A 57671-nucleotide genomic window follows, 5' to 3' on the forward strand; every position below is an offset into this window, starting at 1 on the left:
CTGCCAGTCATCCGCCGACGACGAATGATAGAGCGAGCCTTCGACCGGGCCCTGGATGCCGTTTTTCCCGGCAATTTTCCAGGTGGGGGTTTGATTGTCCGGCATGCCTGCTGCACCTCGATAATGGGTTCGCCTACAAATCCTTGACCAGTCGCAAGGCATCGTAGATCGCGGCGTGGGTATTGCGCGCGGCCACCGCATCGCCAATGCGAAACAGTTGGAATCGGCCTTGCGGGTTGGTCACTACCTGCTGCGGGTTGCCGACGATCAGGTCCTGATGTTCAACCACGCCGGCATTGCTGGAAGCGGGTTTCAACTCGAAATACAGTTCGTCCAGCGGTCGGGTTCCGTGGTTGATCACCACTTGATCGACCCGTCGCACCTTGCGTGCACTGCCGTAGTCGCTGTCGATGGTCGCCAGCAACTCCGCGCCTTCGCGTTCGACGGCGAGCAGGCGAAAGGTGACGGTGAAGGTGGTGTCCAGGGCTTGCAGCGAGCGCATGTAGGGCACCAGGTTCATCGCCATGACTTCCGGGGCAAAGGTCCGGTCCGGGGTCATGATTTCGATTTTTGCCCCAGATTTGGCGATGAACTCGGCGGCTTGCAGGGCGGCATGATCACCTGCGTCGTCGAACAGCAGGACGTTGCGCCCCGGTTTCACATCCCCGGAGATTATGTCCCAGGTCGAGACCACCAGCTCATTGCCGGCGCTGAGAATCTCGGTGTGGGGCAGGCCGCCGGTGGCGATGATCACCACGTCCGGGTTCTCGTCGTGGACGGTGGCGGCCTCGGCCCAGGTGTTGAAGCGAAAGCTGACCCCACGCGCCAGGCACTGGGCCATGCGCCACTCGACGATGCTGATCATTTCCCGCCGGCGCTCCGATTGCGCCGTGAGCCGCACCTGGCCGCCGGCCTGGTTGGCGGCTTCGAACACCACTACTTCGTGGCCGCGTTCGGCGGCCACCCGCGCCGCTTCCAGCCCGGCGACCCCGGCACCGACAATCACGATCTTGCGTTTGCCCGGGGCCTTGGGGATGTCATGGGGCATGCTGGTTTCACGGCCGGTAGCCGGGTTGTGGATGCAATAGGCGGCACCGCCCTGATAGATCCGGTCCAGACAATAATTGGCGCCGACGCAGGGGCGAATATCCTCTTCGCGACCCTCGATGATCTTGCGCACGATATGCGGATCGGTCATGTGCGCGCGGGTCATCCCGACCATGTCGATCTTGCCCGAGGCGATGGCATGGCGGGCCGTGGCCACATCCGGGATCTTCGCCGCATGGAAGGTGGGGAAGTCGGTGGCGGCGCGAATCTCTCCGGCGAAGTCCAGGTGCGGCGAGTTGCGCATGCCCTGGATCGGGATCAGGTCGGTCAGGCCGGCGTCGGTGTCGATATGGCCGCGCACGACGTTGAGAAAGTCGACCATGCCGCTGTCCTTCAGGCGCCGGGAGATGTCCAGGCCATCGGCCGCGGTCAACCCGCCGGGCAGTTGCTCGTCGCCGGTATAACGCACGCCGACAATGAACTCATGGCCGACGCGCTGGCGAATGGCGCTGAGGATGTCGAAGGTAAAGCGCAACCGATTGTCGATGGAGCCGCCATAGGGGGCCTCGAGGTCGTTGGTCAGCGGCGACCAGAACTGGTCCATCAGATGCCCGTAGGCTTGCAGTTCGATGCCGTCCAGGCCGGCAAACTTCATGCGCTCGGCGGCGTCGGCATAGTCTTTGATGATGCGTTCCACATCCCAGTCTTCCATCTTTTTCGGGAAGGAGCGGTGGGAGGCCTCGCGCTCGAATGACGGTGAGACCACGGGCAGCCAGTCGCCCTTGTCCCAGCGCGTGCGCCGGCCCAGGTGGGTCAACTGGATCATCACCGCGGCGCCATGCTCGTGGCAGGCGTCGGTCAGATCGCGCATCCAGCCGACCACCTCGTCCTTGTAGGCCAGGATGTTGTTGAACACCGGTGGGCTGTCCCGGGAAACCGCCGCGGACCCGGCGGTCATGGTCAGGGCCACGCCGGCCTTCGCCCGTTCCACGTGGTAGGCGCGATAGAGGTCCTTGGGCATGCCATCCACCGGATAGGCCGGCTCATGGGCGGTGGTCATGATGCGATTTCTGAGCGTCAGGTGCTTCAACTGATAGGGCTGGAGGAGCGGATCGTTCAGCATCGTCAAGACTCTCCGGAAGAGGGCATCGGATCAGGGGTGAAATTACGTTAGGGTGAAATGTACACCTGTGTCAACAAGCTGGACATAGGTGTACATTTTGCTTGCGCGACCTCGGATGAGCGACTAGGATCGAGCCATGAACGCACAAACCAAAGCAGTGGAAACCGGCTGGAGAGGGTCCCTGGAAGGGTGGCTCGATGCAGCGTATGAAAGCCTGACCGAGTGCGGTGTCGACACGGTGCGGGTGATGCCGCTGGCGAAAAAGCTGGGGCTGTCGAGAACCAGTTTCTACTGGTTTTTCAAGGATCGTGAAGAGCTGCTCGGCGCCTTGATCGAGCGGTGGCGGGTGAAGAACACCGGCAACCTGATCGCCCAGACCGAGTGTTATGCCGAGAGCATTGCCGAGGCGATGCTCAACGTTTTCGACTGTTGGCTGAACCCGGACCTGTTCGACTCGCAGTTCGAATTTGCCATGCGCAGCTGGGCTTTGCAGTCCGCTGAAGTGGCCGAACATATCCGGGTCGCCGACATTGCCCGGCGCGAAGCATTGATCCGGATGTTCGTGCGTTTCGACTATGCATTCGAGGCCGCCGATGTGCGCGCACGCACGATTTACCTGACACAGATTGGCTACATCAGCACCAACACCCGGGAGGATGTCGGGGAGCGAATGCGGCGGATACCCGAGTACGTGAAGATATTCACTGGCCAGGAACCCCTGGAGCGCGAATTGAAACGCTTCTACTCCCGCCATGGGTATGTGATGGACGATGTGTCCCCTGACTGACCGCGACTTCAGACTGACGAAGGCAGGTTCCTATGTTCGAAGCGCCCACGATAGGCATTATCGGTGGATCGGGATGGCTTGGCCGCTCGATAGCCCTGGCTATGCTCGACAAGGCTTTCATTGATCCCGGCGCGTTGGTGCTGTCGAACCGCAGTGCCGGTAACCCGTTACCGGATGCCAGGTGGTCGCGGGTGACGGTTACGCGCGACAACCAGCAGCTGGTGCAGCGGTGTGATGTGGTCATCCTGTCCGTACGCCCCGAGCAGTTTGCCGACCTGCAGATTTTCGCTGAAAACCGCTTGGTGATTTCCTTGATGGCCGGCGTGCCTTTGGAAGAAGTAGCGCAGCGCACCGGCAGTCGCCAGGTGATACGCGCCATGCCTAATGCCGCCGCGGAAATCGGCAAGTCCTATACGCCGTGGCTGGTCACGCAGCAGGTCAGCGATGAGCAGAAAACCTTCGCCCAGCGCCTGTTCGAAACCTTCGGCAGTGCCGATGAAGTGTTCAGCGAAAACCATTTGAATTACCTGACCGCACTGGTGGGAACCGGGCCCGCCTACCCGGCGTTGCTGGCTCGCAGCCTGTTCGAACATGCCGTGAACAGTGGCTTGCCGCCTGACGTTGCCCAACGCGCAGTGCATGCAGTGGTAGTCGATGCCAGTCAACTGATCGGCAACGGACACTCGGTCGACGAACTCTTGCAGGCGCTCATCGGTTACCGCGGCGTCACGGCGGCGGGCCTTGAAGCCATGATCGCCGGCGGCTTCGATACAACCATAAAAGCAGGCCTGGAGGCGGCGACCTCGGTCGCCAGTTCCATGAATCCGTTTGCCCGTTCTGCTGACACCAAAGAAGGTCCAATGACGCGGTAGTTGACCCTTCTTAACTCTGGCCGCAATCGAGGGTAGCGTTTATGAATGTAAAGTCTTTCTCGAAGACGGGACTTGCACTGGCAATCGTCGCATGCAGTGGCTGGGTGGCAGCGTCCGAGTGTGGTGATGTGACCATCGCCAACATGAACTGGCAATCGGCTGAAGTGATGGCCAACGTCGACAAGCTGATCCTCAATGCGGGCTACGGTTGCAATGCCGATCTGGTCTCGGGGGATACGGTTCCGACCATCACCTCGATGGTCGAGAAGGGCCGGCCCGATATCGCTCCCGAAGGCTGGATCGACCTGGTGCCGGAGGTGGCCAGGACGGGTATTCAAAGCGGTAACCTGATTCAGGCGGCGAGTTCGTTGTCCGATGGCGGTTCCCAAGGGTGGTGGATTCCGAAATACATCGCCGACGCCCATCCGGACATCAAGAGTTTCGATGATGTGAAGAAGCACCCTGAACTGTTTCCGGCCCCGGACGACCGGAAAAAAGGCGCGATCTATAATGGCCCGCAAGGGTGGGGCGGCACGGTGGTCACCGCGCAGTTCTACAAGGCCTACGGCTTCGAGAAGGCCGGGTTTGTCCTGGTGGATACCGGTTCGGCGGCGGCGCTGGACGGTTCCATTGCCAAAGCCTACGAGCGCAAGGCGCCCTGGCTGGGTTTCTATTGGGCACCCACCGCCCTGTTGGGCAAGTACCCGATGGTCAAGCTGGACAATGGCCACGCGGTCGATCCGGCGGAGTGGAAACGGTGCAACACGGTCGCCGACTGTCCTGACCCAAAACCCAATGGCTGGCCGATCGACCGGGTCTTCACCTTGACCACCAAATCCTTCGCCGCGCGCTCGCCAACGGTCATGGCGTACCTCAACAAGCGCGCCTGGTCCAACGAAACGGTGAACAAACTGATTGCCTGGATGAGCGATAACCAGGCCACCGGTGAGGAAGGCGCCAAGTACTTCCTGAAAAACAATGAAGCGCTCTGGAGCCAGTGGGTCACCCCTGAAGCGAGCGGCAAGATCAAGGCTGCGCTTTAATCCGTCGGGTCAATGCAGCCCGTTGCGACAGGCTGCACCGACCCTGCGCAGACCACAATAAAAACACCCATGTATTGAAATGACCTGCCAGCGTTCTTACGGTCTTCTACGAAAGGGGAATGTGATGGAATGGTTGACCAGCTTTCCACATATGGAGGACGAAAGGCTCCGGGCTTTGAAAAAGGCCATCGACGGGGCCTTTCGCAACTTCACCAGCACCTACGGCGACAGCTTCGAAGCCTTTTTCCAGCCGTTGCAGGTTTTCCTCAACCAGTCCGAAAGATTCATGACCACGACGCCATGGCCGATCATCATCGTGCTGGTCGCCTTGATTGCCTGGTTCGCCAGTCGCAGTTGGAAAATCGTCCTGGGTTGCGTGTTCACCCTGATGGCGATCGGGTACCTGGACATGTGGTCCGACACGATGAAGACGCTGTCGATGATCTTCGTCTGCACCGTCATTTCCATCGTCATCGGCTTGCCGACCGGCATAGCCATGGCGCGCTCCAATCGCCTGCGCAACCTGGTCAGTCCGGTACTGGACGTGATGCAGACCCTGCCGAGTTTTGTCTACCTGATTCCGGTGGTGATGTTGCTGGGCATCGGCAAGGTCGCGGGGCTGATTGCGGTGGTGGTGTACGCCTTGCCGCCGATGATCCGCCTGACCAATCTCGGTATCCGCCATGTCGATGCCGAGATGCTGGAGTGCGCCGACGCCTTTGGTTCGTCCAGTTGGCAGAAACTGAAAAACGTCCAGTTGCCATTGGCATTGCCATCGATCATGGCCGGCATCAACCAGACCATCATGATGGCCCTGGCGATGGTGGTCATTGCCTCGATGATCGGGGTCCAGGGGTTGGGGCAACCGGTGCTCAAGGCCATCTCCAACCAATACTTCACCCTGGGCATGTTCAACGGCCTGGCCATCGTCGGCATCGCGGTGATCTTCGATCGCGTCAGCCAAGCCTACGGCAGAAGATTGCAAAAGCATCTGGAGGTGGTCCATGGTCACTGACCTGTCGAATGATTTCGGCATCGAAATCAGGCATCTCTACAAGATCTTCGGTCACCAGGCGCAGGCCAGCATCGAACGGGTCAAGCAAGGGATGAGCAAGACCGAACTGTTGCGCAATCACAGTCATGTACTGGGGTTGAAGGACATCAATATCAGCATGCCGTCCGGGGGCATCCAGGTGATCATGGGGCTTTCCGGTTCGGGCAAATCGACCTTGATCCGCCATATCAACCGCTTGATCGACCCCACGGCCGGTGAAGTCATGGTCGGCGGCGTGGATGTGCTCAAGATGAGCCAGAGCGACCTGCGCGAATTTCGCCGCCACAGAATTTCCATGGTGTTCCAGAAATTCGCGTTGCTGCCGAACCGGACCGTGCTCGACAACGCGGTCTATGGCCTGGAGATCCAGGGCTTGCCCCGTGGCAGGCAAGTGGAGATAGCCACGGGCTGGCTGGATCGGGTGGGGCTCAAGGGCTACGAGCGTCACTATCCCAATCAGCTGTCCGGCGGCATGCAGCAGCGGGTCGGCCTGGCCCGGGCACTGGCCAGCGACGCGCCGATCCTGCTGATGGATGAAGCCTTCTCGGCCCTTGATCCGCTGATCCGCATGGACATGCAATCGGTGCTGCTGGACCTGCAAAAAGAGATCAGGAAGACCATCGTGTTCATTACCCATGATCTCGATGAAGCGCTGCGCATCGGCGACCGCATCGCCATCCTGCGTGACGGCGAGGTGGTGCAGCAGGGCACCCGGCAGGAGATCGTCATGAGTCCGGCCGACGATTACATTGCCAACTTCGTCAAGGAAGTGAACCGCGGGCGGGTGATCAGCGTCGAGGCCATCATGCGGCCGTTTGTCGGGGTGAAGCCCGGCGCAACACTGGCAGTCGCCATGGGCACCTCCCTGGAGTCGGCGGTCCAGCGCCTGGTTGAAGCGGGGCTCGATGAGCTGGTGGTCACGGATGGACGGGGGCAGCCTGTGGGGCAGTTGGCGCTGAAGTCGATTATCGCGACCATGGTCACCTCGACGGTTAGCGAGGCGTCGCCGGTGGTTCAGTCGAGAGCCGTGCCGGAAGCGACACGGCTCACAGAGGACTGATTATCAGCGAAAAGCAAAACAGTCCGTGCGCGGTCAGCCCTTGGCTGCCATGGCGGTGACTTCCACGCGCATGCCTTCCACCGCCAAAGCGGCCACGCCAACGGCGGCGCGCACCGGCCAGGGCTTGGCGAAGAAGCGCTGGTAAACCTCGTTGAAGGCGGCGCGGTCGGCCATGTCGGTGAGGTAGATGGTCAGGTGCAGGACCCGATCCATCGAGCTGCCGGCGCGCTCCAGCGCGATCTTCAGTGCCTGCAGAGTGCACTCGCTTTGCTCGACGATGCCGCCGAGTTCCAGGCTGCCATCGGCACGGGTAGGGATCTGGGTGGAGACCAGCAGGCCGCCGAAACCGGCGACGTCGGAGGAGATGGAGTCCGCGTCCGGGTCGGGGATGAAGGTGATGTCGTGGTTTGCCATGGGGAGCTCTTGTCGAGGGGTGATGAGGTGGCGGTCTTGCGCCTTTGTGTAGGGCGAAGGCCGTTGATTCTACCTCGACCACTGTACCGTAAACATCATGGTATGCCGTCACGAAGGCATCGTGAAATGGCGCCGGACGCGGTCAATGTAGGAGCTGCCGCAGGCTGCGATCTTTTGATCTTGATCTTTTCGAGATCGCTGAGAAGATCAAGATCAAAAGATCGCAGCCTCGCTTCGCTCGACAGCTCCTACAAGGGGATGGTTGGGCGAGTCAAACAGAACGAAGCCGCAGAATCCGCGCACCGTCGAATGGGTCGATCAGGTAATGCGCGTGCACACCAAACGTATCCAGCAAGCGCTGCGGGGTCAGCACCTCCAGCGGCTTGCCGAGGGCCACCAGTCGCCCCCGTTCCAGTATCGCCAGGCGATCACAGGTCAGCGCCTGGTTCAGGTCATGCAGGGCGATCAATGTCGTCACCGGAAGCGCCTGTACCACGTTCAGGATCGCGAGCTGGTGCTGGATATCCAGGTGATTGGTCGGTTCGTCCAGCAACAGGATCTGCGGGCGCTGGGCCAGGGCGCGAGCGATGTGCACACGCTGGCGTTCACCGCCGGACAGGCTGTGCCAGGTCCGGTTTTTCAGGTGCGCCGCATCGACGTCGCACAGCGCCTGCTGGACGATGGCAGCGTCCTCGTTCGACCACGGACTCAAGGCCGACAACCACGGCGTCCGGCCCAGGGCGACGGCATCAAACACGTTGATGGCATCCAGCGTGTCGGCCTGTTGCTCAACCACCGCCAGGGTTTGCGCGATGGTTCGCCGAGAGAGTGCCTTGAGGCGCTGGCCGTTGAGGTGAATGTCACCCCGGCTCGGGGTGCGCACGCCGGCCAGCAGTTTGAGCAGCGTGGATTTTCCCGAACCGTTGGGCCCGACGATGCCCAAGGTCTCGCCACGACGGATGTCCAGGTGGATATCGTGCAGCAACTCAGCGTCGCGGACGTGGAAACCGAGGCCGGAACAACTCAGCACGGATTCGCCGATAACAGGTGTGACGGCATTCATCGGGCATTCCTCCGGCCGATCAGGATCAATGCGAACACCGGAGCGCCGACCAATGCCGTGATGACCCCGACCGGGATCACCTGGCCTTTGATCAATGTCCGGGACAGGACATCGGCGGCGATCAGAAACAGGGCACCACCCAGCGCACTAGCCGGCAGCAGGCGCGCATGCCGGGTGCCCAGCAGCAGTCGCACGGCATGGGGAATCACCAGCCCGACGAACCCGATGGAGCCGACAATCGAGACCATCACTGCCGTCACCAGTGCGGCGCAGCTGATCAGCAGCAATTGCACGCGGCGTACCGGGATGCCGAGCGAGGCGGCCGAGTCGGCGCCAAAGGTGAAGGCGTCCAGCGCCCGCCGATGCCACAGGCAAACCACAAGACCGGCCACTGCCACCGGGACGGCCAGCCACACCGACGGCCAGCGCACCCCGCTGAGGTTGCCGAGCAACCAGAACATGATGCCCCGGGCCTGTTCGGAACTGGCCGATTGGGTGATCAGAAACGCCGTGAGCGCATTGAATAGCTGCGAACCGGCAATCCCCGCGAGGATGATCTGCGAGGTGCCGCCGGGCGAACCGCTGGCACGGGCCAGCAACACCACCACGGCGAAGGCGGCAACGGCCCCGGCAAACGCGCCGACCGACAGCGAAATCAGCCCGGCCCCCAGGCCCAGCAACGCCACCAATACCGCACCCGTCGAGGCGCCGGCGGAGATGCCGAGCAGGTAGGGATCGGCCAGCGGGTTGCGCAACAGCGATTGCAGGATCACCCCGCAAGTGGCCAGACCCGCACCGCAGGCCGCCGCCACCAGCGCGCGGGTCAGGCGGTAATTCCAGACGATGCCTTCGTCGATCGGGTCGAGGACATGACCGGCAGCCCACAGTTTATTGGCCAGCACCTGGAACACCACACCCGGAGCGATGGGCGTTTCACCGATGGCCACACCGGCAATGACGGCCAGCAGCAGGGTCACAACGGCCAGCACTGTGCGAATCAGCGTCCTGGTCATTTTGGCAGGTCATAGCCGTCGATGGCTGATGCCAGGGTGGCCAGACCGTCGAACATTCTGACGCTGGCCTGCATGGCCATGGCGTCGAGGATGATGATGCGGTTGTTTTTCACCGCGTCCATGTTGCGGGTCACCGGGTCGCTGCGCAGGAATGCCAGTTTCTTGAGGTGGTCGTCAGCGGGGAAGCGCCGGCGATCCATTCGTGCGATGACCAGGAAAGTCGGGTTGGCCTTGGCGATGGTTTCCCAGCCAACGGTCGGCCATTCTTCGTCGGATTGCACCACGTTACGCACGCCCAGGGTGTTGAGCATGAAGTCGGGAATGCCCTTGTGTCCGGCGACATAAGGGTCGATATCCAGACTGGCACTGGAGAACCAGAACAGCGCACTGGTGTGCTCCAGGTCCTTGTCCTGCACCGTGGCGACCGACTTCGCCAGACTGGCCTTGAGTTCGTCGTTCAACTGCCGGCCACGTTCCTGCACATCGAAGATCTCGGCCAATTGGCTGATGCTCTTGTAAATGCTGTCGATGCGAAACGCCTCCAGCCGTGTGCCGTCGGCGCCGACCAGATTGTCCTTGGCTTCGCAGTCGGAGGGCATCAGGTAGGTCGGGATCTGCAGTTCGTGAAACTGCTCGCGGGTACCGACCACGCCTTGCGGGCCGACCATCCACTCCAGTTCCACGGCCACCAGTTGCGGGCGTTGGCCGATCACCGCCTCGAAACTCGGCTCGTTATCGGCCAGGCGTTGGATTCGGTCGTTCTCTGTCTTGTACTTGGCCAGCACATCGTTGAACCACAGCGAGGTGCCGACCAGCGTGGGGGCAAGCCCCATGGCGTAGAGCATTTCGGTGCCGGCCTGGCCGATGGTCACGGCGCGGCTCGGTGCCTGCGCGAAAGTCAGGGTGCTGCCGCAGTTCTCGACCGTCAGGGGATAGTGGGTCGGGGCCGCATGGGCGAGGGTGGACAGACCCAGGGCGGTGACGAGGGTGGCAAGGCGTGACAGCAGCATGACGCAATCTCCAGTTGACCGTACTCGGAGCAGGGGTACGGACTGGAAACACATCATCGAACGCTGGCGTTAAAGCTCTGACGTAGCGCTCACCACAGGTGACGCACGGCGCAAGGATGTCCTTCCCGGACACCCCGCCGGTTAGTGATTTGCTTGGCCGGCAGGTCTCCTGACTGATGCGTCGGCGCCTGGCTCCAGCCTTCCCGGAAGCGATCCCAGTGGCAGTTCAGGAGCAGGCTCAGCACCTACAGTTGCGGGGGCAGTTCCGATTGATGCCGTGTCGGGCATCTCGGATTCCCTATTAATCCCATGTGGAAACCGGCGGCCGGCATGGTAGTCGATCATGCCGGCCAACGGTCCAGTATTTTTTTCTGGTGTGCCGATTCCAGGGTGCAAGTGCGCGTTGAAGGTAAATCAGCACCAAAGCGCTGCACATGCTTGCAGACCGGGAAATCCCTGCTTAACTCTGAAGCTCTGGTCAGTCAGTGACTCATCGGTCACAGGGCGCTGCGTGACACGCTCGCGCTGTCGCCGCTGTCGCCGCTGGCCCGTGATGCCAGGTTAAACCCCAGGAGGTCTATGCGTTGACGTTTGAACACCACCTTGAGCTTTTAATGTATTTACCTGGCACTTCGCTGTCGGTTCCACCACTACTGCTTTCTGCGATATGGCCCTGTGGGCATTCCTCACGCTGTGCGCTCAGTCCAACGGGTTCAAGGAAGAAAATGACATGATGCCGAACACCGCCATCGTCGAGATTTGCGATAAGTACAAGATTTATACCGAACACTATCTCAACGCCGCCGCTGACAAGACCATCATTCTGGTCAACGGCTCGCTGGCGACAACCGCGTCCTTTGCGCAGACGGTGCGTTACCTGCAGCCGCACTTCAATGTGGTCCTCTACGACCAGCCCTATGCCGGTCAGTCGAAACGACACAACCTCCACGGCGATCCGATCCGCAAGGAAGACGAGGCAGCGATACTGCTGGAATTGATCGAACACTTCGGTGCGCAGCATGTGCTGTCATTTTCCTGGGGCGGTGCGGCGACTTTGTTGGCGCTGGCCCAGCGGCCGCGACGAATCGAGAGGGCGGTCATCAGTTCATTCGCCGCGCGGATCAATACGCCGATGCGCGATTACCTGGAGCGCGGCCTGCACTGTCTCCAGGCCTGCGATCGTCTCAATGTCGGGCGCTTGATCAACGGGACGATTGGCAAGCACCTGCCATCGCTGTTCAAACGCTTTAATCACCGCCATGTCAGCAGCCTGGCGGAGCACGAATACCGGCAGATGCACTTCCATGTGCATGAGGTGCTGACCCAGGACACCCACTGCTACGTCGCCTGTGCCGATGCGATCGAAATCCCGCTGCTGTTTGTCAACGGCGAATGGGATGAATACACCTCGGCGCAAGACGCCCGGCTGTTCGTCAAACATGCCCCTCAGTCCCGGTTCCATACCGTCGCGAACGCCGGGCACTTCCTCGATATGGAACACCCGGCAGCCTGGCAGGAAACCCGGCAGGCCTTGCTCGGTTTTTTGCAGCCAGGGTCGGCGACGCGGGGTCAGGTGATGGGCAATGGTTCATCAGCGATGCCGTACTGCATGGAGAAGGCAGCGATAGGAGCGGCAGCAGCAGTGAGAGGCTGAGGCCAATACCCGCCTGGCACACATTCCCCTGTAGGAGCTGGCTTGCCAGCGAAAGCGGTCTATCAGCCAATACATATATCGACTGACACACCGCCTTCGCTGGCAAGCCAGCTCCTACAGGGGGGAATACGCGTGCACCTGAATATCAGGCCAGTCGGTTGGCCGCCCCCGGAGTAATAAGGGCTTTCTCAGAGCACCCGACAAACCTCTTCCAGCGGACGCGGAGCCGCGCCACCCGCACCTTGCCATGGATCAGGCCGCCCTGGCTCCAGCGCCACCAACCGTGACCTTGCAGCAGGGCGAAGACGCCCTGCAACCAGATCGGGCAAGGCAGGTTCCTCGACTGAAACGATAAGTGGCGCAACCATCAGAAGTTGATCGAGGCGCTCAACCGGGCCGTCAGGGGCGCGCCCTGGAACAGGTAGCCGTCGCCCATGTATTCGCCGGCATCACGCCAGTATCGCTTGTCGAACAGGTTGTCCACGGTCAGGCGGAACACCGTGTCGTAACCGTCGATGCGGGTGCTGTAGCGGCTGCCGAGATTGAAAATGGCGTAGGCACCGGTCTCTACCCCGCCTTGGCGATTGGCATATTTGCTGGCGCTGTATTGCACCCCGCCGAGCAGGCCCAGGCCATCGAACCCGGGCAGGGCGTAGTCGCCCTGGAGGCTGGCGCGCAGCGTCGGCACATTGATTGCCTGATGACCTTCATAGGCCGGCGTGCCGCTGTCGCTGACCCGGGCGCGGATCGCCGCGACACTGGCGGCGATCTGCAGGCGCTGGCTGGCCCAGCCATTGGCCGAGAGTTCCAGGCCGGTGTTCTTCTGTTCGCCCTGCTGGGTGAAAGTGAAGGTGCCGTCGTCATTGGGCCGGGAGTACTGGTATGCCTGGCGGATCTGGAACAGCGCCGCGGCCAGGCTGATGCGCTGCCAGTCGTACTTGATACCCGCCTCGATCTGCCGGGACACGGTTGGCGCGAGGATTTCAAAGGCGTTGGTGGTGAACCACGCCGCTTCGCCACCCAGGGACAGGCCCTTGCTGTAGCGGGTGTACAGCGCCAGGTTGTGCAGCGGCTTGTAGATCAGCGCGGCCTGGGGCAGGAACACATAGCGTTGGGTGTGCCGGGTGGTCTCGCCCTGGCTGTCGAAGGTCTCTTCATCCAGGCGCACTTCGCGCCCGCCGAGCACGGTCTGCCATTGTTCGTTGAAGCTGATCCGGTCATTGAAGAACAGCCCGTACTGGCGGCTGTCCAGGCGTCGATAGGCGTCGTTGAGCGGACCGTCGTAGCGTGCGAAATCTGCGGGTTCGCTACCGATATTGGCGCTGCCGATCATCACGTTGATGATGTCGCGTTTATCCACCACGCGGCGAAACGCGCTGGTGCCTACGCTCAGTTCGTGACCGAGGCCAGCGGTGTCGAAGGCGCCAGTGAAGGCCGCCTGTACCTCGTCATTGCGGCGGGTATCGTCAGGGCTGCGGAAGTCGTAGATGTCGTAGTCGCCCTCGGGGCTGAAGTAATTGGGCACCGCGGCGCTGGCGCAACTGGCGGAACCGTAGCAACCCCAGGCGAACGAGCTGTAGTCATCGATCACCACCCGGCTGCGCGAGGCGCTGATATTGCCTTTCCAGGTGTCGCTGAAGCGATACTCGAAGTTGCCATTGAGGTTCAGCGCATCAGTGGTGACGGGTTTCGAGCCGCTCTGATGGGCCAGCAGTTTTTTCGGCGAGGCGTGGTGTGGCAGGCGGGTGCCGCCAAGCAATTGATAGCCCGGTGCCGAGCGCTGTTCCCTGGTCTGGTACTCGGCATCCAGTTGCAGCAGGGCATCGGGGCTGATGTTCCAGTCGAAGGCCAGGGAGGCGAAGTCGCGCTGGCCATCAGTGTGTTCGACATAGGAATGCAGCGCTTCATGGGCCACGTTGGCGCGTAACCCGAACTGCTGTTCATTGCCGAAGAATCCGCCCACGTCTGTGGCCAGGTAGCCGCTGCCACGGTCGTCCGTGGAGACAGTGACCGAACGCACATCGGCCGGCCGCTTGGTCACGTAGTTGACCAGCCCGCCGGGCTCGCTGACGCCGCTCTGCAAGCCGGAAAGCCCTTTGAGCAATTCCACCTGTTGTTTGTTTTCCAGGCCGACGTTCTGCTCGCCGGTGATGGTGCGGCCGTTGATCTTGTAGCTGCTGGCGGAGTTGAGCGAAAAGCCACGCACGACGAAGTTTTCGTAGTAGCCGACCGGCGCGTAGCTCTCACCCACCGAGGCATCGTTCTTCAGGACTTCGCTGAGCAGGCGGGCCTGCCGATCCTTGATCAAGGCTTCGGTGACCACTGAAATCGAGGCCGGCGTATCAAGCAATGGCGTCGCGTCGAAACCGCCGACCGAGGCGCTATGGGCCTGGTAGCCGGAGGTGTCTTCGCCCGTCACGGTCACCGCCGGCAGTTCGGTTTCGGCGGCCTGCGCGGTATGGGGCAGCAGCAGGCCCAGGGCCAGTAGATTGAGCGTGAACCGTGGTGCGGACACTCCCTCGCGGGACGTCCGGTAAAGCCTATCCATGAATACTCCTCGACGATTGCGATCACGGGCCAGGCGAACACCGGGCACAGGCACCCGGGCGCGCTCCAGGACAGAGCCGTGCTGTTGAAACAGGAAAAAGCGATGTGTGCCTGGAGGGCGTCAGGCCGGAATTGCTCCGGTGGTTACTGGCAAGTCTGAATCCGCGGCCCACTCTTGAAGCGAGCCATCATACAAGAGTACGTTGTCGCGTCTGGCGTTATCGATCCGGATAGGCGGTAAAGAGCAGCTGGCCAGGTACAAGGTGCAAAAAAGCGGAAATCAATTAATGGGTTTCCGCTTTTTTTTTGCTAGTAAGAATCGGTAATTATCCTAAGGCTTCCAGATCTCGACATCCTTCGCATCCACCGCCTTGGGCAACAACCCCGCGGCAAAAAACGCATCGGCGATTTTCTGCTGCTCACCCAACTGATCACCTTTCACCGGCTGTACCTGATAGCTGCGATGGGTGTTGGCGGTCTCGACGGTCGCCACATCCAGATTGCCCCACAACGGGCTGAGTATTTTCGCCGCTGCACCGGGGTTGGTTTTCACCCATTCGCCGGTCTTGTGCAGTTGCTCGTACACCAGCTTGAGCACCTCGGGATGCGCCTTGGCGTAGGGGGTGCTGGTCAGGTAATAGCGTTTGTAACTGGCCAGACCTGCGCCATCAGCCAGGGTGCGAGTCGGCAGTTGACGTTGTGCGCTGGTGAGGAAGGGTTCCCAGGTGACCCACGCGTCGACCTTGTTGTTCTCGAAAGCCGCGCGGCCATCGGCGGGCGACAGGTAGGCCGGCTCGATGTCGGAGAATTGCAGGCCGGCTTTTTTCAGGGCAGCGATCAGCAAATAGTGGGAGCCGGCGGCCTTGGTGACCGCGACTTTCTTGCCTTTCAAATCCGATAGCTGTTGCAGCGGCGAATCCTTGCGCACGACGATGGCCTGGGCTGAAGGCGAGGGCGCTTCCTGGGCGAAGTAGGTCAGCTTGGCCTGCGCGGCCTGGGCGAAAATCGGCACGGTGTCGGCCACGTCGGCACTGATGTCGACATTGCCGACATTCAGCGCCTCCAGCAGTGGCAAGCCACTGGAAAACTCATGCCAGCTCACATCGATGTTGTTCTGCCCGAGGGTTTTTTCCAGGGTGCCTTGGGTTTTCAACAGCGTGATCAGTGTCGATGACTTCTGGTAACCGATGCGCACCGTTTCCCGGGCCTGGGCCGGGAGGGCGAAGGACAGAGCCAGCGCCACGGCCAGGCCGGTCAGTAGCGGACGACGGAATTTCGCTTCGGGGTTTTTGGTGGATTTCGACATGGCACGCTCGACATTAAGCAAGGGAGAAGGGCTATCTGCCATGAAGCATATTGTTCTAAAAACATTTTTATAAATAATTTTTTAGCATTAGCTTAGCGGTTTTGCATATTCCTTTGGGGTATAAATAAATCGTTATTTATTCCTTTTAATGTTGTCTCAAGAGGTGCACCTTAAAGGCCTGCACATCAGTGCGAATATGCCCAACACCAGACAGGAAGCCTCACCATGACCATCAAAGCGATCAACGTACGGAACCAGTTCAAGGGCGTCATCAAGGAAATAGTGGAAGGCGAAGTGGTCTCCGAAATCGATGTGCAAACCGCCTCGGGCATCGTCACCTCAGTGATCACCACCCGCTCGGTGCGTGACCTTGAATTGAAGATCGGCAGCGAGGTCATTGCCTTCGTCAAATCCACCGAGGTCTCGATCGCCAAACTCTGACCGGGCCGGCCACAAGCCTTGAATCTCAAGACCCGCGGCTTCGATCTTCTTTGCCCCCATTGGTCGGGCAGGTATCGAAGCCGTTCAACACCGTCCGACGCAACCGGCATAACCTTATAATTATATGATTCTTTCATAATTATTGACCTCTAATATAATCGAAATTGTTTTCTGGCTCGCCCTCGAAATCTCGCTGGACGCAACACGGCTGACCCGGTTTTTTGCTCGGCCTCTTCGAACCAACCCACTCCAAGGTCTTTCATGAAGTTGAAAAAACTCATCGTCGCCGCCAGCCTGTTGTTCGCCGCAGCCGGGGCTCAGGCTCAGCAAGCCATCGATATCAGCTACCAGCGTTCCTCGACCCTGTGGATTCTGCTCAAGCAGAACGGCCAGCTGGAGGAGCGCCTCAAACCCCTGGGCTTCACCGTCAACTGGCATGAATTCAGCACTGGCCTGCTCAGCTCCCTGAACGCCGGCAGTGTCGATTTGCATGCCGACGTCGCCGACGCCTTTGCCCTGTTCACCCAGGCGGCCGATGCGCCACTGACCTATTACGCCCGGGAAAATCCATCGTCCAGCGCCCAGGCGATCATCGTTGCGGACAACTCACCGATCCGTAGCGTTGCTGATCTGAAGGGCAAGACGGTCGCGGTGTCCAAGGGCTCGGGCAGCAACTTCCTGTTGATTTCGGCGTTGAAAAAAGCCGGGCTGACCCTCGCCGACATCACCCCGCGTTACCTCGAAGCGCCGGATGGCGGCGCGGCATTCGCCAACGGCAGTGTCGATGCCTGGGCCATCTGGGACCCGTTCCTGGCCACCCAGCAGCTGGATCATCACGTGCGCGTGCTGGCCGATGGCAAGGACGGCGTCGCCAATTACAACCGTTTCTACCTGGCGACGTCGAAGTTCGCCAAGGCGCACCCGGACGTGCTGCAAGTCACCTTCGATACCCTGCGCGAGACCGGGCAGTGGGTCAAAACGCACCCGCAAGAGGCGGCGCAGATCCTCGGGCCGCTGTGGGGCAATATTCCCGCGGCCACGGTGGAGCTGGCGAACACCCGCCGCAGCTACGACATCGTGCCGGTCAAGGTCGATGAACTGGCCGAGCAGCAACGTATCGCCGACACCTACTACGCGGCGAAGCTGACGCCCAAGCCGTTGAAGGTATCCGACATCGCTGTCTGGACGCCGAAGGCGCAGTAAGGGGACGTTGCCATGAGTCGTCAAATTCACCTGTCCGCCTTTTTGCTGACCGGCCCTGTCGTCCACAGTCACGCGGTGTGGCGTCATCCAGAAACCGTCGGCAACTACCTCGAGCCCGAGTACTACGCGCGTGTCGCGAAAGTCGTGGAGGAGGGCTTGTTCGACTTTCTGTTCTTCGCCGATCGCCTTGCCGTCGGTGACCAGATGGGCGGCTCCCGGGATCTGGCATTGCGCTATGGCGCTCAGGATGCGACCCGCCTGGACCCATTGCCGATCCTGTCTTACCTGATCGGCCAGACCAGCAAGCTGGGCCTGGGGGCCACCCGTTCCACCACCTATTACGAACCGGCGCATATCGCCCGGGAATTCGCCACCCTGGATCACCTGTCCAGGGGCCGTGCGGCATGGAATATCGTCACCTCGATGAACGACAGCGAAGGGCGTCTGTTCGGCAAGGACAAGCATCTGGAGCATGACCTGCGTTACGACCGCGCCGACGAGTTCGTCGAAGTGGCGTTGAAGTTGTGGCGCAGCTGGGGGCTGGACGCGCTGAAGCTGGACCGGGAAAGCGGGGTGCTGGCCGATCCGTCGCAGATCCACTCGGTGCAACACCAGGGCGAGTGGTTCAAGGTCGAAGGTCCGTTGAACATTCCGCGCACGCCACAAGGACGCCCGGTGCTGATACAGGCCGGTTCGTCCGGTCGTGGCCGGCGTTTCGGTGCGCGTTGGGCCGAGGCGATTTTCACCATTCATCCGCACTTGAACGCCATGCGCGCCTTCCGTGACGACGTGCGGGCGCAGGTGGTGCAGCAAGGTCGCGAGGCCGACAGCTGCAAAGTGCTGACGGCGGTCATGCCGTTCATTGGCGGCAGCGAAGCCGAAGCGCGGGCCAAGCGTGATCGGCACAACGCCCTGGCGCGTCCCGAATTGGGGCTGGTCACCCTGGCCTCGCAACTCAATGTCGACCTGTCGCCGTTTGCGTTATCCGCCACTCTGGCCGAGATCGCCCGGTCGCCGCTGATCCATCCGGCCGCCGCCGAAAAGCTGCTGATGCAGGGCCCGGACACCACCCTGGAGCAACTGGGACGGATTTTCGCCAGCAGCGTGCGCGTGCCGCAGCTGGTGGGCACCGGCGCACAGGTCGCCGAGCAACTGGCCGAGCTGTTCCTGGGCGAAGGCTGCGACGGCTTCGTGATCTCGCCGGCTTACCTGCCGGGCTCGTTCAGCGAATTCGTCGAAAGCGTTATTCCTCATTTGCAACGCAAGGGATTGTTCCGCCGTGCTTACGAGGGCTCGACCTTGCGTGAACATCTTGGGCTGGCCGGGCTGAAGGACTGAGCACCTCCATCAATCAAAGGGATATTTGCATGGCTGTTTTTGATCGTTTGACCCGTCGTCATCTGCTGGGACTGGCCAGCGTCGCCCTGGCGAGTCCGTTGCTGATGTCATTGCCGCGCGCCAGTTGGGCGACCGATGAACACGCTGGACATGCTGCCCCGGGTGCAAGCGAGCCCGGCGGCACTGGCGAGTTTATCCGTCTGGACGCGCCGCGGGCGCTGAAGCTGGCGGTCAACCTCAATGCGGTGTGCCTGGCGCCGGTGGTCATCGCCCATGGGCAAGGCTTTTTCAAGAAGCACAACCTGGATGTGGAACTGGTCAACTTTGGCAACTCCACCGAAGTCCTGCTCGAAGCCATCGCCACCGGCAAGGCCGATGCCGGCGTCGGCATGGCGTTGCGCTGGCTCAAGGCCCTGGAGCAGGGCTTCGACGTCAAGCTCACCGCCGGTACCCACGGCGGTTGCCTGCGTTTGCTCAGTGCGGTCAATGGTGACGTGCACAAGCTCGAAGACCTCAAGGGCAAGACCATCGGCGTCACCGACATGGCCAGCCCGGACCGCAATTTCTTCTCGATCCTGCTGAAAAAGCACGGCATCGATCCGGTGCGCGATGTCGACTGGCGACTGTTCCCGGCCGACCTGCTGGGCACGGCGCTGGAGCGTGGCGAAGTCCAGGCGATCAGCGGCAGCGACCCGTTCATGTTCCGCCTGATCAAGGCCGGCCAGGCCCGGGAGCTGTCCACCAACCTGGTCGAGGAGTACGCCAACCTCAGCTGCTGCGTGGTCGGCGTGACCGGCAAACTGGTGCGCGAGGAAAAACGCGTGGCGGCGGCGCTGACCCAGGCGATTCTCGAGGCCCACGATTACTCGGTGAAAAATCCACAGGCCGTGGCCAAGGGTTTCCAGGCCTATGCGCTGAACACCTCGGTCGAAGAAGTCGAGGCCATCCTGCACGACCATACCCACGGCCATCATGCCGTGGGCGCGCTGCTGACCAGGGAAATCACCACCTACGTCAGCGACCTGAAAACCGTGGAAGTCATTCGCCAGAGCACTGACGCCGGCGAGTTCGCCAAGGAGATCACCGCCGATGTCTTCAGCTGAGGTTTCGACACTGGCCGCAGCGGCGACGCCGCGGGCTTTCAAGGTCTGGCGCCAGGGCGCGATAGCGGTGTCGGCGTGGGTGGCGGTGGCACTGTTGGTCAGCTATTGGCCCAACGCCACGCGGGTCTGGCCGATGACCCAGGGCCTGGCGAATCTGTGCCTGGCGGTGGCGGCATTGATCGGTCTGCTGGGTATCGTCGGTCGCTGGTCGGCACAAGTCGCCACGCGCATTCGTGCAGCTGGCGCCTGGTTGATCGCATTGCCGATGCTGTTGGCTATCTGGGAGCTGCTCACGGCCAAACTGGGCCTGCTGCCGATGCCATTCTTCGCACCGCCGCAAGCGCTGCTCGCGGTGTACGTTGAAGACTGGCCGCGCCTGGCCGAGAGTTTGCTGCATTCGGCGCTGCTGCTGGGCACGGGTGTAGCGCTGGGCGCGGCGACCGGTTTTGTCGCCGGGGTGGCCATCGGTTGGTCGACCAGCATCGGCTACTGGTTGCATCCGGTGTTGCGCATTCTCGGGCCGGTGCCATCGACGGCGTTGCTGCCGCTGTGCTTCTTTCTGTTTCCCACCAGCTGGAGTGCCAGCGTATTCCTGATCGCGCTGGCGACCTGGTTTCCGGTGACGGTGCTGACCTGGTCCGGCGTGGCCAGCGTCGACAAGGCGTATTACGACGTGGCCCGGACCCTGGGCGCGAAGCAGGGCTTCCTGATTTTCAAGGTGGCGATCCCGGCGGCGTTGCCCCATGTGTTCGTTGGTTTGTTCATGGGCCTGGGCGCTTCGTTCTCGACCCTGGTGGTTGCGGAAATGATGGGGGTCAAGGCCGGCATCGGCTGGTACCTGCAATGGGCCCAGGGTTGGGCGGCCTACGCCAATATGTATGCGGCGCTGTTGATCATGGCACTGGCCTGCTCGGGGTTGGTCTCCGCGCTGTTCCTGGTCCGTGACCGGTTGCTGGCCTGGCAACAAGGAGCGATGAAATGGTAGCCCTGGCACAAACAACAACGGCGTCGGCTTCGGCAGGGCTGGCCCTGCGCATCGACAACCTGAGTCACGGGTTTGCCCTGGACGGTCAGCACTTGCCGGTACTGGAGCGGGTCTCCCTCGAGGTCGCGCCCGGTGAGTTCGTCGCCTTGCTCGGGCCTTCGGGGTGCGGCAAGTCCACCTTGCTGCGGCTGGTGGCCGGACTGGAACCGGCCGATTCCGGCCGGTTGCTGGCGGACGGCGTGTCGATTACCGGCCCGGACCCGAGTCGGGTCGTGGTGTTCCAGGACCCGACGCTGTACCCGTGGCGGCGGGTGTGGGACAACGTCGCCCTGGGTCTTGAAGCCCAGGGCATCCTGAAGACCCATTCGGCCAAGGTCGATGCCGCCCTGGAAAAAGTCGGTCTCAGCCAGTTCGCCCGGGCTTATCCACGGCAGCTGTCAGGGGGGATGGCGCAACGGGTGGCATTGGCCCGTGCGCTGGTCAACGAACCGCGCCTGCTGATTCTTGACGAGCCGCTGGGCAAACTGGATTCCCTGACCCGCATCACCATGCAGAAAGAGCTGATCGATTTGTGGCAACGCCAGGGCTACACCGCGCTGCTGGTGACCCACGATGTCGAAGAAGCCTTGCTGCTGGCCAATCGGGTGATCGTGTTCAGCGACCGACCGGCGGCGATCAAGGCGCAACTGACCATTGAACGGCCGTATCCACGGCATCGCGATGATCCTTATCTGGTGGACCTGCGACGCCAGATCATGGGCTTGCTCGGGTTGGGGGAGAGCTGGTAATCGTGGGGTGAATGCCCAACCGACGCCGAACACTATTGGCGAAACAACGACGTTCCTGTGGGAGCGGGCTTGCCCGCGATAGCGGTGTGTCAGTCCACACATATATCGCCTGACACACCGCTATCGCGAGCAAGCTCGCTCCCACCAAGAGCTCCACATTTCATAAGGACTCCATCGGACCATGAGTTTTACTTCCATGCATTGGGGGGCCTACCGCCCGCAGGTCGTTGATGGAAAGCTGAAAGCGATGGTCCCGGTGGAGTGGGACCCGGATCCGTCGCCCATCGGTACCTCGATTCCCGAAGCCCTCACCTCGCCGACGCGGATCCTGCGCCCGGCTGTGCGCCGCAGTTATCTCGCAGAGCCGGGTTCTCATCCTGAGCTGCGTGGCCAGGAGCCCTTCGTCGAAGTATCGTGGGAGGTCGCCCTGGACCTGGTCGCCGGGCAGCTGAAACAGGTCAAGGCCGAGCACGGCAACCAGGCCATTTTCGGCGGCAGCTACGGCTGGGGCAGCGCCGGGCGTTTCCATCATGCCCAAAGCCAGTTGCACCGCTTCCTCAATCAGTTCGGCGGCTATGTGTTCAGCATGGACAGCTACAGCCTGGGCGCCGGCCGGGTGTTGATGCCGCACATCGTCGGCAACATGGACTGGCTGCTGGCCGCGCACACCTCATGGAAAAACCTGGCCCGGCATTGCGAACTGTTCGTCGCCTTCGGCGGCCTTCCGGCGAAAAACGCCCAGACCAGCCCCGGTGGTGCCAGCGAGCATCTGTTATCCAGTGCGCTGGAAGAGATGTCCGAGGCCGGCGTGCAGTTCGTCAACGTCAGCCCCTTGCGCGACGACCTGACCGGGCCGAAAAATATTCAATGGTTGCCGGTTCGCCCGGGCAGTGACACCGCGCTGATGCTGGCGTTGTCCTACGTGCTGGTCAGCGAAGGTCTGCACAACGAGGACTTCGTCCAGCGCTACACTGTCGGCTACGAGAAATTTCGCGCGTACCTGCTCGGCCATGTCGACGGCCAGCCCAAAGACCCGCGGTGGGCCCAGGCTCTGACCGACATTCCGGCGCAGCAGATCACCGACCTGGCGCGGCGCATGGCCCGCCAGCGCACCATGATCAACGTCGCCTATTCCCTGCAGCGGTCGGTGCACGGTGAACAGCCGTTCTGGATGACCGTGACCCTGGCCGCGCTGCTCGGGCAGATCGGCCTGCCCGGCGGCGGCTTTGGCCTGGGTTACGGCTGCATGAACAACACCGGCAGCGGGCGCAAGGCGTTTTCCGGGCCGCGCTTTTCCCAAGGGGTCAACCCGGTCAAGGATTTCATCCCGGTGGCGCGGGTCACCGACATGCTGCTCAACCCAGGCGCGCCGTTCGACTACAACGGCAAGCAGTTGCATTACCCGGACATCCGCCTGGTCTATTGGGCCGGGGGCAACATCTTCCATCACCATCAGGATCTCAACCGTTTACTGGAGGCCTGGAAGCGGCCGGAAACCATCGTCGTGCATGAGCAGTTCTGGACCGCCCAGGCCAAGTACTCGGACATTGTGTTACCGGCCACGACGGCCCTGGAGCGCAACGATATCGGCAGCTCCGCGTCGGATCGCTTCATGATCGCGATGCACCAGGCGATCGAGCCGGTGGGGGAATCCCGGGATGATTATTCGATCCTGGCGGATGTCGCCGAACGCCTCGGTTTCGCCCAGGCCTTCACCGAAGGACGCGACGCCGAAGCCTGGCTGCGCTTCACTTATGACGAGTCCCGGGGCAGAGCGCAGGAGCACGGGATCGAACTGCCGGACTACGACAGCTTCTGGCGCGACGGCCTGTTCGAGATCGCTTACCCGGACACCGATACCGTAATGCTCAGCGCCTTCCGCCAAGACCCGGACGCCCATCCGCTGCCGACGCCTTCGGGACGCATCGAAATTTTCTGCAAGCGCATCGCCAGCTTCGGCTACGCCGATTGCCCCGGTCATCCGGTGTGGCTGGACAAAACGCTGGCATCGTTCCCGTTGCAGCTGCTGTCGAACCAGCCGAAAACCCGCCTGCACAGTCAATACGACCACGGCGCCTACAGCCGCGCCTCGAAGATCCGGCAGCGTGAACCTTTGACTCTCAACCCCGCGGACGCGCGCGCTCGAGGCCTGGTCGACGGCGACGTGGTCAAGGTGTTCAACGAGCGCGGCGCGTTCATGGCCGGGGTGATTATCTCGGATGGCATTCGCCCCGGCGTGGTGCAGATCGCCACCGGGGCCTGGTTCGATCCATGGGTGCATGGCGAGCGCAACAGCCTGGAAAAACATGGCAACCCGAACATGATCACCGCCGACATCGGGGCTTCGAGCCTGTCCCAGGGCTGCTCGGCGCAAACCGCCTCGGTGGAGATCGTGAAGTGGGATCAGGCGTTGCCACCGGTCACGGCATTCGAGCCGCCGTCGATGGTTTGACTAGGCTGCACCGAATACAGGCTCAGAGATAAAGAACCTGTGGGAGCGAGACCGGCTTGCCGGCGAAGGCGGTGTGTCAGTCGACATGAGTGTTGAATGTCAATCCGTCTTCGCGAGCAAGCCGGTCTCGCTCCCACAGGAGTCAGATGCTCTGATAGTCCTGATGCAATCTATGTGTTCTCACATCAATCAGAACGCGTACTGCAACCGGGTGTAGTAGTAACCACCGGTAAAACCAAAAGGCGAATAGCTGCCCCAGTTATCGCCAAACGAAGAGTTCGGCACACCAATATGGTCAGGGTACTTGTCAAACAGATTCTGCGCACCCACGGCCACGGTCAGTTGTTTGTTGATCGCATAGGCCACGTCAAGGTCGGTAATCCATTTGGCTGAGTACTCGCGATCCAGGCTCGGATCGCTTGTACTGTTGACCTCGGTGTACGTGCCATAACGGGTCAGCCGCAGATTGACGTCAAAGTCGTGGATCGCCCAGTCGGCGGAGAAGATCATCTTGCTGCTGGGGGAGGTTTTGGTGATCAGCGCTCGCGACTGGCGCCCGAGCAACTGGAAGTTGCTGCCCACGGCCGTGAGTTGCGATGGGGTTTCGTTGACGCTGAGGATTTGCGTGTGGTTGTAGTTCAGCGCCGCGGTCCAGCGCACCGAGCCGAACTGGTTCAGGTTCTGCCGGTAGTTGCCAACCACATCGACCCCTGAGGTGCGGGTGCTGGCGCCGTTGGTGAAGTACTGCGCCCCGGCGGTGGCGGGCACGCCGATGCTGTCGAGCAGGGCGGCGACGCCCGGGCCCTGGAAGCGTTCGCTGAGCACCAGGCGGTCGCGCAGGTTGATCACGTAGCCGTCCACGGTCAGGCTCAGGTCGTCACTGGGGGTCAGGGCGAAACCGAGGCTGAAGTTGGTCGAGCGCTCGGGTTTCAGCGACTCGGCCCCGAGGGCCTGGGCGCCTGCCGAGTCCACCGGCAGGATCACGTAGTTGTAGGACTGGTAGACGCCATTGATGGTGTCGAATCCGGTCGAGCGCGCGGTGAAGATCTGGTTGGCCAGCGACGGTGCGCGAAAGCCGTTGCTGATGGTGCCGCGCACCGAAAACACCGGGTTGAATTCGTAGCGGGTGCTGAGCTTGCCGCTGCGGGTACCGCCGACACCTTCGTTGTAGTGCTCATAACGCGCGGCGAGGCCCAGGTACCACTGCTCGACGGGATAGAAGCCCAGGTCGATGTAACTGGCGACGCTGTTGCGACTGACTTTCTGCGCATCGTCCGGCGTGATGCCGTTAGTGACTTGAGCGCCCGGATCAGGCCGTTGCCCGGCGCGCGGATGACCGGCCGGGAACACATAGCCGCCATCGATGTAAGAGGCTTCGGAGCCCGCACGCGTCTCGTAGCTTTCACGTCGATGCTCGAAACCGAAGGCCACGTCCAGAGGCTTGGACAGACCGATCTCATAGCTGTTTTTCAGGTCCAGGTTACTGGTCAACTGGTCGGCAATGTAAATGCCCGAGGTAAATTTGTTAGGCGTGTTTTCGCCCAGTGACGGGTTCTGGTTGTTGTAGGTCCGTTGCTTGGCGTAGTTGCGCCCATAGGTGCTGCTCAGGTCCCAGGCCCAACCGCCGATATCGTCGCCCTTGGCCCCGAACGCGGACTGGAAGTCGGTTTCGTTGATCAGCCAGTAAGGGCTGTAACCGTCGGGGAAACCATTGGGGCCGGTGGTGATGGTGTTGCGCCCGCTGGGCAGACGGAAGTTCTGGCCGTCGTTGTTCTCCCGCGTGGCCAGGGTCGAAAACGAGTAGAGCGTGACGGCATCGTTCAACGGCAGGTCGAGGTTGTAGCCGGCATCGGCCAGCTGGCTGCGCGGCAAGCCGTAACCTTTATAGGTGTGATGGCTGGCACCGGCCTCGCGCGGATCGGGCGAACCGTCGGCCAGTGGATAGTAGTGCGAGCTATAGCCGTTGCTGCCGGCCTTGTTGTCCCGTTCCTGATAGCGGGTGTCGAGGGAGACATTGAGCACGCCGGCCTCGCCGACTTCAAACCCATAGTTGAGCGCCTCTTGCCCGGTCCCGCGTTTACCGTCGTAGCCCTGGCCAAGGGTGGTGTCGGAACTGCCGCCGGTGGTCTGCTTGAGGATGATGTTGATCACCCCGGAAATCGCATCCGAACCGTATTGGGCGGCCGCGCCGTCACGCAGCACCTCGATATGATCGATGGACGCCACCGGAATCAGATCAAGGTCGGTGGGCGCCGCGCCGCTGTTGATGCCGTTGATGTTCAGAGTGGCGCTGGTGTGCCGGCGCTTGCCATTGACCAGCACCAGCACATGGGACGCGGTCAGCCCGCGCAGGGTGGCTGAGCGCACCACGCCGCTGGCATCCCAGCCCGCGCGGTCGGGCAGGTTGAAGGACGGGATGAATTTACTCAGCGCTTCCAGCAGGCTCGGTTTACCTACCGAACGCAGTTGTTCGCCGGTGACCACGTCGATCGGCGTCGGGCTGGTGGTCACGGTGCGTTGCTCGGCGCCACGGTTACCGGTGACGACGACGGTGTTGAGGGTCGGTGAAGGGGTTTCGGCAGCCTCCAGGTTGAACGAGGCCAGGCCGCAGGCGATCGACAGCGGAACTAATAAAGGACGATAGGAAGGCGCCGTTAGGCGCGCTGGGCAGTTGACCATGAATATGAAGCTCCTGAATAACCTGATGCTGTTCCCTGAAGCGCGAGCATCCACATCTGTGGCGAGGGGGCTTGTCGGAACGCCGCATCGCCCCGTCGGGTCGCGAAGCGGCCCCCCTGCGTCCATTCAGACAAAACCGGGTTGTCCGGACTTACGACTGCTTCGCAGCCGAACGGGGGCAAGCCCCCTCGCCACAGGGTTGATGTTCGCCTGACAGTTTTTTAGGTGAGCGCAATGAACTCAATAACGGGGGATGTCCGTGTCATTTCTTGCGCGCGGCGACAGCCTCGATTTCGACCAGGCCGCCGGGCAGCGGCAGGGCCACTACTTGCACGGCGGTGCGCGCCGGTTTGTTCGGTTGCGCGGTGCTGCCGAAGAACGGCGTATAGCCTTCTTGCAGTCCGGCGAAATCGAGCTTGCCGCCCTTGGCCGGGTCACCCACCAGGAACACCCGCAGTTGCACCACATCGCCCAGGTCCAGGCCTTGGCTGTGCAACACGCCTTTGAGCTTGTTGAGGATCGAGGTGGTCTGGGTGGCGGTGTCGCCATAGGCGGCGAAGGAATCCTTGGCTGCTTTCGGGTCGTGCAGGTCGGCAAGCAGGCCGCTGACGAACAGCAAGTCGGTTTGCGCCGGCACCGACACCGCCAGGGAGATCGGGAAATTCGAGTTGGGCAGGGCGACGCGTTTGATCTCGTCGGCGTGGCTGGTGAGGGCGGTGGCGGTCATGAGGAGTCCTGTGAGTAAAGTCATGGTTTTCATCGTTCAGTCCTTTTATGAAAAAAGTCGGGTGGTAACGCTTAATGCCAGTCAGTTGATGAACCTGTGGGAGCGAGCTTGCTCGCGAAGACGGCGGCACAGTCAACATCGATGTCGCCTGGCACACCGCTTTCGCCGGCACGCCGGTCTCGCTCCCACAGGGGATTGGTTGATTGACCGGCATCAGGCGGCAACGCCCGGTTGCTGGCGCTCGGCATGGCGGCCGATCAGTGAAACGATGCGCCGCGCCGAGTCGGCGGCGCTGTTCTGCCAGATGCCGACGCCGCCATGGGCCAGGGCATCGCTGGCCAGGTACGTGCGGCCCTGGGGCTGGTTGAGAAGCTGATAGGCGCTCTCGCCGACCTCGTCGTTGACGATCCACGGGCCTTTGCTGAAAGGCACCTTTGCCCAGTTGATCGCCACCGGTTTTTGCAGCTTGCTGCTGTGCCCGGGGTGCAGCAGTTCCACGGCTTGCCGGGAAGAGGCGAACTGTTCGGCGAGGGATTTTTTGCTGAAGGCCTGGGCCGATTCGCTGGTGTTGTAGGCCGCCACCAGAATGCCCTGGGCACTGTTCAGGCGATCGCTGGGGTACCACAACCCTTTGACTTCATGGTCCAGGTAAGAGAGCCCGCCGTAGATGTTGAAATCGGTTTCCCAGAACCGCGGCGACTGCCAGGCCACTTTGTTCGCCTGATCGCTTTGCGCGGTGAGAATCGCTTGCTTGAACGGCAGGCTGAAGTTGCTCGGCAGCTTGGCCAGCAGCGGCAAGGGCACGGTGACGATGGCGTAATCGGCGGTCAGGGTTTGCGTGGCGCCAGTCTTGCGATCACGGTAGGTGATGCGGCTGCCATTTTCCGAGGTCTGGATGTCGCTGACTTCGGCGTTGAAGCGCACCGCGTCCTTGAGCTTTTCGTAGAACGCATGGGGAATCCGGTCCATGCCACCGACCGGCTGGAACATGGTCGAGGAAAACTCTGGAATTTCATCGAACACCAGCGCACCCCAGAGCTTGGGGTTGAGCAGGGTCTGGAGCTCCAGCGGTGCGCGGGTGATGCCGGTCTGATCGCCGGCACCGGGCACGCGGTTGTAACCGGAGCGCACCGAACCCTTGTATTGCAAGTCGGCGTTGAGGTCGCCATAGACCTTGAGGAAATTCAACAGCGCCTGGCGGTCGTCGGCGGTCAAGTCCTGGTCGAGGGCTTTGCGGCTGACGGTTCGCGCCAGCAGTTCGGACAGCTGTCCGCGAGTGTCGTTGACCGCCTGGCGCAGCTGGAAGGCCGGCTTTTTCGGGTCCGGCAAGGCCAGGGCGTTGCGACTGCTGTTGACCAGCACTTGCAGCTCTACGCCCAACTCGCGGCAGTAGCCGAGGAGGGTCTGGTGATGGCTGGGAATGCGCGCCGGGCCGGCGTTGAAGAACTGCCCGTCATCGAAGTCGACGGTCTGGCTGACACCATCGTCGAAATCGATTTTGGTCCCGCGACGCAACGTCCAGTTGCGCCCGCCCACCCGCTCACGGGCTTCAAGAATTGTCACCGTGAAGCCAGCCTTGCGCAGCTCATAGGCACTGACCAGCCCGGAAATGCCGGCGCCGACCACCACCACATGTTTGCCTTTGCCACTGCTGCCCAGTTGCAACGGGTTGAAGGTTGCCGCCACCGCCTGAGGCGTGAGCCCCAGTGCACCGAGGGCGCTGACAGCGGCGGAATAGCCACCGACGGCGGCAATACGGGAAATCAGTTCCCTGCGGGTGAAAGCCATGGTCTCGCTCCTTGGGGTGTCTACACATCGTTCGAAATGGGTACGGATCTCACCTGTAGGAGCTGCCGCAGGCTGCGATCTTTTGATCTTGATCTTTCGCTCAGGCAACGTGTTGCCTGTACCCATGCGAAGATCAAAAAATCGCAGCCTGCGGCAGCTCCTGCGGGGTTTTCGTGTTCAGGTCAGAGGTCGTAGCGCACCGACAACAACAGGGTTCTCGGGTCGTTGACGGAGTAGTAGCGGGCACCGCTGGACGGCACGTAGCCGACCGATTGCGGGTAGGCGCGATCGAGCAGGTTTTTCACTGCCAGCGTGGTGGTCCAGTGACCGTCGCCGGAGATGTAGCGGGTGTTGGCGTTCCAGAAAGTCTGCTGGGGGACTTCCTGGACGTCGTCGTTCAGCGCGTTGGCGAAGGACTTGGTCTGGAACTGCGCATCGGTGCCGGCGAGCCAGGTGCCGGGCAATCCGGCCGGGATCGTGTAGTTGAGACCGACGCTGGCGTTCCAGCGTGGCGAGAACACCAACTGTTTGCCGTTGGCATCGATACCGGCGCCGCTGGCATTTTCGAAGTCGTCGTACTGGCTTTGCAGATAGCCAACGTTGGCGGTCAGTTGCAGGTCGTGGGTCAGGGCCGTCAGGGTTTCCAGCTCGACGCCGTAGGTGTGTGCCTGACCGACGTTGGTCCGCAGGCTGACACCCAGCGCCGGGTCGTAGGCGTTGGTCTGCAAGTCCTTGTAGTCGTTGTAGAACAGCGCGAGGTTGGCGCGCAGGCGCTGGTCGAAGAAGTCACCCTTGAAGCCGGTTTCCCAGGTGGTCACGTCTTCCGGCGAGAACGCCTGTTCGGCGGCGGCCTGGGTCGGCGCACGGTTGTCGTAGCCACCGGCCTTGAACCCTTTGGCCACGTAGGCGTACTGATTCAGGTGCGGTGTCCAGGCGTATTCGAAGCCGAGTTTCGGGCTGGTGGACTGCCAGGACTTGCTCGACTCGGCGCTGAAGTTAGTCCCGGTGATTTGCCGGTCGGTGTTGATGGCGTAGTTGGTGTAGTCGAAGTTCTTATGCTCGCGGGTAAAGCGCAGCCCGGCGATCAGCGACAGCTGGGGTGTGATCTTGTAGCTGCCCTGGCCATACAGGGCGTAGCTCTCGGTGTTGGTCGTGCTGTATTGGCCCTGGCCGATCACCCGATTGCGCGCGACGGAGAAGGTGAGGTTGTCGCGGTCGGCGTCGAATTTTTCGCGGTACAGGTACAGGCCGGTACTGAAGCTGAAATTGTCGTAGTCGCCGTTGAGTTGGAACTCCTGGGTGGCGTAGTCTTGCTTGTACAGAATCAGGTTTTGCTGGATCAGTGCCGCCTGGCCCGAGTTGTCATAGTTCACCGGTTGATGAAACGCCGAATAGGCGGTCACCGATTTGAAGTTCAGGTGATCGTCGATCTCATAGATGGCGCGCAGTACCGAGCTGCCCTGATCGAGACGGTTCTTCGGGTTGAGGCTGCTGTAACTCTTGAATTTGTCGAAGTGGCCGTCGGCATCGAACGGGGTATAGCTGGTGGTGTCGCCACGGTCGAACGTGCCGGCCAGGGTCAGTTGCACATCCCACGGCGAATCGTCGGGCTTGAAGCGCAGCTTGCCGCGGTAGGACTGGATGTCGACATTGTTCACATCCGAGCCGCGGGTCGGGTTGGAAACGGTGCCGTCACGGGTCAGGCGAATCGCCGAAAAGCTGCCGAACAACGCGTTGTCCACCAGCGGCCCGCTGATCAGCAGGCGACCGTTCCGGGCGTTGTAATCGCCGGCACCGAGTTCAAAGAAGCCTCGGGTTTCCTGGGTCGGATCGCGGGTGATCACGCGGATCGCGCCGGCGCTGCTGTTGCGTCCATATAGCGTGCCTTGGGGGCCGCGCAGCACTTCGACGCGCTCGACGTCGTTGAAGTCGAGCATCGAGGAAATGGCGCGCGGGATGTACAGGTCATCGGCGTAGACCGCGACAGCCGACTCCTGGATCGGATCGGTCTCGCCGATGCCACGGATACCGTAGGTCTGGGCGCTGTAGGAAATCGACTGGCGACTGAGGGTCAAATTTGGCACCTGCCCGGAGAGGTCGCGGATGCTTTTGATCTGCTTGTCTTCGAGGGCTTTTTCGTCGAACGCGGAAATCGCCAGCGGCGTCTTTTGCAGGTCTTCGCTGTGGTGTTCCGCGGTGACGGTCACAACAGGCAGGGCACCATCCTTGGTGTTTTCGTCAGCGTGGGCCGACACGCCGAACAGCGCCAGCGACACGGCCAGCGTCAGACGGTTTGAACGGAAAGTGTTGTGCATGGTGAGCCCCAGGTGTGTAAGTGCGGCGTTGGCGTCGTTATGTTTTTTTAGGCAAAGCGTTGCCGGGGCCATGGTTCGAAAGCCATGGCGGTGGCGGCTTGAGCCGGTTTCAGGTGTGGGTGTTGCGGTTGACCGTGGGGGTGGTGTCGGCCGGAAAAACGTGCAGTTCCGTGGGCCTCCACCTGGTCAGGGGTCGGTGATGGCTGTAACAATATTTGTATAAATAGGCGCTGTAAAAGTCCGATTAGTTATAAGGTAATTATAAAAAATTGACATTAATTACTAATATTAAATGCGTAAATCTGATGTTGTTTTTTTGGCAGATATAACGCAATCGCGGGCAAGCCCGCTCCCACAGGTGCTGTACATATCCTGTGGGAGCGGCGGTGCGACGATTCGACTTGCCCGCGATGACGGTGGAAGGGAATGACTCGGAATCAATACCCGCGTTGCACGTTCGCCTGATTCTCCAGTGCCAGGCCATTGAGGTAGCGCTCGAGATTGGCCAGGAAACTGTCGGCAATCTCGTGGCGACTGTTGCTGGAAATCGCCGAAGTATGGGGCGAAAGCCGCACCCGTGGGTGGGCGTAGAGCGGGTGCCCGTCCGGCAAGGGTTCCGGTTCGGTGACGTCCAGCGAGGCCAGGCCGACGCTTCCCGTTTCCAGTGCCTCCAACAGTGCCCCATGGTCGAGCAGGCCACCCCGTGCGATGTTGATCAGGTGCAGGCCGGGTTTGGCGCTGGCCAGCACGGCACTGTCGACGATGTGCCGGGTCGAGGCGGTCAAGGGCGCGGCCAGCACCAGGTGATCGGCACGGGCAAACAGGTCATGGATATCCCGCGCCGCTTCCACGCCTTCTACCTCGAACGGCGCCTGGCTCTGACGCAACGCCAGCACCTTGATGCCCAGGGCGCCGGCCTTGGTCGCGAGGCTGCGGCCAATGGCGCCGAAGCCGAGAAGCCCCAGCGTGGTGCCCTTGAGCGGCGTCAGCGCGGTGAAATTCCATTGTGAGTCATGCACCCAGATGTCCGGCAAGCGCTTGGCCGCCGCGAAGATCGCGGCCAGGGCGAACTCGGCGATGTTCTCGGCGGCGCTGCCGCGGGAGGTGCTCACCGGTGGGCCGTTGAACAGCCATTTCGGGTAAAAGTCGATCCCCGAAGACACCACCTGAATCCACTTCAAACCATAGGGCCAACCCGGTGGCGGCGTGTCCGGCGCTTGATAACCGCGCACATTGATCGGCCGCGCCAGCAGGATGCCGACCTCGGCCGGCAGGTCGCTCGGCACTCCAGCCGGCACGCCGATGACGCGGGCGCCGGGGTGCGATTGCGCGAGGCGCTGGCGGATCACTTCGTTGAAGTCTTCATCCAGTTGGCTGGCGATAACAAATTGGCTCATGGGCGTTCCTTTGGCTGGCGCTGGGCGAAGACCGCTTTGCCGACACCTTGCAGGACGGCGTCGTTTTGCGGCGTGTGAACCCGGCTGCACAGCACGTCGCGATAATGCCGTTGCAGCGGATTGTTGCGTGACAGGCCCGGGTTGCCGGAGGCCTCGATGGCCAACTCGACGGCGCGGATGGCGTTGCCGGTGACCAGGTATTTCAGTTGCGCCGCGTGACTGGCCGGGGTGTGGCCCTCGGCGGCGGAGTCGAGCAGGCTGCGGTTGGCGAACAGCAGGGTGTCGATGTGGCCGACGGTTTCCTGAAAGCGCGGCAGGGTTGACAACGCCGCGCCCAGGTTGGACGGCGCGCGGGTTTCCAGCCAGCCCACCAGCCAGTCGCGGGCCGCCTGGGCGACCCCGTCGTAGACCGACGACAGCAACACCGACATCCACAGGAAGCCGTCGCCATCGAGCTCGGGTTGCGGGGCGCTCCAGCGGCTGACGCTGACGGCGTGATCCAGCGGCACCAGCACGTTGTCGAACACCACCTCATGGCTGCAGGTGGCGCGCATGCCCAGGTGGTCCCAATCCTCGATGATGCTGATGCCCGGTGTGTCCTTGTGCACCAGCCAGGCGCCGACCAGCGGGTCTTCGTCGTTGCTGCGGGCCCAGACGCTGAACCAGCTCAGGCCATGGCTGCCGGTGGAGTAGATTTTCCGCCCGCTGATGCGCCAGCCCGCCGCGGTACGCCGGGCGATGGTCGCCGGCAGCCCGCCCCGGGCCGGGGTGCCGAGGTCAGGTTCGACGCGCAAGGCGTTGATCAGCGCGCCATGCTCGACGGCGTCTCGGGCCACCTGCTGGCGCAGCGCGTCGGGCCAGGTTCGGCTGTCTTGCAGACGGGAGTGCTGCAGGTATTGCATCACCAGGATCAGGGCGGTGGAGGGCTCGCCCTTGGCGATGGCGCTGATGGCCTTGCGTGCCTGTGCCAGGTTCGCGCCGCCACCGCCCAGGGCCTTGGGTACGGTCAACGCGACCAGGCCGTGTTCGTGCAACAGCTTGAAGTTGTCGTGGGGGAAGGCGCCGCTCTCGTCATACAGGTGGGCCGTGGCGGCCAGTTGCGCGCTGATGTTTTCGAGCAGTGCTTCGAATCGGGCCACTTCGACGGATCGCAGCGGTGGGGGATGTTGGGAAGAAAGACTCATGGTGGATTCACTCGATCAAAAAAGGGTGAGAGCCGGTATCTGTTCATGTACGACACAAACCCCCTGTAGGAGCCGGCTTGCTGGCGAAAGCGGTGGGTCAAACAACATCGATGGAGCCTGAGCCACCGCTTTCGCTGGCAAGCCAGCTCCTACAGTTGGCCTGTGCTGTTCACACCTTTTGTGTATGGCCTCATGGCTCAAAGCGGCAACAACGGGAAATTTTTGTCCCAGAGAGGACTGACGTCGAGCCGTTCGCTCAACACACCGGCGTTGTAGAACAGATCAGCCACTTCCTGCTGCGAGGCAATGGCCTGATCGTTCACGGCAATGATTTTCGACGGCTGGCTGCGGTTGTTGTACATGTCGAGAAACACCGCTTTGTCGACCCCCAGCAATTGCGCCGATTTGGCGGCCCAGGGCTCGGGGTTGTCGTTGATCCATTCCAGGGTGCGCGCCTGGCGCTGCAGATAGTCCTGGATTGCCTGCTTGCGCAACGGGTCTTCCAGAGCGGCGGGGCGCGCGGCGATCAGGTAGTTGCCGGACAAGTAACCCAGGGCGGTTTTCAGCACCCGGGCACCACTGCGGAATTTCGCCAGCTGGATAAACACGCCGTAGATCACCCAGGCATCGAGCTGGCCACTCTGGAATGCACTGAAACCATCCTGGGGCGTGAGCGCCACCGGCGTGATGTCCTTCATGGTCAGGCCTTGTTCCTTCAGGGCCTTGATCAGGAAATAGTGCGACGTGGTGGAGCGCACGTAGCCGACCCGTTTGCCGCGCAGTTGCGCCACCGATTCCAGGTTCGAGTCCTTGGGGATGAGGAACACCTGGTTGTTCACATCGCCTTGCAGCACCGCGATCAGCCGCGGTTGGCGATGGCTCTGAATCGAGAAGATCGGTGGGATTTCGCTCATGCCGCCGACGTCCAGACTGCCCGAAGCCAAGGCTTCGACGATCAGGTTGCCGCCGGCGAACTCCGAGTAATCGACTTTGTAGGGGGTATTGGCGGTACCGGCGTCTTCGCTGAAATAGGAGTCCTGGCCTCGGTAGGTGGCGACGCCCAGGGTCAGGTCCGAGAGCTTGTTGGCTTGGGCGAACGCACGCGGGGCCAGCCCCAGGGAGGACAGCCCCAACGCACCCAGGGCGATGGAGCTGGCCGTGAGGAAGCCGCGACGATTGAACTGTCCCTGTGTGATCTTTTTCGTCATGGTCAGGCTCTTGTCAGATGGCGAGTTGCACGGGTGTTTGCCCCAGCAGCTGTTCGACCGCGCGCAATACCGGGTCGGCTTCGGTGCGCACCAGCCAGTCCGGGCTGACTTCGGCGAAGGCCACCGTGCCGTCCCTGGCGATGACCACCACTGTAGGCTGCGGCAATTCCCAGGTGCCGGTGCCGGTGGTTTCACCGATGCCCTTGCCCTTGGCCAGCGCGGCTTTGCGCGAGGCTTCATCGAAGCTGTAGAGAATGCCCAGGCGTCGCCCGAGTCTGTTGTCCGGGTCGCTGGCCACTTGCAGATCGAGGTGGTGACGGGTCTTGATCTCCACCAGCTTCTCCGGCACCTGCGGGCTGACCGCTACCAGTGGAACGCCCAGCGCATGCAGTCGCGGATAGAGCCGGCGTTGGTAATAGGGCAGGGCGATGTTGCAGGCCGGGCAGCCGGCGAAGCGGAAGAAAATCAGCACCGCAGGGCCGTTGGCGAGCAACTCGTCGCGACTCAGGCTGCCACCTTCGACCTTCAACAACGTGAAGGGCTCAAGCGAGTCGCCGGCCCTGACGAAGTCGTCGACCCGGGCTTCATTCACCAGGCGCTGACGCTGGTCGATGTTGACTTGCAGGGCCGCCGGCTCCCAGGTCGCCAGACGTTCGGCATGCAGGTTCGCCAACAGGCGGTTAAGGGATTCGCTCATGCCAGTGCCTCGCTTTTTTCTTCGACCTGGGTGGTCGCGTGACGGTTGGCAGGCACTTCGAGACCGAGGTTGTCGCGCAAGGTGCTGCCGCTGTAGTCGTCGCGAAACAGACCGCGCTGTTGCAGTACCGGCACCACCAGTTCGGTGAAATACTGCAGGCCATCGGGCAGCAACGAGTTAATGATGAAACCGTCCGCGGCGCCTTGTTCAAACCAGGTTTGAATGGCGTCGGCGACCTGTTCGGGGGTACCGACGAAATCGCGCCGTGGACGGGAGAAGCGCAGGGCGACTTCGCGCAAGGTCAGGCCTTCATCCCGCGCAAGCTGCTTGATCCGGTCCGATCCACCTTTCTGGCTGTTGGAGCCCAGGTCACCCAGTTCGGGAAACGGCGCATCCAGTGGGTACTGGCTGAAGTCATGGTCGTTGAACGGGCGGCCGAGGGCGACGATGGCGTCTTCAATGGTCACCAGTTCCACGGCTTGCTGATAGCGGCTTTCAACTTCCGCCTCATCACGCCCGACGATGGGGCGGATGCCAGGCAGGATCGACAGCTTCTGCGCATCCCGGCCGAAGCCGCTGGCGCGTTTTTTCAGGTCCTGAGAGTAGACGCGGGCTTCGTCGAAAGTCTCGGGGCTGACGAAAATCGCATCCGAGTTTTCAGCGGCGAAATTGCGCCCGGCCTCCGAGGTACCGGCCTGGAAAATCACCGGCTGACCTTGCCGCGAGCGGGCGATATTGAGCGGGCCTTTCACCGAGAAAAATTCACCCTTGTGCTCCAGGGCGTGCAGCTTGCCAGGGGTGAAAAACTCACCGCTCTGTTTGTTGTAGGCGAAGGCATCGTCTTCCCAGGAATCCCACAGACCCTTGACCACGGCGACGTGCTCCTTGGCGATGCGGTAGCGCACGGCATGCGGTGGGTGCTCGGCTTTGCCGAAGTTGTCGGCGGTGCCGCTGAGCCAGGACGTCACCACGTTCCAGCCGGCGCGACCGCCGCTGATGTGGTCCAGGGACGCGAACTGCCGGGCGACCTGGAAGGGTTCGGTGTAGCTGACGGTGACGGTTGCCACCAGGCCGATGTGCCGGGTGGTGGCGGCCAGGGCCGAGAGAATGGTCAGCGGTTCGAAGCGGTTGAGGTAGTGCGGACTGGACTTCTCGTGGATGTGCAGGCTGTCGGCGATGAACACGAAGTCGAACTTCGCCGCCTCGGCCAGTTGCGTCTGTTGCTTGTAGAAATCGAAGTTCACGCTGGCATTGGCCAGGGCCTGTGGATGGCGCCATTCGCCCCAGCCATGACCGACGCCATGGACCATCGCACCGAGTTTCAGTTGGCGTTGTTTGCTCATGGTTCTACTCCTGAATCAGTCGCATCGTTAACGCGATGCCTGGTTGAGTTGGGCACGCTTGGCGTTGAAGCTCTTGTCGAAGCCTTGGGAGACGTCGATGTGTTTTGTGAGAATGCCCTCTTCCTGATAGATGTCCGCGGTGGTTTGCAGGCCGCCGATGACCTTGTCGTCGATCTCCACCGGTTCCATGTGCGTGCCTTTGGCCACGGCGACATGCACCGCCAGCGGCAGGCCGGTCACGCGCGCCTGGGCGGCGGCGTATTCCTCGGGGTGGGCGTTGGTCCAGCGGTAGGCGCGATCGACCCGGGCGACGAAATCGTCGAGTTGCTGGCGTTTGCCGGCGATGGCCTGGCTGGTGGCGGCCAGGTACAAATGGTTGGTCAGCAGGGTTGCGCCACTGGCCAGGACCTTGGCCTGATTCTGGGTGGTGGAAATGGTGGTGTACGGATCCCAGGTCGACCAGGCGTCGGCACTGCCGTTATCCAGCAGGATGCGCGACTCGCTCGGCAGCAGGTAGATGAACTGCACGTCGCTGGTGCTCAGGCCGACGCTGCGCAAGGCCTTGATCGCCAGGAAGTGGCCGATGGAGCCGCGGGTGGTGACGATCTTCTTGCCCTTGAGATCGCTGGCGTTGTTCAGCGCTGAATCCTTGGGTGCGAGGATCGCGGTGGTGTAGCGGCCTTCGGCATGCACGATGCTGACCACCTTGATCGGCGCACCGGCCCCGAGGGCGAATACGTAGGGCGCATCGCCCAGGGCACCGATGTCCACCGCGCCGGCATTCAGCGCTTCACCCAACGGGGCGGCGGCCGGGAACTCGGAGAACTGGATGTCGTAGGGCACATTCTTCAGCTCGCCGGAGACTTCCAGCAGCACCTTGATCGAGGACTTCTGGTTGGCCACCAGCAAGGGTTGCAGCTCGGCGGCGTAGCTGAAGGCGGTGAAGCCCAGGGTGCAGAAGAGGCTCAACAAAAGTGGTTTGAGTGACATGGCAAGCTCCAGGCGGGTTGTTGTGCTTCGTGTTGCCTCCGCCTGGAGAAGGGGTCGGTCTGTGGTTGACGTTATATCTATAAAAAGCTGCTGTGAAATTCTTTATGGTTATATGCTAATTATTAAGTTAGCTGATTATGTATTTTGTTATTATGAATTAAATGCATTTAATGAGGTGCCGAAGATCATCAACTTCAGCGCAGACCTGTGGGAGCGGGCTTGCTCGCGAAAGCGGTGTGCCAGACGGCACTGATGTCGACTGACACTCCCTCTTCGCGAGCAAGCCCGCTCCCACAGGTTCGCGCTGGTTGATCTACCTCGGGGGCAGTACCCTCAGAAGTTGTAGGCCAGCCGCGTGTAGTAATAGGCCCCACCAAAACCAAACGGCGAGAACTGCCCGTATTTGTAGCCGCCGGCCCAGTCCTGGATGCCGTTCTTGTCCGGGTATACGTTGAACAGGTTGTTGGCCCCCAGCGCCACTGTCAGGTGTTTGCTCAGGTCGTAGGCCACGTCCAGGTCGGTAATCCACTTGGCGCTGAACTTGCGGTCGTTCACCGGGTTATTGTCGCCCTCGATGTAGCTGCCGAAACGGGTGACGGCCAGGTTCAGGTTGTAGTCCGTGACTTTCCAGTTCGCCGCCAGGATCAGTTTCGATTGCGGCGTGGCGACGGTCAGGTCCTTTTGCAGGCGCCGGTCAAACAGCTGGTAGCCCGCTCCCAGGCCGCTCAGTTCTGGCGGGTTGTCCTGGAGCTTTTCGATCTTGGTCTGGTTCCAGTTATAGGCCGCGCTCCAGCGGATCTGGCCGTATTCGTCCAGCTGCTGGCGGTACTCGTTGATGATGTCGATGCCCCGGGTGCGGGTGTCGACGGCGTTGGTGTAGTACTGGGCATACAGGCCGGGGGACAAGCCGTTGGCGGCGAGGATCTGCGAGACTGCCGGGCCGCCTAGCAGGCTGGTGGAGACGATGCGGTCGCGGATGCCGATCTGATAGAGGTCGGTGGTCAGGCGATAGTTTTGCCTGGGCTCGTAGGTGAAGCCGAAGCTGTAGTTCAGGGATTTTTCCGGCTTGAGTTTTTCCGCGCCCAGGGCCTGGGCCTCGGTGGTGTCCACCGGCAACACCTTGACCGGCACCGAGACCTGCTGGCCGTTGACCACGCCGCCAGAGGTGAAGGTCGAGGAGGCATAAATGGTTTGCGCCAGGGACGGTGCGCGAAAGCCGTTATTGATGGTGCCGCGCAGGGCGAAGGCGTCGGTGATCTTGTAGCGGGTGGAGAACTTGCCACTCCAGGTGCTGCCGATGTCCTGGGTGTAGCGCTCATAGCGCGCCGCGACGCCGACGTACCATTTGTCCGTCACATCCAGGCCCAGGTCAACATAGCTGGCGACGTTGCTGCGACTGATTTCCCCGGCATCGGCGGGGCTGGTGCCGTTGTAGGAGGCGAGGCCGGGCAGGGGTGTCCTGCCGGCAAAGGGGCCGCTGGGGATGGCGTAGTTGCCGGGGGTGTAGGAGGCATAGTCGCCGGGCTCGATCTGGTATTTCTCCCAGCGGTATTCGAAGCCGAAGGACGTTTGCAGCGGATTTTTCAGGCCGATGTCGAAGCCGCGACTGAAGTCGAGGTTGTTGGTCCACTGATCGAAAATCTGCGAGGCCAGGTGGAACGAGGTGGGGCTGGTCGGTCCCCAGGACGGGTTGAGGGTATTGCTGGCATTGAGCGTCGAGTCGTCCTCGCCCCAGGTCGAACTGGCGTCATAGTTCCAGCCGCCGAACTCGCCTTTGAAGCCACCGGCCACCTGAAAGTCTTTGGTGCGGTTGTGACGCTGGGCATGGATGCCATCGGGGTAGGGCGTATTCGGGTCACCGGCCAGGGAAGTAATGTCGTTGGGTCGATAGTTGCCAGTGACTTTAGTGGTTTCCATGTAGCTGGCGGTGGAAAACGAATAGAACGTCAGATCATCCTGTATCGGCAGTTCGAGGTTGTAGCTGGCGTTGGTGACCTTTTCCCGACCCAGCCCATAGCTGGGATTCCAGCCGTGACGATTGACGGTCTGGTCGCGGCTGTCGGGGAAACCGGGTAATGAATAAAGGTTGCCCGTGGCACTGCCGCTGCGGTCGAAGGGTTCCTGTTCCTTGCTGTCCAGTGCCAGGTTGGCGAAGCCATCGTTGGGCAGCGCCAGGCCGTAGTTGATCGTCTGGTGCACAGTGTCGCCATCGCCGCTGCCGTAGCGTCCGAACGAGGTTTCGGCACTGCCGCCGCTGTCGTTTTCCTTGAGGATGATGTTGATCACCCCGGCGATGGCGTCCGAACCATATTGCGCGGAGGCACCGTCGCGCAGCACCTCGATGTGGTCGATCGCCGAGACGGGAATCAGGTCGAGGTTGACCGGCACCGCCGCCGTGCCGATCCGGGCCAGGTTGTTGATCAGCGCCGTGTTGTGCCGCCGTTTGCCGTTGACCAGCACCAGCACCTGATCCCCGGACAGACCGCGCATGGTCACCCCGCGCACCGACCAGGAGGTGCCGCCGCCATTGATCGCCGGCAGGTTGAAGGAGGGCAGCAGGCGCGCGAGCAATTCCTTGAGGCCGACCTTGCCGCTGGCCTGCAATTGTTCGGCGCTGATCACATCGATCGGCGAGGGGCTGTCGGTGATGGTGCGTGGCTGGCTGCCGCGGTTACCGGTCACCACCACCGTGCTCAGGGTTTTGTCCGAGGCGCTGCTGTCGGCATGGGCCTGGATGCTCGCGGCCAGCAGGCTAAAGGTTGCGGCGGCGTAATAATCATATTTCTTGCGGCTGCTGAATGAGCTCATGACGCGACTTCCTGAAAGATTGCACGCACAGGCGAACCCCTTCGCGAGGGTTCGCGAATAGCAGGGGTTGCCAGCAATATCAGTCAGTCAAGGTGCGGAACCTGTGGGAGCGAGCTTGCTCGCGATGGCTGTTGATCAGTCAACATCAATATTGACTGACCCGCCGCCATCGCGAGCAAGCTCGCTCCCACAGGGACTGCGCTTGGCTGACTGGCATTAGGGGTTACCAGTTCTTTTCCAGAGGTGGAATCAGGCCGCGTTGGCGCGCCTTACCCGATGAGGAATGTCGTCATAAGCGATCAGCACCCGTTCCATGCGGCGCGGGTAGTCGCCGTAGTTGCAGACCGGGTAGTGCAGGGTCGAGCGGTTGTCCCAGAACGCCACCGAGTTTTCCCGCCATTTGAAGCGCACCTGATGTTCTGGCTTGTTGAACTCCAGCAGCAAGCGATTGATCAGTTGCCTGCTCTTCTCCGGCGTCCAGCCGATCACCGAAGGGTTTTGCGAGAAGTTGATGAACAGGCCGTCCTCGCCGGTTTCCGGATGGGTGCGCACCAGCGGGTGGGCCAGGATCGGGTAGTCATAGCCGACCTTGTCCAGCGACGACTTGAAGTCGTGGACCACATGCAGGTCATCGATTTCTTCACGCAACTCGTCGGGCAAGGCGCGATAGACCGCAGCTGTGTCGGCCCACAGCGTGTCGCCGCCGACCGGGGGCAGGTCGACCGCGCGCAACACGGCGCCGAGGGTGGGCTGCAACAGCCAGCTGGTGTCGGTGTGCCAACGGCCGCTGATCCGCGGACCGTAGAGTTTGCGTTCGTCCTGGGCCTGGATCAGGTGTGCTTGCGGTTGTGTCGGGTCGTTCTGCTGGGTGGTGGGATGCACATAGAGCTCGCCGAATTCGCGAGCGAAGGCGATCTGCTGTTCGGTGCTGATGGCCTGGTCGCGGAAGAAAATCACTTTGTGTTCGAGCAGCAAACCGCGCAGTTCGTCGCGCAGCGCCGGGGTCAGCGGCTGGCGCAGATCAATGCCGGCGATTTGCGCGCCGATGGTGGGTTCCAGGCGGGTGACCTGCAGTGTTTGGGTGACGTGTGAAGGGGCGTGGTGCAAGACAGCGGACATGATGTAAATCCTCTCGGTTGTGGGTTCAGCCTCCGCCTGGAGAGGGGTCGGATGTGTGTAGGAGCGAGCTTGCTCGCGAAGGTCGTGAACGATAACGCGTAAAACCAGATGCCCGGCGGCGCTCTTGGTGTTCTCGCGAGCAAGCTCGCTCCCACAGGTACAAAGGCCGCCGGAAGCCGGCGGTTAGATCACAAAAAAGCCATGGGTGCCGTCGCGGGCCAGTTGCTCGACCAGTCCGAACTCCCAGTCCAGATAGGCTTGCATCGCTTCGCGGGGGTTATCTGTGCCCTCATAGGGACGGCGATAACGGTCGATGCGCGGCGAGGCCAGGTGAGTCTCGCCTTCCTCCAGTGGCCGTTGTGCAGCGATCCAGCTGGCGGTACCGCCACGCAGGAGAAACACCGCTTTGCCGGTCAGCGCCTCGACCTCGGCGACCGCCAGGCGTGCCAGCTGGCTGCTGCCGCAGGTCAGCACGTAGCGCTGCGCCGTCGGCACCTTCGCCAGGGCTTCGCGCAGTTGTCCGCGCAGCACCCACCAGGCACCCGGGATATGGCGTTTGACGTAGTTGGCGCTGCTGGTGAAATCCAGCACGGCGGTGTCGCCATGGGTCAACCAGTCGGCCAGGGTCTCGGGGCTGATTTCCTCGGCCTGCCGCGGCGCGGGGACCGGGGCCTGCCAGGCACCTTTTTCGTTGAAGTGCGCCGGCTGCAGGTCATCCAGCACGTGCACCTCCCAGCCCAGTTGCGCGAGCCAGGACGCCGACATGTTGGCGCGCACGCCATCGTCGTCGGCCAGCACCAGGCGTGCACCGCGCACGCTGGCGAAGTGGTCGGTTTCCTGCACCAGCTGACCGCCCGGCGTCGAGCGGGCAGCGGGCAGGTGACCGGCTTCGAATTCTTCCGGGGTGCGCACATCAAACAGGTAGGTGCTGCGTGCCGGCTCCTGTTGCCAGCGTTGCAGGTCCGCCAGGGTCGCGCGGCCCACCAGGGCCTTGTCGGCGACGCGGCGGGCATCGCTGGCCGCGACTTGGCGATGTTCTTCGCGGGTCGGGGCGAAGCGCCGCGATTGGCCGTGCTGCAGTTTTTGACCGGCCAGGGTCCAGCCGATGGTGCCATTGCGCAAGGCTGACACCGGGTTGGCGATGCCGGCATTGATCAGCGACTGGGTGCCGATAATGCTGCGGGTGCGCCCGGCGCAGTTGACGATGATGCGCGTGGCCGGGTCCGGGGCCAGCTCCCGGGCACGCAGCACCAGTTCCGCTCCCGGTACGCTGATGCCGGTGGGAATGCTCATGGTCTGGTATTCATCGAAGCGCCGGGCGTCGAGCACCACCACGTCCGCCTCGCTGTCGAGCAGCGCCTGCACCTCTTCCGCCGCCAGGGATGGCGTGTGGCGCTGGCTTTCCACCAGTTCGCCAAAGGCTTTGCTCGGCACGTTGACGTCGATGAACAGCTCGCCGCCGTTGAGGCGCCAACCTTCCAGGCCCCCTTCAAGCAGGCTGACCCGGGTATAGCCAAGGTCCTGCAAACGCTGGACAGCGATGTTCGCCAGGCCTTCACCATTGTCGTAGACGGTCACTTGGGTATCGCGCCGGGGAATCCGCGAATACACCTCAAGCTCAAGTTTCGACAATGGAATGTTGGCCGCAAACAGTGGATGTGCCTCAGCGAAGGGGGCTTCTTCGCGCACATCCACCAGCGCCAGTTCTTCATGGTTCAGCAGGGCCTGGCGGATCTCGGAGTAGGAGCGGGTAGGTGCAGTGCTCATAGGGCTTGGCTCTCTTTGGACAAATCCCAGATATTGGGGAGAAAGGCGTTGGAATAACCGGAGATAAACAGTTTCTCGCTGCCGTCGGGCTGGTACACCGCGCGGCGCACGGCACCGATGTTGGCGCCATAGACATGGATGCTGATCGAGACCTGATCGTCGAAGGCGTTGCTGACTTGATGAATGTCGCCGATCTTCGGCGACACCGCCTCGACCTGACCCGGCACCAGCTGTATCCGCCGGCCCTCGGGCACCAGGCTGCCGTCAGGGTTACGGGCGAACCCTTGCGAGTACTCCGAACCGCGCAACATGCCGATCAGGCCCCAGACCCGATGATCATGGATGGGCGTGCGTTGCCCCGGCCCCCAGACAAAACTGACGATACTGAAGCGCTGGCGTGAATCGGCATGCAGCAAAAACTGTTGATAGCGTTCTGGATCCGGTTGGGCAAAATCGTCGGGCAGCCAGTCGTCATGGCTGACCAGTTGCGCGAGCAGCTTGCCGCCGCGATGCAGCAGATCACCCTCGCGGGGGTTGCCGTCGATCAATTCCGCCAAGGCGCCTATGAATGCTCTGAGTCTCTCCGGGTGTCGGGCCTGGGTCATGGCGATTTCCATTGTTCGTTCTGAAAGTTGACCTTTTGATTTAAGCATAATGTTTTAGATCAATATGCTATTGTTTAATGATTAGGTTATAGCCGAAAGGAATTAATACCGGGTTGCATGACCTAAGACGCCAGTGACCGGTGCTGAGGAATACGGCGGACTATCCAGATCCCAACAATAGAACTATGCTTTTCAGACATCTTATCGACTGTTCTCTATGTGCGGGCCAAATGAAAATTGATGATATCGACGCCTTTGTCGAAGTGATTCGTTGCCAGTCCATCAGTCATGCCGCCGAGTCGCTGCAACTGACTCAGCCGGCCATCACGCGGCGCGTGCAGAACTTTGAGCAGGCGTTAGGCGTGGAGCTGTTCGACCGCAATACCAAGCCACTCAAGCCCACGCTGATCGGTACGCGGGTGTATGAACAGTGCCGTTTGATCCTGCGGGAAATGGATGCATTGCGCGAACTGGTGGCCACCGATGCACCGCCCACCGGGTTGTTGCGCCTGGGCGTTCCGCAAACCATCGGTGATGTGGTGCTGCTCGACGCACTCAAGCATCTGCGCCTCGAATACCCCGACTTGCGGGCCCAGGTGGCCACGGGTTGGGGCAGTCAACTGGTCGGCAAGATCGAGCGCGGGGAGCTGGACGCGGCAGCGGCGCTGTTCCCGGCGGGCAAGATTTTCCCGGACAACATTGTCGGCGAGTCGATCGGCAAGATGGAGCTGGTGGTGGTGTGCGCCAAGGATCAAATGCCCAAGCGTCCCTGCAAACTCGCTGACGTTTACCAAAGTGGCTGGATTCTCAACCCCGATGGCTGCGGTTTCCGCGCCGGCTTGCAACGCACCCTGTCGGACCAGGGCCTGGCCCTGCGGGTCAATCTGGAAACCTTCGGCACCGAATTGCAGCTGGGGCTGGTCGCCGACGGCCTGGGGCTTGGTTTGGTACCGCGTCCGTTGCTCGAGCGCAGCGCGCATTTCGATCAGCTGGCGGTCATGCCGCTCAAGGATTTCAAGCCGGTGATGGATCTGTGGCTGATCTATCCGCATTTCCTTGGCAACCTGCAAGGGCCGGTCGACGCCTTTGGCAAACTGGTCGCCGTATCGCTGCAGAAGATCAAGAGTGCGGCGTGATGACTGGGGTGCCATATAATAAAAAAAAATGATAATTAGCTTAGATTAAAATGTGCTTTTTATTATTTTTTGACTTCCCATAGGCTGGCTGGAATCCTTAAGGCCATCCAGGAAGTTTTGCCATGAGCAGCGTCAGTCCGTTATCCAGCATCTCGAAAAATGTTCGCCAGCGCGTCAGCCCGGAAGAATGGGAAGTGCGGGTCAAACTGGCCGCGGCCTATCGGCTGGCGGCCTTGTTCAAGTGGACCGATCACATCTACACGCATTTTTCCGCACGGGTGCCCGGGCCGGACGAGCATTTCCTGATCAATGCCTTCGGGCTGCTGTTCGACGAAATCACCGCCTCCAACCTGGTCAAGGTGGACATCGACGGCACCCTGGTCGATGACCCGACGGGGCTGGGCATCAACTACGCCGGTTACGTGATCCACAGCGCCATTCATGGAGCGCGGCCGGACCTGCAAGCGGTGCTGCATACCCATACCCGCGACGGCATCGCAGTGTCCGCTCAGCGTGACGGTCTGTTGCCGATTTCCCAGCACGCCATCGGTTTTTCCGGGCGGGTGGCTTATCACGGTTACGAAGGCGTGGCGCTGGACCTTGACGAGCGCGAACGTCTGGTGGCTGACCTGGGGGATAAAAGCGTGTTGATCCTGCGCAATCACGGGCTGTTGACCGCGGGCATCAGTGTCGAGCATGCGTTCCAGCAACTGCACGGACTGGAGCGGGCCTGCAATATCCAGATCGCGGCACAGGCCGGTGGCAACGCCGAGTTGATCTTCCCGCCGGCGGAGGTGGTAACCAAGGTCGAGAAGCAGGCCGAGGTGTTTAAAAGCGGGGATGGACCGGGCGTGGCGCGGCACTGGAATGCGCTGATCCGGCAGTTGGAGCGCACGGATATCGAGTACAAGAACTGAGCCCGGAATGAAGGGGCGGCGGTGCGGCGATCCGACTTGCTTGCGAAAGCGGTCGGTCATTCAGCAAGGGTGTTGACTGTGCCGCCGTCTTCGCCAGCAAGCCGGCTCCTACACGGGATCGGCGTCGTTCACCGATGTCGTGCTCACTGAAAATCCCCTGTAGGAGCTGGCTTGCCAGCGAAAGCGGTGGTTCAGCTGGCATTGATGTTGAATGTGCCGCCATCTTCGCGGGCAAGTCGGATCGCCGCACCGCCGCTCCCACAGGGATCTATGGCGAACACAAAATCCGTGCGCGACAGTGATCAAAATGTGGGAGCGAGCTTGCTCGCGAAAGCGGTGGATCAGCTTGTATGGATGTTGAATGTGCCGCCGTCTTCGCGGGCAAGCCCGCTCCCACAGGGTCAGTGGTGGCCACAATCCTTGTGAACACCCACATTAAATAGTCAGTGCTTTCAGGCGACTTTCTCCGCCGCTTGCCGCTCACGCTCTGCCACCAATTGGCGGGTCAGGGGGATCAGGCGCTTGCCGTAGTCGATGGCATCGTCGAGGGGATCGAAGCCGCGGATCAGGAAGGTGGTGATGCCCAGGTCGTAGTAGTCGAGCAGGGCTTCGGCCACTTGTTCCGGGGTACCCACCAGTGACGTCGAGTTGCCTTGTGCGCCGAGCAAACCGGCGATCCCGGTCCACAGGCGCTTGTCCAGGCGCGAACCCTGGGCCGCTGCCGCCAGCAAGCGTCGGGAACCTTCGTTCGGTGGTTCGCGACGGACAAAGCCGTTCTGCTCGGCCAGGGCGGTAGCCTGTTGCAGGATGCGTTCGGCACGTTCCCAGGCCAGCGCTTCGGTGTCCGCCAGAATCGGGCGCAACGACAGGCTGAAGCGAACTTCGCGGCCATGTTTAGCGGCTTCGGCGCGCACCTGATTCACCACTTCACGTACCTGGTCATAGGTTTCACCCCACAGCGCATAGACATCCGCATGCTTGCCCGCGACCTCGATGGCCGCCGTCGACGAGCCGCCAAAATACAGCGGAATGTGCGGCTGTTGCGGCGACTTCACCGCCGAATGCGCGCCTTCGACCTGGTAATACCTGCCCTGATAGTCGAAAGGCTTTTCACTGGTCCATTCCTGGCGCACCACGTCGAGGTATTCATCGGTGCGCGCATAGCGCTCGTCCTTGCCGATAAAACTGCCATCAGCCCGCAATTCGCCATCATCGCCCCCGGTGATGATGTGCACGGCGGTACGTCCGCCATTGAACACGTCGAGGGTGGCGAACTGTCGCGCGGCCAGGGTCGGCGCGGCAAACCCCGGGCGGTGGGCGATGAGGAACTTCAGGTTTTTCGTCACGCTGGCAGCATGCGAGGCGATCAGCGTGCTGTCCGGACTGTTGGAATGGAAGGCCACCAGGGCGCGATCGAAACCGGCCTCATCATGGGCGCGGGCGACTTTTTCCACGTACTCGGGTTGCAGGACAGGGCCGCTGCGGGGGTGGATTTCCGAAGAGTGATGGCCGCCGATGTAACCGATGAATTCAATACTCATGCTGGGTTCCTTGTCATTGTCTGGGCGTGATTCAAGCCTCCACCTGGCAGGGGGTCGGTCTGTGGTGACGAAAGTAGGCGCAGCGGGGTGGCCCTGTGAAATGCCGTTTTGTTCTAAGTTAATTATTAAATTAATGAATCTTGATCAATATCAGATATCAGTAATACGCATTTTAATCTCCGACAAACGCCACAGCCCCGAAAGGACGGGGCCTGGGCACATTAATTATGCAAATAATTTATCTGGCACATTTTTTATCTGATTTATAATCATATTAGGTTATTCCTAAAAAGAATTTCACTGAGGTTTTTTATGCGAATAGCATGAATCCGAAGCTGACGCGTGGCGCCTCGAGCCATGTTCTTGATAAGGAAGGAAGCCTGATGACTGAAAAGACCTTTAATACCCCGAGCGCCAGTAGCTCGTTTTCCGTCGATAAGGCTGCACGCCTCACCAGTGACCTGCAGGGCGCGTCGCGGTTGATCCCCAACTGGGTACGCAACTGGCGCACCCCCGAGGTCTTGCTGCGTTTGCTCAGCCCGATTGCGCTGCTGCTGTTGTGGGAGCTGGCCTCGCAGGCGGGGCTTATTCCGCAGCGGGTCATCGCGGCGCCGTCGCAGATCGGTGGCACGCTGTGGGCAATGATCGTTTCCGGAGAACTGGGCAAGCATTTGCTGGTGTCGCTGCAGCGAGCGCTGCTGGGCTTGAGTATCGGCGTCAGCATCGGTGTCGTCGCCGCGCTGATCAGCGGATTGTCGAAGCGCGGTGAGGTGATCCTCGATTCGCCGATGCAGATGCTGCGCACCATTCCTTCCCTGGCATTGGTGCCGCTGTTCATTCTCTGGTTCGGCATCGGCGAATTCACCAAGATCGCCCTGATCGTCACCGGTACCACCTTCCCGGTGTACCTGAATCTGTTCGCCGGGATTCGCAACATCGACCCCAAGTTGATCGAGGCCGCCAACACCCTGGGCCTGAATCGTCGCGAGTTGATCTGGCATGTGATCCTGCCGGGTTCCTTGCCCTCGTTTTTTGTCGGCTTGCGCTATTCCCTGGGGATTTCCTGGCTGGCCCTGGTGTTCGTCGAGCAGATCAACACCACCGCCGGTATCGGTTTCCTGGCCAGTGACGCGCGGGACTTCATGCGCACCGATGTGATCGTCATCTGCCTGCTGATCTACAGCGTCCTCGGCCTGTTGATCGACGGACTGATCCGCACGCTCGAACGTTTTGCCCTGGCCTGGCGCCCATCTTTTGTGAGGAACTGATATGTCGAGCATCGATTTTTCCGACGCGGCAAAAAACCTGCATTCGCCGGCACCGGTACAGCTGCGCAACGTGGTGCGCCAGTTCGGCCAGCAGCGGGTCATCGATGGCCTGGATCTGGACATCGCCCCGGGCGAATTCGTCGCGTTGCTCGGGGCCAGCGGTTCGGGCAAAACCACCTTGCTGCGCAGCCTGGCCGGCCTGGACAGTATCGACAGTGGTCAGCTGCTGGTGCCCAAGGCCCGGGCCGCGGTGTTTCAGGAACCTCGATTGATGCCCTGGAAGCGCGCCTGGAAGAACGTGATTCTCGGGTTGCGCATTCCCGACGCCAAGGCGCGCGCAGTGCAGGCCCTGACTGAAGTGGGGCTGGCCCATCGGCTCGAAGCCTACCCGGCCACACTGTCCGGTGGCGAAGCGCAACGGGTGGCGCTGGCCCGTGGCCTGGTGCGCGAGCCCAAGTTGCTGCTGCTCGATGAACCGTTCGCCGCGCTGGATGCGCTGACGCGGATTCGCATGCATCGGCTGATCATCGAGTTATGGCGCAAACACAACCCTGCTGTGCTGCTGGTGACTCATGACGTGGACGAAGCGATCCTGCTGGCCGATCGGGTCATCGTGCTGGCAAACGGCAAGATTGCCGAACAGTTGTCGATCGACCTGCCACGGGCTCGAGACACCGGGCAGGAGGGGTTTCAGGCGATCCGCGCACGGCTCCTGAGTTTGCTGGGGGTTGAAGTGGAAACCACAGCGGTTACCGAGCGTCAGGCCACAAAGGCTACTGTCCGGCGTTTCGCCCATGGCTGATAGCGTTTCCAATCCATTGATACAGGGATGTTCTGTCATGCCGATCCGCGTCTGGAAATCTGCGATGCTGTTGCTGTCTGGCGTCGCGCTATTGCTTGGCGGGTGCGGTGACGCCGTCGAGTCAAAGTCCTCATCCGCCGCCCAGTCAGATCTGTCCGGCGTGACGCTGGTGCTTGGCGATCAAGCCAAGGGCCTGCGTACCGTGGTCGAGGCAGCCAATGCCCTGGAGGGCATCGACTATAAGGTTGAGTGGGCCAACTTCCAGGGGGCCGCGCCGTTATTCGAGGCCTTGCGCGCCGGTGCCGTCGACCTGGGGCCGGCCGGTGACACACCGGTGCTCGCCGCCGCGACCGGGGGCACGCCCTTGCGCATCGTCGCGGTACGGCGCAGTCAATCGAGGGGGATTGCGATCCTGGTTCCGGCCGATTCGGCTATCCGCACTGTCGCCGACTTGAAAGGCCGCAATGTCGTGGTGTCTTCAGCCCGCGGCAGCATTTCCCAATACCTGTTGATTCGCGCACTGGCCAATGCCGGGGTCGATGAGAAAGACGTCAATGTCGGCTTCGTCCTGCCGACCGACGCCTTGTCCGCGTTCAACGCCGGCAAGATCGAAGCCTGGGCCACTTTCGGTATCTATCAGGCGTTTGCCGAGCAGCAGGGCGCGCGGGTGCTGATCAGCGGCGAGGGAATCAATACCGGGCTGACCTTCATCACCGCCTCGGACGAAGTCCTGACCGACCCGCTAAAACGCAAGGCACTCGGTGATGTCCTGCAGCGATTCGCCAAGGCATTCGAATGGGCGCAGCAGAATCCGGACGAGTACGCCCGGGTCTTCGCCAAGGTCAACGACATACCGCTGGACGTCTCGCAGCGGCTGCGCAGTTGGGGTGACGAGTCGTTATTGCCGGTCGAGCCGCGGGATGTTCAGGCGTTGCAGCAGGTCGATGACTTGTTTGTGGAGAAGAAGATCTTTCCCCATCGGGTCGATGTGCAAAAGCTGACGGATGCACAGGTGTTTTCGCTGAAGCCGTTGACATTGACGCAATCGGAACCGGCACGTTAGTCCGGGGCCGGGCGCGTGTTCAATTTGAATCTTTACAGGAGTCAGTGAATGGGCAATGTCCAGAGCGCCGCAAGTGCCCTAGAGGTGTTTCGGCACCCGGCACCCGGTGGCGAGCTGCTCGACCTTGGCCGGGTTTTCCGTGAACCCCTGGCGTTATCGCGGTTGCACAGCACGCCCAAGCGTGTGTTGAGTCGCCGCGAAGGGGTCTTGTTGGGGGTGTTCGCGCTGGTGCTGCATGGCGCGGTGATTGTCTGGGTCAACCAGACACCGCCGCCGGCATTACCCGTGGTGCCACCGGAGATTCCGCCGATGACCATCGAGTTCTCGCAGCCGGCACCCCCGGTGACGGCACCACCACCTGTAGCGGCGCCACCGCCCGAGCTTCCCCAACCCGTGGTCGAACCGCCACCGCCGGTTGAGGATGAGCTGGCTGTGAAACCACCGCCACCTAAACCCGTCCCCAAACCAAAACCCGTGGTTAAACCGGTGCCTAAACCTGTGGCCAAGCCGGTGGAGCAGCCGCCTGCACCCCCTGCGCCGCCACAACCGGTCGCCGTCCCAGCGCCCCCCGCACCCCCGGTACCGAAACCGGTAACCCCGGCATCGGCCAGCGCCGGTTACCTGAAGAACCCGGCGCCGGAATACCCGTCTCTGGCGATGCGTCGCGGCTGGGAAGGCACGGTGTTGTTGCGGGTGCATGTCCTGGCCAGCGGCAAACCCGGCGACATCCAGATCCAGAAAAGCAGTGGCCGCGATCAACTCGACGACGCCGCCCTGGCTGCAGTCAAACGCTGGAGTTTCGTCCCGGCCAAGCAGGGTGATGTCGCCCAGGACGGCTGGGTCAGCGTGCCCATCGATTTCAAAATCAAATAACCCCCATAAACAGCACCGCGGGCCACCTGACAAAAGGCGCATCGCTACAACCGATCCATTGCCTTGTTGGAGAGCCTGAAATGAACCTGATTGCATCCCCCTTCGAATCCATCGAACACGCCGTCATCTGGCTGTTGATCATCTTCTCTGTCGCAACGTGGGGCCTGGCCTTGCTCAAGGGCGTGCAGTTCACCCGCCTGAAGACCCAGGACCGCAAATTTCATAAACACTTCTGGGCCGCCTCCAGTCTCGATTCCGCCGCTGAATTGGCCCATAGCCAACCGGGCGCCGCCGCTCGCGTGGCACTGGCCGGTTACGCCGCGATCCAGGTCAGCGATCAGCCGGGCACTGACCTCAGTCAGTCGATCAACCACCAGGACCGTCTTGAACGCGCCCTGCGCCAGCAGATCGTGCGTGAACGACGCTCGCTGGAAAGCGGCCTGGCAATCCTCGCCAGCATCGGCAGCACCTCGCCCTTTATCGGCCTGTTCGGCACCGTCTGGGGCATCATGTCGGCTTTGAAAGGCATCAGCGCGGCGGGCTCGGCGAGCCTGGAAACCGTGGCCGGGCCGATCGGCGCGGCGCTGGTTGCCACCGGTGTCGGCATCGCCGTCGCGGTGCCGGCGGTGCTGGTCTACAACTACTTTCTGCGGCGCCTGAAGCTGACCGCCGCCGACCTCGACGACTTCGCCCACGACTTCTACAGCCTGGCGCAGAAAAACGCGTTCCGCGTGCTGCTGCACCCGGTATTGAGCAAGTCCGGCGCCACAGTCGCCGGGCAGAAAGTCAAGGAGGCGTCCTGAGATGGCCTTCTCCACACAAGACAGCGATGAAGTGCTCAGCGAGATCAATGTCACACCCTTGGTGGACGTGATGTTGGTGCTGCTGGTGGTGTTCATCGTCACCGCGCCGCTGCTGACCAATGCGATCCCGATCAACCTGCCCAAGACCGAGTCGGTGGCGCCGGTGGAGCAGAAAGATCCGCTGGTGGTGAGCATCGACGACAAGGGCAAGGTGTTCATCAACAAGGACGAAATCCAGGCGGACCTGCTCGAGTTCAACCTGCAGGCGGCCAAGGCGAAAAACCCTGATGTGCGGGTGCAACTGCAGGCGGATAACGGGGTGAATTATGGCGAGGTGGCGCGGGCCATGGCGTCTATTGAACGGGCGGGGATTACCAAGTTGTCGGTGATTACGGCGAAGTAGGAAATGTTACCGAAGGATCATGCTTGTTTCTTTTGGCCGCCATCGAGCGGCCTTTTTTATTGCTGTTTGTTTCAGTTTGTAGGCAGTTTCTGAAAATGCGTCGGAAACGTCCTAATCATGCTCCGAGATATGGATTAGCAGCCTGGGATGATTCATTGTGTTTGTAGGTTGCTGAACTACACCTGAATCGAAAACGTTTTATTCGCTGTTTCAAAAAGGAACTCACAGGCTGCTGGCAGCAATGTTTTTATTGGGTTGGCAAAATGGCATGGGTTCCAGTCGTTCTTGTTGTTGTGACGGTGCGTGCCGTTACTTAATGTCTATGGAGGGGATATGGCTTCAAGCAGTTTTCAAAACGAAGTGCCCAAGGCCCGGGTCAATATCAAGCTCGATTTGCACACCGGTGGGGCACAGAAGAAAGTCGAGTTGCCGCTGAAGTTGATGGTGATGGGGGATTACAGTAATGGTAGGGAGCAGCGTCCTCTGTCTGAAAGAAGCAAGGTCGATGTAAACAAAAACAACTTCGACAGCGTGCTGGCCGAGTTCTCTCCACGCCTGACACTGGCCGTGGAAAACACCTTGGTCAATGATGGCTCCGACGCCTCCGTCAAGCTGGAATTCCAGGGCATGAAGGACTTTGAACCGGAACAGGTGGCGCGTCAGATACCGCAACTACGTGCCCTGTTGGCGATGCGTAATCTGTTGCGCGACCTCAAGTCGAACCTGTTGGACAACGCCACCTTCCGTCACGAACTGGAGCGCATCCTCAAGGATGACGCGCTGAGTGACGAGTTGAGAGCCGAATTGGCCGCTCTGGCGCCGGAACAAGATCGTTAATTCACCTCGGTTGGTTTAAAGGGAAGTTCGCACAATGTCCGTAGAAAACTCTTCCGCGCAATCGCGTGGCGCTGCAGTGCTGTCTGAAGAAAATCATACTGTATATAGTGGTTTGTTTAGCAAGATCAACCTCAGTCCGGTTGCAGAGCTGGGCGCAATCGACGTTTTTCAGAACAATGAAGCCTTGTCCGAGGCTTCCACCGATGAGCGAGTGACCGCGGCCGTCAGTGTATTCCTGAAGTTGCTCAAGCAGTCGTCGAAGAAAGTCGAGCGCCTGGATAAGACACTGTTGGATGAGCACATTGCATCGCTGGATGCGCAGATCAGCCGTCAACTGGATGCAGTCATGCACCATCCGGATTTTCAGCGCGTCGAGTCGACCTGGCGCGGCGTCAAATCGTTGATCGATCAGACCGACTTCCGCCAGAACGTGCGGATCGAACTGTTGGATCTGAGCAAGGATCACTTGATCCAGGATTTCGAAGATGCACCGGAGATCGCCCAGAGCGGGCTGTATGTGCATACCTACACCCAGGAGTACGACACTCCCGGCGGTGAGCCGATAGCGGCGGCCGTTTCCAACTATGAGTTCGATCGCGGCCCGCAGGACATTACCCTGCTGCGCAATATTTCCAAAGTTGCGGCAGCAGCGCACATGCCTTTCATTGGTGCTGTCGGCCCGGCGTTCTTCGGCAAGGAATCGATGGAAGAGGTGGCTGCGATCAAGGACATCGGCAACTACTTCGACCGCGCCGAATACATCAAGTGGAAGTCATTCCGCGACAGTGACGATGCCCGTTACATTGGCCTGACCATGCCGCGCGTGCTGGGTCGCCTGCCCTATGGCCCGGATACGATTCCGGTGCGCAGCTTCAACTACATCGAAAGCGTCAAGGGCCCTGATCACGCCAAGTATCTGTGGACCAACGCCTCGTTCGCCTTTGCGGCAAACATGGTCAAGAGCTTCATCGCCAACGGCTGGTGCGTGCAGATTCGCGGACCGCAGTCAGGCGGCGCGGTCACCGAGCTACCGATTCACTTGTACGATCTGGGCACGGGCAGCCAGGTGAAGATCCCTTCGGAAGTGATGATTCCGGAGACGCGTGAGTTCGAGTTCGCCAACCTCGGATTCATTCCATTGTCGTACTACAAGAACCGCGACTACGCCTGTTTCTTCTCGGCCAACTCGGCTCAGAAGCCGGCGCTGTATGACACGGCCGACGCCACCGCCAACAGCCGGATCAATTCACGGTTGCCCTACATCTTCCTGCTCTCGCGCATTGCGCATTATCTGAAAATGATCCAGCGCGAGAACATCGGAACGACCAAGGACCGTCGTTTACTGGAGCTGGAGTTGAACAAGTGGGTCGGTGGGCTGGTCACCGAAATGACCGATCCGGGCGACGATCTGCAGGCTTCGCACCCCTTGCGTGATGCGAGGGTGACCGTGGAAGACATCGACGACAACCCGGGCTTCTTCCGCGTCAAGCTGTACGCCGTGCCGCACTTCCAGGTGGAAGGGATGGACGTCAACCTGTCGCTGGTTTCGCAGATGCCCAAAGCGAAAGCCTGAATCAACCCCTAGAGAAACAACGTCATGAAAATCGACCGCCCCCTGTGGGCCGCGGGAGCCTTGCTGTGCCCGCAGCAATTCCAACAGCAGGCGCGCTGGGAGGCGTGGGCCAACGAGAGCCTGGCCCGTCTGTCCATGGTGCATCCCTGGGGTGTCCAGGTGGTGGGGTTTGACCCGCAAGCCCTGCGCCTGGGCAAGCTCAAGGCCACCCAGGTGCGCCTGCGCATGCCCGACGGCACCCTGATCGATACCGATCAGGTGGATCGACTGCCCTCTGCCCTGGAGTTGGCCCGCCTGCTGGCCGATGACATCCAGGGCGCCACCTTGCTCCTGGCCTTGCCGCTGGAACAGGCCAATGGCAACAACTGCCTGTTCGACGCAGCCAAGGCTGAACGGCCGACACGCTATCGCCAGGATTGGCGTGACGTCCAGGACGTTTACGCCGACGAGGTGCAATCGATCGGCGTGCTGGAGCACGCGTTGAGCCTGCGCTTTGCTCATGACGAAAACGGCGATTACCTGACCTGCCCGATTGCACGCCTGGCGCGCGACGGGCAGGGCGGCTGGAGCCTCGATCCGGATTATGTGCCGCCGCTGCTCCACTTCGCGGCTCATCCCGGCTTGCTGGCACAGCTTGATAACCTGTTGACCCAGTTGTCCGCCAAGCGGCAACGGCTGATGGGCATGCGCCGCGAGAGCAACCAGCGCATGGCCGACTTCGCCGTTGCCGATGTCTCGCTGTTCTGGCTGCTCAATGCCTTGAACACGTACCAACCGGTATTGGCCGATCTCAAGGCCTATCCTGCACGGCATCCCGAGCAGGTCTATCTGGAACTGGCCAAGTTGGCCGGCAGCCTGCTGACCTTTTCGCTGGAACACGATATCGATCAGATTCCGGCTTATCGACACGATCAGCTGGAGACCGTGTTCCCGCCATTGATGCGCCTGATTTCCACCTTGCTCGAGGCCAGCCTGCCGTCACGGGTGATTGCACTGCAACTTGAGGAGATCGGTACCAACCGCTGGCAAGTCACGATCAATGATGCGCGCCTGCGTGAGGATGACGGTGCCGACTTCTATCTGTCGGTGCGTTGCCGGATGCCGGCCGCACAGTTGCAAAGCCAGTTTCCGCGCCTGTGCAAGGTCGGTACACCAGATGCTGTCGATCACCTGGTCAACGCCGCACTGGACGGTGTTCCGCTGCAGTCACTCAGCCACGTGCCGGCCGCCATTCCGCTACGCCTGGAAAACCAGTATTTCGCCCTCGATCTCAGGCATGCCGAGGGCCAGGCCGTGCTGGCCCAAGGGGTCTGTGCCTTCTACGTTCCGAGTACGCTGGCCGACGTGAAGCTTGAACTGTTCGCGGTGCTGCGCACATGAGCCGGGTTATCTCCAACAGACAGACCGCGACGGCACCGGATATCGACGCGCTGTTGCAGGACAGCTACCTGCTGGTGGTAGAGCTGCGCCATGGGGCTTGTACGCAGAATGCCGACGAACTGTGGGCGCGTTGCGCCGGGCAGAT

General features: G+C 61.4%; 48 protein-coding genes and 1 riboswitch (2 of these 49 only partly in view). Of the genes, 25 read left to right on the top strand and 23 right to left on the bottom strand.

Annotation, left to right across the window (positions count from 1 at the left end):
• Together ACA062_RS12210 and ACA062_RS12215 are read right to left on the bottom strand one after the other, a co-directional pair.
• A protein-coding gene (locus ACA062_RS12210; protein WP_497456586.1) for a cupin domain-containing protein crosses the window boundary here: on the bottom strand, positions 1-105 show its start. Its footprint begins 273 nt before the window's first position; the window shows 105 of its 378 coding nt (coding positions 1-105); its start codon is at positions 103-105; its stop codon lies beyond the left edge, outside the window.
• Between the two features lie 28 nt (positions 106-133).
• Positions 134-2170, bottom strand: a complete 2037-nt coding sequence (locus ACA062_RS12215) for an oxidoreductase (protein WP_497456587.1) — start codon at positions 2168-2170, stop codon at positions 134-136.
• 136 nt (positions 2171-2306) lie between these two features.
• Here ACA062_RS12215 and ACA062_RS12220 point away from each other — a divergent pair, with 136 nt between their 5' ends.
• From ACA062_RS12220 to ACA062_RS12240, 5 genes are all read left to right on the top strand, one after another.
• Positions 2307-2957, top strand: a complete 651-nt coding sequence (locus ACA062_RS12220; protein WP_128870362.1) for a TetR/AcrR family transcriptional regulator — start codon at positions 2307-2309, stop codon at positions 2955-2957.
• A 32-nt stretch (positions 2958-2989) separates the two neighbouring features.
• Positions 2990-3829 (top strand): pyrroline-5-carboxylate reductase family protein, encoded by an 840-nt coding sequence (locus tag ACA062_RS12225; RefSeq protein WP_497456588.1) that lies wholly within the window; start codon positions 2990-2992, stop codon positions 3827-3829.
• Between the two features lie 41 nt (positions 3830-3870).
• Positions 3871-4872: an ABC transporter substrate-binding protein gene (locus ACA062_RS12230; RefSeq protein ID WP_497456589.1), complete on the top strand. Its 1002-nt coding sequence runs from the start codon at positions 3871-3873 to the stop codon at positions 4870-4872.
• 151 nt (positions 4873-5023) lie between these two features.
• Positions 5024-5887: an ABC transporter permease gene (locus ACA062_RS12235; protein ID WP_371916790.1), complete on the top strand. Its 864-nt coding sequence runs from the start codon at positions 5024-5026 to the stop codon at positions 5885-5887.
• On the top strand, positions 5877-6986 hold the full coding sequence (locus tag ACA062_RS12240) for a quaternary amine ABC transporter ATP-binding protein (RefSeq protein WP_497456590.1): 1110 nt from the start codon (positions 5877-5879) through the stop codon (positions 6984-6986). Before ACA062_RS12235 ends, ACA062_RS12240 begins: the two co-directional genes overlap by 11 nt.
• Positions 6987-7019: 33 nt before the next feature.
• Here the strand turns inward: ACA062_RS12240 and ACA062_RS12245 are convergent, their stop codons facing one another.
• From ACA062_RS12245 to ACA062_RS12260, 4 genes are all read right to left on the bottom strand, one after another.
• Positions 7020-7400, bottom strand: a complete 381-nt coding sequence (locus tag ACA062_RS12245) for a RidA family protein (RefSeq protein WP_497456591.1) — start codon at positions 7398-7400, stop codon at positions 7020-7022.
• 271 nt (positions 7401-7671) lie between these two features.
• Positions 7672-8463, bottom strand: a complete 792-nt coding sequence (locus ACA062_RS12250) for an ABC transporter ATP-binding protein (RefSeq protein ID WP_497456592.1) — start codon at positions 8461-8463, stop codon at positions 7672-7674.
• Entirely contained in the window at positions 8460-9476 is a 1017-nt protein-coding gene (locus tag ACA062_RS12255) for a FecCD family ABC transporter permease (protein ID WP_497456593.1), read from the bottom strand. The genes ACA062_RS12250 and ACA062_RS12255 overlap by 4 nt, the downstream gene beginning before the upstream one ends.
• Positions 9473-10486: an ABC transporter substrate-binding protein gene (locus tag ACA062_RS12260; RefSeq protein WP_497456594.1), complete on the bottom strand. Its 1014-nt coding sequence runs from the start codon at positions 10484-10486 to the stop codon at positions 9473-9475. Before ACA062_RS12260 ends, ACA062_RS12255 begins: the two co-directional genes overlap by 4 nt.
• 142 nt (positions 10487-10628) lie before the next feature.
• Positions 10629-10824: riboswitch (cobalamin riboswitch) on the bottom strand.
• 392 nt (positions 10825-11216) lie between these two features.
• On the opposite strand from ACA062_RS12260, the gene ACA062_RS12265 reads away from it, so the two are divergent.
• Positions 11217-12140, top strand: a complete 924-nt coding sequence (locus tag ACA062_RS12265) for an alpha/beta fold hydrolase (RefSeq protein WP_497456595.1) — start codon at positions 11217-11219, stop codon at positions 12138-12140.
• A gap of 367 nt (positions 12141-12507) precedes the next feature.
• Here the strand turns inward: ACA062_RS12265 and ACA062_RS12270 are convergent, their stop codons facing one another.
• On the bottom strand, positions 12508-14688 hold the full coding sequence (locus ACA062_RS12270) for a TonB-dependent siderophore receptor (protein WP_497456596.1): 2181 nt from the start codon (positions 14686-14688) through the stop codon (positions 12508-12510).
• A gap of 330 nt (positions 14689-15018) precedes the next feature.
• Positions 15019-15993 (bottom strand): aliphatic sulfonate ABC transporter substrate-binding protein, encoded by a 975-nt coding sequence (locus ACA062_RS12275; RefSeq protein WP_497456597.1) that lies wholly within the window; start codon positions 15991-15993, stop codon positions 15019-15021.
• A gap of 225 nt (positions 15994-16218) precedes the next feature.
• Between ACA062_RS12275 and ACA062_RS12280 the strand changes: the two genes are divergently transcribed.
• From ACA062_RS12280 to ACA062_RS12310, 7 genes are all read left to right on the top strand, one after another.
• Positions 16219-16434 carry a TOBE domain-containing protein gene (locus tag ACA062_RS12280; RefSeq protein ID WP_059404251.1) on the top strand — a complete coding sequence of 72 codons (216 nt, stop codon included), beginning with the start codon at positions 16219-16221 and terminating at the stop codon, positions 16432-16434.
• A 261-nt stretch (positions 16435-16695) separates the two neighbouring features.
• Positions 16696-17637: an aliphatic sulfonate ABC transporter substrate-binding protein gene (locus tag ACA062_RS12285; protein WP_497456598.1), complete on the top strand. Its 942-nt coding sequence runs from the start codon at positions 16696-16698 to the stop codon at positions 17635-17637.
• A 12-nt stretch (positions 17638-17649) separates the two neighbouring features.
• Positions 17650-18975: an LLM class flavin-dependent oxidoreductase gene (locus ACA062_RS12290; protein WP_497456599.1), complete on the top strand. Its 1326-nt coding sequence runs from the start codon at positions 17650-17652 to the stop codon at positions 18973-18975.
• Positions 18976-19004: 29 nt separating this feature from the next.
• Complete coding sequence (locus tag ACA062_RS12295; RefSeq protein ID WP_497456600.1) at positions 19005-20078, top strand: ABC transporter substrate-binding protein; 1074 nt, start codon at positions 19005-19007, stop codon at positions 20076-20078.
• A complete protein-coding gene (locus ACA062_RS12300; protein ID WP_497456601.1) occupies positions 20065-21063 on the top strand; it encodes an ABC transporter permease in 999 nt (332 codons plus the stop codon). Before ACA062_RS12295 ends, ACA062_RS12300 begins: the two co-directional genes overlap by 14 nt.
• Positions 21057-21851, top strand: coding sequence for an ABC transporter ATP-binding protein (locus ACA062_RS12305; protein WP_497456602.1), 795 nt, complete (start codon positions 21057-21059; stop codon positions 21849-21851). Before ACA062_RS12300 ends, ACA062_RS12305 begins: the two co-directional genes overlap by 7 nt.
• 181 nt (positions 21852-22032) lie before the next feature.
• Positions 22033-24303 carry a molybdopterin guanine dinucleotide-containing S/N-oxide reductase gene (locus ACA062_RS12310; RefSeq protein ID WP_497456603.1) on the top strand — a complete coding sequence of 757 codons (2271 nt, stop codon included), beginning with the start codon at positions 22033-22035 and terminating at the stop codon, positions 24301-24303.
• Positions 24304-24492: 189 nt separating this feature from the next.
• On the opposite strand, the gene ACA062_RS12315 is transcribed toward ACA062_RS12310, so the two are convergent.
• From ACA062_RS12315 to ACA062_RS12380, 14 genes are all read right to left on the bottom strand, one after another.
• Positions 24493-26982 (bottom strand): TonB-dependent receptor plug domain-containing protein, encoded by a 2490-nt coding sequence (locus tag ACA062_RS12315; protein ID WP_497456604.1) that lies wholly within the window; start codon positions 26980-26982, stop codon positions 24493-24495.
• Between the two features lie 262 nt (positions 26983-27244).
• Positions 27245-27742 carry a RidA family protein gene (locus tag ACA062_RS12320; RefSeq protein WP_497456605.1) on the bottom strand — a complete coding sequence of 166 codons (498 nt, stop codon included), beginning with the start codon at positions 27740-27742 and terminating at the stop codon, positions 27245-27247.
• A 180-nt stretch (positions 27743-27922) separates the two neighbouring features.
• Positions 27923-29497, bottom strand: a complete 1575-nt coding sequence (locus ACA062_RS12325) for a flavin monoamine oxidase family protein (RefSeq protein ID WP_497456606.1) — start codon at positions 29495-29497, stop codon at positions 27923-27925.
• A gap of 182 nt (positions 29498-29679) precedes the next feature.
• A complete protein-coding gene (locus ACA062_RS12330) occupies positions 29680-31812 on the bottom strand; it encodes a TonB-dependent receptor (RefSeq protein ID WP_497456607.1) in 2133 nt (710 codons plus the stop codon).
• A 437-nt stretch (positions 31813-32249) separates the two neighbouring features.
• Complete coding sequence (locus tag ACA062_RS12335; RefSeq protein WP_497456608.1) at positions 32250-33209, bottom strand: D-isomer specific 2-hydroxyacid dehydrogenase family protein; 960 nt, start codon at positions 33207-33209, stop codon at positions 32250-32252.
• Positions 33206-34393, bottom strand: coding sequence for an acyl-CoA dehydrogenase family protein (locus ACA062_RS12340; protein WP_497456609.1), 1188 nt, complete (start codon positions 34391-34393; stop codon positions 33206-33208). The genes ACA062_RS12335 and ACA062_RS12340 overlap by 4 nt, the downstream gene beginning before the upstream one ends.
• Before the next feature lie 197 nt (positions 34394-34590).
• Positions 34591-35601: an ABC transporter substrate-binding protein gene (locus tag ACA062_RS12345; RefSeq protein ID WP_497456610.1), complete on the bottom strand. Its 1011-nt coding sequence runs from the start codon at positions 35599-35601 to the stop codon at positions 34591-34593.
• A 13-nt stretch (positions 35602-35614) separates the two neighbouring features.
• The gene (locus tag ACA062_RS12350) at positions 35615-36298 is read right to left on the bottom strand and encodes a peroxiredoxin-like family protein (RefSeq protein WP_497456611.1); all 684 of its coding nucleotides are present in this window, start codon (positions 36296-36298) and stop codon (positions 35615-35617) included.
• On the bottom strand, positions 36295-37641 hold the full coding sequence (locus tag ACA062_RS12355; protein ID WP_497456612.1) for an LLM class flavin-dependent oxidoreductase: 1347 nt from the start codon (positions 37639-37641) through the stop codon (positions 36295-36297). Before ACA062_RS12355 ends, ACA062_RS12350 begins: the two co-directional genes overlap by 4 nt.
• Before the next feature lie 27 nt (positions 37642-37668).
• The gene (locus ACA062_RS12360) at positions 37669-38631 is read right to left on the bottom strand and encodes an ABC transporter substrate-binding protein (RefSeq protein ID WP_497456613.1); all 963 of its coding nucleotides are present in this window, start codon (positions 38629-38631) and stop codon (positions 37669-37671) included.
• Between the two features lie 333 nt (positions 38632-38964).
• Positions 38965-41439, bottom strand: a complete 2475-nt coding sequence (locus ACA062_RS12365; protein ID WP_497456614.1) for a TonB-dependent receptor plug domain-containing protein — start codon at positions 41437-41439, stop codon at positions 38965-38967.
• A 249-nt stretch (positions 41440-41688) separates the two neighbouring features.
• Positions 41689-42558, bottom strand: a complete 870-nt coding sequence (locus tag ACA062_RS12370) for a TauD/TfdA dioxygenase family protein (protein ID WP_497456615.1) — start codon at positions 42556-42558, stop codon at positions 41689-41691.
• Between the two features lie 183 nt (positions 42559-42741).
• Positions 42742-44325 carry a rhodanese homology domain-containing protein gene (locus ACA062_RS12375; protein WP_497456616.1) on the bottom strand — a complete coding sequence of 528 codons (1584 nt, stop codon included), beginning with the start codon at positions 44323-44325 and terminating at the stop codon, positions 42742-42744.
• Positions 44322-44930 carry a cysteine dioxygenase family protein gene (locus ACA062_RS12380; protein WP_497441261.1) on the bottom strand — a complete coding sequence of 203 codons (609 nt, stop codon included), beginning with the start codon at positions 44928-44930 and terminating at the stop codon, positions 44322-44324. The genes ACA062_RS12375 and ACA062_RS12380 overlap by 4 nt, the downstream gene beginning before the upstream one ends.
• 230 nt (positions 44931-45160) lie before the next feature.
• On the opposite strand from ACA062_RS12380, the gene ACA062_RS12385 reads away from it, so the two are divergent.
• Positions 45161-46066, top strand: coding sequence for a LysR family transcriptional regulator (locus ACA062_RS12385; RefSeq protein WP_497456617.1), 906 nt, complete (start codon positions 45161-45163; stop codon positions 46064-46066).
• Between the two features lie 122 nt (positions 46067-46188).
• Complete coding sequence (locus ACA062_RS12390; protein ID WP_497456618.1) at positions 46189-46983, top strand: class II aldolase/adducin family protein; 795 nt, start codon at positions 46189-46191, stop codon at positions 46981-46983.
• A 452-nt stretch (positions 46984-47435) separates the two neighbouring features.
• Here the strand turns inward: ACA062_RS12390 and ACA062_RS12395 are convergent, their stop codons facing one another.
• Positions 47436-48524, bottom strand: a complete 1089-nt coding sequence (locus tag ACA062_RS12395) for an LLM class flavin-dependent oxidoreductase (protein ID WP_497456619.1) — start codon at positions 48522-48524, stop codon at positions 47436-47438.
• Positions 48525-48907: 383 nt separating this feature from the next.
• On the opposite strand from ACA062_RS12395, the gene ACA062_RS12400 reads away from it, so the two are divergent.
• From ACA062_RS12400 to tssL, 10 genes are all read left to right on the top strand, one after another.
• Positions 48908-49792: an ABC transporter permease gene (locus ACA062_RS12400; RefSeq protein ID WP_497456620.1), complete on the top strand. Its 885-nt coding sequence runs from the start codon at positions 48908-48910 to the stop codon at positions 49790-49792.
• Between the two features lies 1 nt (position 49793).
• Complete coding sequence (locus ACA062_RS12405; protein WP_497456621.1) at positions 49794-50594, top strand: ABC transporter ATP-binding protein; 801 nt, start codon at positions 49794-49796, stop codon at positions 50592-50594.
• Between the two features lie 37 nt (positions 50595-50631).
• A complete protein-coding gene (locus ACA062_RS12410) occupies positions 50632-51657 on the top strand; it encodes an ABC transporter substrate-binding protein (RefSeq protein WP_497456622.1) in 1026 nt (341 codons plus the stop codon).
• 48 nt (positions 51658-51705) lie between these two features.
• Positions 51706-52530, top strand: coding sequence for an energy transducer TonB (locus ACA062_RS12415; RefSeq protein WP_497456623.1), 825 nt, complete (start codon positions 51706-51708; stop codon positions 52528-52530).
• Between the two features lie 80 nt (positions 52531-52610).
• Complete coding sequence (locus ACA062_RS12420; RefSeq protein WP_128869505.1) at positions 52611-53333, top strand: MotA/TolQ/ExbB proton channel family protein; 723 nt, start codon at positions 52611-52613, stop codon at positions 53331-53333.
• A gap of 1 nt (position 53334) precedes the next feature.
• The gene (locus ACA062_RS12425) at positions 53335-53736 is read left to right on the top strand and encodes an ExbD/TolR family protein (protein ID WP_019578566.1); all 402 of its coding nucleotides are present in this window, start codon (positions 53335-53337) and stop codon (positions 53734-53736) included.
• A 333-nt stretch (positions 53737-54069) separates the two neighbouring features.
• The gene (tssB, locus tag ACA062_RS12430) at positions 54070-54573 is read left to right on the top strand and encodes a type VI secretion system contractile sheath small subunit (RefSeq protein ID WP_497456624.1); all 504 of its coding nucleotides are present in this window, start codon (positions 54070-54072) and stop codon (positions 54571-54573) included.
• A 34-nt stretch (positions 54574-54607) separates the two neighbouring features.
• On the top strand, positions 54608-56146 hold the full coding sequence (gene tssC, locus ACA062_RS12435) for a type VI secretion system contractile sheath large subunit (protein ID WP_497456625.1): 1539 nt from the start codon (positions 54608-54610) through the stop codon (positions 56144-56146).
• A 24-nt stretch (positions 56147-56170) separates the two neighbouring features.
• Positions 56171-57526 (top strand): type VI secretion system baseplate subunit TssK, encoded by a 1356-nt coding sequence (gene tssK / locus ACA062_RS12440; protein ID WP_497456626.1) that lies wholly within the window; start codon positions 56171-56173, stop codon positions 57524-57526.
• Positions 57523-57671 carry the start of a type VI secretion system protein TssL, short form gene (gene tssL, locus ACA062_RS12445; RefSeq protein ID WP_497456627.1) on the top strand. It continues 535 nt past the right edge of the window, so the window shows 149 of its 684 coding nt (coding positions 1-149); its start codon is at positions 57523-57525; the stop codon falls past the right edge of the window. The genes tssK and tssL overlap by 4 nt, the downstream gene beginning before the upstream one ends.

Source organism: Pseudomonas sp. LBUM1679 (genome assembly GCF_059695565.1).

Coding starts and splice junctions, on each gene's coding strand:
- ACA062_RS12215 (WP_497456587.1), bottom strand. CDS start 2,170: ATGCTGAACGATCCGCTCCTCCAGCCCTATCAGTTGAAGCACCTGACG.
- ACA062_RS12220 (WP_128870362.1), top strand. CDS start 2,307: ATGAACGCACAAACCAAAGCAGTGGAAACCGGCTGGAGAGGGTCCCTG.
- ACA062_RS12225 (WP_497456588.1), top strand. CDS start 2,990: ATGTTCGAAGCGCCCACGATAGGCATTATCGGTGGATCGGGATGGCTT.
- ACA062_RS12230 (WP_497456589.1), top strand. CDS start 3,871: ATGAATGTAAAGTCTTTCTCGAAGACGGGACTTGCACTGGCAATCGTC.
- ACA062_RS12235 (WP_371916790.1), top strand. CDS start 5,024: ATGGAGGACGAAAGGCTCCGGGCTTTGAAAAAGGCCATCGACGGGGCC.
- ACA062_RS12240 (WP_497456590.1), top strand. CDS start 5,877: ATGGTCACTGACCTGTCGAATGATTTCGGCATCGAAATCAGGCATCTC.
- ACA062_RS12245 (WP_497456591.1), bottom strand. CDS start 7,400: ATGGCAAACCACGACATCACCTTCATCCCCGACCCGGACGCGGACTCC.
- ACA062_RS12250 (WP_497456592.1), bottom strand. CDS start 8,463: ATGAATGCCGTCACACCTGTTATCGGCGAATCCGTGCTGAGTTGTTCC.
- ACA062_RS12255 (WP_497456593.1), bottom strand. CDS start 9,476: ATGACCAGGACGCTGATTCGCACAGTGCTGGCCGTTGTGACCCTGCTG.
- ACA062_RS12260 (WP_497456594.1), bottom strand. CDS start 10,486: ATGCTGCTGTCACGCCTTGCCACCCTCGTCACCGCCCTGGGTCTGTCC.
- ACA062_RS12265 (WP_497456595.1), top strand. CDS start 11,217: ATGATGCCGAACACCGCCATCGTCGAGATTTGCGATAAGTACAAGATT.
- ACA062_RS12270 (WP_497456596.1), bottom strand. CDS start 14,688: ATGGATAGGCTTTACCGGACGTCCCGCGAGGGAGTGTCCGCACCACGG.
- ACA062_RS12275 (WP_497456597.1), bottom strand. CDS start 15,993: ATGTCGAAATCCACCAAAAACCCCGAAGCGAAATTCCGTCGTCCGCTA.
- ACA062_RS12280 (WP_059404251.1), top strand. CDS start 16,219: ATGACCATCAAAGCGATCAACGTACGGAACCAGTTCAAGGGCGTCATC.
- ACA062_RS12285 (WP_497456598.1), top strand. CDS start 16,696: ATGAAGTTGAAAAAACTCATCGTCGCCGCCAGCCTGTTGTTCGCCGCA.
- ACA062_RS12290 (WP_497456599.1), top strand. CDS start 17,650: ATGAGTCGTCAAATTCACCTGTCCGCCTTTTTGCTGACCGGCCCTGTC.
- ACA062_RS12295 (WP_497456600.1), top strand. CDS start 19,005: ATGGCTGTTTTTGATCGTTTGACCCGTCGTCATCTGCTGGGACTGGCC.
- ACA062_RS12300 (WP_497456601.1), top strand. CDS start 20,065: ATGTCTTCAGCTGAGGTTTCGACACTGGCCGCAGCGGCGACGCCGCGG.
- ACA062_RS12305 (WP_497456602.1), top strand. CDS start 21,057: ATGGTAGCCCTGGCACAAACAACAACGGCGTCGGCTTCGGCAGGGCTG.
- ACA062_RS12310 (WP_497456603.1), top strand. CDS start 22,033: ATGAGTTTTACTTCCATGCATTGGGGGGCCTACCGCCCGCAGGTCGTT.
- ACA062_RS12315 (WP_497456604.1), bottom strand. CDS start 26,982: ATGGTCAACTGCCCAGCGCGCCTAACGGCGCCTTCCTATCGTCCTTTA.
- ACA062_RS12320 (WP_497456605.1), bottom strand. CDS start 27,742: ATGAAAACCATGACTTTACTCACAGGACTCCTCATGACCGCCACCGCC.
- ACA062_RS12325 (WP_497456606.1), bottom strand. CDS start 29,497: ATGGCTTTCACCCGCAGGGAACTGATTTCCCGTATTGCCGCCGTCGGT.
- ACA062_RS12330 (WP_497456607.1), bottom strand. CDS start 31,812: ATGCACAACACTTTCCGTTCAAACCGTCTGACGCTGGCCGTGTCGCTG.
- ACA062_RS12335 (WP_497456608.1), bottom strand. CDS start 33,209: ATGAGCCAATTTGTTATCGCCAGCCAACTGGATGAAGACTTCAACGAA.
- ACA062_RS12340 (WP_497456609.1), bottom strand. CDS start 34,393: ATGAGTCTTTCTTCCCAACATCCCCCACCGCTGCGATCCGTCGAAGTG.
- ACA062_RS12345 (WP_497456610.1), bottom strand. CDS start 35,601: ATGACGAAAAAGATCACACAGGGACAGTTCAATCGTCGCGGCTTCCTC.
- ACA062_RS12350 (WP_497456611.1), bottom strand. CDS start 36,298: ATGAGCGAATCCCTTAACCGCCTGTTGGCGAACCTGCATGCCGAACGT.
- ACA062_RS12355 (WP_497456612.1), bottom strand. CDS start 37,641: ATGAGCAAACAACGCCAACTGAAACTCGGTGCGATGGTCCATGGCGTC.
- ACA062_RS12360 (WP_497456613.1), bottom strand. CDS start 38,631: ATGTCACTCAAACCACTTTTGTTGAGCCTCTTCTGCACCCTGGGCTTC.
- ACA062_RS12365 (WP_497456614.1), bottom strand. CDS start 41,439: ATGAGCTCATTCAGCAGCCGCAAGAAATATGATTATTACGCCGCCGCA.
- ACA062_RS12370 (WP_497456615.1), bottom strand. CDS start 42,558: ATGTCCGCTGTCTTGCACCACGCCCCTTCACACGTCACCCAAACACTG.
- ACA062_RS12375 (WP_497456616.1), bottom strand. CDS start 44,325: ATGAGCACTGCACCTACCCGCTCCTACTCCGAGATCCGCCAGGCCCTG.
- ACA062_RS12380 (WP_497441261.1), bottom strand. CDS start 44,930: ATGACCCAGGCCCGACACCCGGAGAGACTCAGAGCATTCATAGGCGCC.
- ACA062_RS12385 (WP_497456617.1), top strand. CDS start 45,161: ATGAAAATTGATGATATCGACGCCTTTGTCGAAGTGATTCGTTGCCAG.
- ACA062_RS12390 (WP_497456618.1), top strand. CDS start 46,189: ATGAGCAGCGTCAGTCCGTTATCCAGCATCTCGAAAAATGTTCGCCAG.
- ACA062_RS12395 (WP_497456619.1), bottom strand. CDS start 48,524: ATGAGTATTGAATTCATCGGTTACATCGGCGGCCATCACTCTTCGGAA.
- ACA062_RS12400 (WP_497456620.1), top strand. CDS start 48,908: ATGACTGAAAAGACCTTTAATACCCCGAGCGCCAGTAGCTCGTTTTCC.
- ACA062_RS12405 (WP_497456621.1), top strand. CDS start 49,794: ATGTCGAGCATCGATTTTTCCGACGCGGCAAAAAACCTGCATTCGCCG.
- ACA062_RS12410 (WP_497456622.1), top strand. CDS start 50,632: ATGCCGATCCGCGTCTGGAAATCTGCGATGCTGTTGCTGTCTGGCGTC.
- ACA062_RS12415 (WP_497456623.1), top strand. CDS start 51,706: ATGGGCAATGTCCAGAGCGCCGCAAGTGCCCTAGAGGTGTTTCGGCAC.
- ACA062_RS12420 (WP_128869505.1), top strand. CDS start 52,611: ATGAACCTGATTGCATCCCCCTTCGAATCCATCGAACACGCCGTCATC.
- ACA062_RS12425 (WP_019578566.1), top strand. CDS start 53,335: ATGGCCTTCTCCACACAAGACAGCGATGAAGTGCTCAGCGAGATCAAT.
- tssB (WP_497456624.1), top strand. CDS start 54,070: ATGGCTTCAAGCAGTTTTCAAAACGAAGTGCCCAAGGCCCGGGTCAAT.
- tssC (WP_497456625.1), top strand. CDS start 54,608: ATGTCCGTAGAAAACTCTTCCGCGCAATCGCGTGGCGCTGCAGTGCTG.
- tssK (WP_497456626.1), top strand. CDS start 56,171: ATGAAAATCGACCGCCCCCTGTGGGCCGCGGGAGCCTTGCTGTGCCCG.